This is a genomic window from Pseudomonas sp. FW305-28 (assembly GCF_017351395.1).
Classification (GTDB): Bacteria; Pseudomonadota; Gammaproteobacteria; order Pseudomonadales; family Pseudomonadaceae; genus Aquipseudomonas; species Aquipseudomonas fluorescens_AA.
The window spans coordinates 1-43,197 of record NZ_JACNDD010000048.1 but is presented as its reverse complement, the minus strand read 5'-3'; the positions used below and the strand labels follow the sequence as shown (position 1 = coordinate 43,197).

Sequence of the window (43,197 nt, the reverse complement as noted above, 5' to 3'; positions counted from 1 at the left end):
GGTCGGCGTGCCGGGCCTGACCCTGATGAACCGCTACATCAGCGGTGACAACGTGCACACCGCCACAGTCGACGACGGCAAGGAATGGGGCCGCGAAACCGAACTGGCCTACACCGTGCAGAGCGGTGCGTTGAAGAGCCTCAACGTGAAATGGCGTAACTCGACAATGCGCCGGGACTACAGCACCAACGAATTCGATGAGAACCGTATTTTCATCAGCTATCCGATCAGTTTGTTGTAAGGCGGTTGGGTGGGTCTGCTGGTGAGGGGGCGGCTGGGCTGGCGCCTTCGCGAGCAGGCTCGCTCCCACAAGGAAAGGTCACCCTTTGCCCGCGGTCATATGGCCTATACAACGGATATCACTCACTGTTTGCTCAGGTAATGCCATGACGACGACACCGATTCGCCAACCCCTCAATCGCCTGCTGCTGACCGGCGCCGCCGGCGGCCTGGGCAAAGTCCTGCGCGAGCGCCTCAAGCCTTTCGCCCGTCACATCCGGCTGTCGGACATCGCCAACATGGCCCCGGCCATCGATGAAAGCGAAGAAGTGGTGCCGTGCGACCTGTCTGATAAGCACGCCGTGCACCAACTGGTGGAAGGTGTCGATGCCATCCTGCATTTCGGGGGTGTTTCGGTGGAGCGCCCGTTCGAAGAGATCCTCGGCGCCAACATCAGTGGCGTGTTCCACATCTACGAAGCCGCCCGCAAGCACGGCGTCAAGCGCGTGATCTTCGCCAGTTCCAACCACGTCATCGGCTTCTACAAGCAGGACGAGGCCCTCGATGCGCTCTCCCCGCGCCGCCCGGATGGTTACTACGGCCTGTCCAAGTCCTACGGTGAAGACGTCGCCAGTTTCTACTTCGATCGCTACGGCATCGAGACCGTGAGCATCCGCATCGGCTCGTCGTTCGCCGAGCCACAGAACCGCCGGATGATGAGCACCTGGCTGAGCTTCGACGACCTCACCCAACTGCTCGAATGCTCGCTCTACACGCCCAAGGTCGGCCACACCGTGGTCTATGGCGTGTCCGCCAACCGCGACGTCTGGTGGGACAACAGCCACGCCGCGCACCTGGGTTACCAACCCAAGGACACTTCCGAGATTTTCCGCGACAAGATCGAAGCCCAGCCAATGCCAGCCGCCGACGACCCGGCCAGGATCTACCAGGGCGGTGCCTTCGTCGCAGCCGGCCCGTTCGACGACTGATTGGCCTGTTTCCATGGGATACGAACGTACAAAGGAATCACCATGCAAGCCGAATTGATTGTCGATGCACGCAACGCCGTCGGGGAGAGCCCGGTGTGGGTCCCCGAGGAAAACGCCCTGTATTGGGTGAACATCCCCAGCGGTGGCCTGCAACGCTGGAATGCCAGCAGCGGAAAAATCCAGGGCTGGGAAGCCCCCGAAATGCTTGCCTGCATTGCCCGTCACCAGGACGGCGGCTGGGTCGCGGGCATGGAAAGCGGTTTCTTCCGCCTGCACCCCCATGACGACGGCAGCCTCGACAGCGAACTCTGTGGGAGCGTCGAGCACAGCCGCGTCGACATGCGCCTCAACGATGGCCGTTGCGACCGCCAGGGCCGCTTCTGGGCCGGCAGCATGGTGCTGAACATGGCCGCCAACGTCGACGAGGGCCGGATGTACCGGTATGAAGCCGGGCAACGCAGCCCGGTCGAGGCGCAACTGAGCGGTTTCATCGTGCCCAATGGCCTGGGCTTCAGCCCGGACGGGCGGACGATGTACCTCTCCGATTCACACCCGTTGAGCCAGCAGATCTGGGCTTTCGATTACGACATCGACAGCGGCACCCCATCCAACCGGCGGCTGTTCGTCGACATGCTGCCCCTGGCCGGTCGCCCGGACGGCGCGGCAGTCGACGCCGACGGTTGCTACTGGATCTGCGCCAACGACGCTGGGCTGATTCACCGTTTCACCCCCGATGGACGTCTCGACCGCTCGCTGGAAGTGCCGGTGAAAAAACCCACCATGTGCGCCTTTGGCGGCAGCCGCCTGGACACCCTCTTCGTCACCTCGATCCGCCCCGGCGACGACAACGACCCACAGTCCCTGGCCGGTGGTGTGTTCGCCCTCAAGCCCGGCGTCAAGGGCCTGGCTGAACCGGTTTTCGGAGGGCTGAAACACGCCGCGAAATGATCTGCTTCACCGCTTTGCTGAATGAGCCATAAAAAAAACAACAAACTGGAGATTGACCATGAATTTCAAACGCACGCTTCTGATCGCAGCCCTCCCCCTGGCTTTCCTGGCCCAGGCGGCCCATGCCCTTGAACTCAAGATCGCCGACATCCATCCCAAGGGCTACCCCACCGTGATGGCCGAAGAAAGCATGGGCAAGACCCTGACCAAAGAGACCAACGGCGAGCTGACCTTCAAATACTTCCCAGGCGGTGTATTGGGTTCCGAAAAGGAAGTCATCGAGCAGATGCAAGTCGGCGCGATACAGATGTCCCGGGTCAGCCTGGGTATCGTCGGTCCTGTGGTGCCGGATGTGAACGTGTTCAACATGCCGTTCATCTTCCGCGACCAGGCCCACATGCGCGCCGTCATCGACGGTGATGTGGGCGATGCGATCCTCGACCGGATCACCAATTCCGAGTTCGGCCTGGTGGCCCTGGCCTGGATGGACGGCGGCACGCGCAACATCTACACCAAGAAGCCGGTGCGCAAGCTCGAAGACCTCAAGGGCATGAAGATCCGCGTGCAAGGCAACCCGATGTTCATCGAGATGATGAACGCCATGGGCGCCAACGGTATCGCGATGGACACCGGTGAAATCTTCAGCGCCCTGCAGACCGGCGTGATCGACGGCGCGGAAAACAACCCGCCGACCCTGCTCGAACACAACCACTACCAAAACGCCAAGTACTACAGCCTCACCGGACACCTGATCCTGCCAGAGCCGATCGTGATGTCGAAAATCACTTGGGAAAAACTGACCCCGGATCAACAGACGATGGTCAGGAAAGCCGCCAAGGCTGCCCAGGCCGAAGAGCGTGCGCTGTGGGACCAGAAGTCCACCGCCAGCGAAGAAAAACTCAAGGCTGCGGGTGTCGAGTTCATCACGGTCGACAAAAAACCCTTCTACGACGCCACCGCACCGGTACGGGCCAAGTACGGCGCGCCCTATGCCGACCTGATCAAGCGTATCGAAGCCGTTCAGTAACGCCTCCCGTTCTGTACTCATGAAAAGGCCCGGCACGCCTGATGCCCAAGGCGTGCCCGGTTACGGTGGAACCCGATGAAGAATTTGCTGCTGCGTATCAACGATAAGATCTACATGACGTGCATCTGGGTTGCCGGCCTTTCCGTCCTGGCGATTTCCCTGATGATTCCCTGGGGCGTGTTCGCCCGCTACGTGCTGGGCTCCGGCTCGAGCTGGCCCGAGCCCACGGCGATCCTGCTGATGATGGTGTTCACCTTCATTGGTGCCGCCGCCAGTTACCGTGCCGGTGCGCACATGGCCGTGGCCATGCTCACCGACCGCATGCCACCGCACCTGAAATCCGCGGCGTCGATCTTTTCCCAATTGCTCATGGCCCTGATCTGCATCTTCATGACGGTCTGGGGCTTCAAGCTGTGCATGTCCACCTGGAACCAGTTCATGGCTTCCCTGCCCGGCCTGCGAGTTGGCGTGACCTATTTGCCGATTCCCCTGGGCGGCTTGCTGACGCTGGTTTTCGTCCTGGAAAAACTCTTGCTCGGTGACCAGAGCAAACGGCGGGTCGTGCAGTTCGACCTGGTTGAAGAAAGTGAAGGTGCCGCTTAATGGACGCTCTGATACTGCTGGGCAGTTTTATCGTGTTGATCCTGATCGGCATGCCGGTCGCCTACGCCTTGGGCGCTGCCGCCCTGATCGGGGCGTGGTGGATCGACATCCCGTTCCAGGCCGTGATGATCCAGGTGGCGGGCGGGGTGAACAAGTTCTCCCTGTTGGCCATTCCGTTCTTCGTGCTGGCCGGTGCGATCATGGCCGAGGGCGGCATGTCCCGCCGCTTGGTGGCGTGTGCCGGGGTGCTGGTGGGTTTTGTGCGTGGTGGCCTGTCACTGGTCAACATCGTCGCCTCGACCTTCTTCGGCGCGATCTCCGGTTCGTCAGTGGCCGACACCGCGTCGGTGGGCTCGGTGCTGATCCCGGAAATGGAACGCAAGGGCTATCCACGGGACTTTTCCACCGCCGTGACCGTCAGCGGTTCGGTGCAAGCCCTGCTCACCCCGCCAAGCCATAACTCGGTGCTCTACTCCCTGGCTGCCGGCGGTACGGTCTCGATTGCCTCGCTGTTCATGGCGGGCATCGTGCCAGGCTTGCTGATGAGCGCGTGCCTGATGGTGTTGTGCCTGATCTTCGCGAAAAAGCGCAACTACCCCAAGGGCGAAGTGATCCCGATGCGCCAGGCGTTGAAAATCGTCGGCGAAGCCCTGTGGGGCCTGATGGCGATGGTGATCATCCTCGGCGGCATCCTGTCGGGCATCTTCACCGCCACCGAATCGGCGGCCATCGCGGTGCTGTGGTCGTTCTTCGTGACCATGTTCATCTACCGCGACTACAAGTGGCGTGAACTGCCGAAGCTGATGCACCGCACCGTGCGCACCATCTCCATCGTGATGATCCTGATCGGCTTCGCCGCCAGCTTCGGCTACATCATGACGCTGATGCAGATCCCGGCGAAGATCACCACGATGTTCCTGACCCTGTCGGACAACCGCTACGTGATCCTGATGTGCATCAACGTGATGTTGCTGCTGTTGGGCACCGTGATGGATATGGCGCCGCTGATCCTGATCCTCACGCCGATCCTGATGCCGGTTATCGTCGGCATCGGCGTGGACCCGGTGCAGTTCGGCATGATCATGCTGGTGAACCTGGGCATCGGGCTGATAACGCCACCCGTGGGGGCGGTGCTGTTCGTCGGCTCCGCCATCGGCAAGGTCAGTATCGAAAGCACGGTCAAGGCACTGCTGCCGTTCTACGCCGTGCTGTTCCTGGTGCTGATGCTCGTGACCTATGTGCCAGCCCTGTCGCTGTGGTTGCCGCACCTGGTGTTGTAACCATTCCATCAGCAAGCAAGCTCCCTCGCCACAACAGCGTCCACACAAAATCTGCATTTCCTCACTGCTTTTCAATCCAGCAGACAACCACCATGACCCCACCTCTTCTGCACCTCGAAGACGAACTGACCCGCCTCACGCTGGCCCCGCACCTGGGCGCCAGCCTGGTGGACTGGACCTTGCGCAGCAGCGGCGCCCCACTGCTACGCCCACCCGCGCCGCAAGCCCTGGAAAACGGCCTGCCCGGCAAGCTCGGTGGCTTCCCATTGATCCCCTGGTCGAACCGGATCGCCCACGGCGGTTTCGATTGCCCTGGCGGCTGGCTGGCCCTGGAGGCCAACAGCCCCAACGACCCGTTCCCCATCCATGGCAGCGCCTGGCAGCAACCGTGGCAAGTGACCGAACAGAATGCCCAGGAAGCGCTGCTGCAACTCGACAGTCAGCACCCGTTCGGTTATTGCGCCAGTTTGCGTGTCCGCTTGCGCGGCGGCCAGTTGCAAATCGCGATGCTCGTCACCCACACGGCGAAACAGCCGGCGTGGCATGGCCTCGGCCTGCACCCATACTTCCCGCGCACCGCCGGCACGCGCCTGCAAACCCGGGCGAGCGAAGCCTGGCTATGCGACGCCACGAAACTGCCGACGGAACGGATCGACCTGCCCGAACACTGGAACTTCCAGGAGGCCCGCTTACTGCCGGACACCCTCGTGGACAACGGCTTCGGTGGCTGGAACGGGCATTGCCTGATCCAACAGCCGGACCTGGGTTACGAGCTGGCGTGCCAGGCCAGCGGCTGCGATTACTTCCTGCTGTACTGCCCCGTGGGCCTGGATTTCTTTTGCATTGAACCGGTCAGTCACCCGGTCAACGCCCACCACCTGCCTGGGCGGCCAGGGTTGCGCCTGCTGGAGCAAGGGCAATCGGTGGCGCTGGGGTTTTCGATGCAGTGCCGGTTGCTATGATCATCCGAGGTTGCATTGACTTCCACACCATAGATTGAGGTCCGTATCGACTGGCGTAGGTCAAAAGGCAGGCGCCTGTCATGACTCCGGAGCACTCGCCATTATCTGGCCCGAGCCATAGGGTATCCGACAGTAGGCGCCCAGATAATCCTGTATCGCCTGCGTTCCGATCTCTCCCGTGTAGGGGTTCGCCCAAAGTGGCCATAGGGGATTACCGTTCTCGAAGGCGCCGGTCCAATGCCTGTAGTTAAAACCCGTGGGTACGACGTAGTACGTTCGAATGGCTTCCATGGTGCCGCCGTCCGGACGTGGCGGCTGGGCGAATGAATTCGCCGCCCCTTGGGAGTTCGCCCAGTTGGCCGCTTCACCCCCTGTAATGGTTCCGATCATGGCCATCGTCCAGGCGTTCGATCGGATCACCGTATAGGCGGCTGTTTGCCCAGAAGCATCGGCGACCGTAATCGTCGCCTGTCCGTTAGCCCATCCCTCGACCGTACCGTAGCCATCCACGCGGGCGACATCAGCGTTTGACGTGTAGTACGTGTATCCGGGGTTCCCCGTTATGGGGGTACGAGTCACTGTCGTTCCAGCAGGCATGGGCGTGGCGGTTCGTGGTTGTCCGATGTACAGGAAGAACCCGTTGAGGTACACGGGGCTGGTATCGATCACCAGTGCCTGCGCTACATTGATTCCCCAATAATTGGACTCTGGATGATCGCTATACAGCGCCTTGGCGTTGAGGATATGGGCACCCTCGGCGAGCCCGCTCAGTGACAGACTCCAATCACCGTAGCCATCGACATCGGCAGTGCCTTTCAGGTCGGCGTTGTCGAAAATCTGTACCTGCATGCCCATGGAGGCCCTACCGCTCAGGGTGATACTGGTGGCGAGGGTATAGCCGCCGTTGGCGATTGGGGCCTGATGCGGATCCCTGATCGACGTGATCGTCGGCGGTGTGACGGCAACCACATTGATTCCCCAAGCACCGGATATTGGATTGTCGCCGTAGAGTGCCTTGGCGACAAAGATATGGGGGGCCACGCTCAAGCCGCTGACAGTCAAGCTCCAGTCCTCATCGCCATTGGCCTCGGCGGTGCCCTTCAAGTTGTCGCCTTCGTAAATCTCCACCCTCTGGGCCTTCGCCGCCTTGCCACTGAGGGTGACGCTGGTCTCGACGGTATACCCGCCATTGGCGATTGAGGCTTGATGCGGGTCCTTGGCCGAGTCGATGGTTGGATCGATCAGTTGAGCCGAGCCGACCCTCAGGTGTCGGACGATAGAATTGCCCAGCAAGGAGGTGCCCCGGGTAATGGAATAGCTGACATCCACCGTCCCGTTCAGGTTGCCGCTCACATAGGTGAACGGCACGGTAAAAGGCACTGGCTTGCCTGCCGTGTTCGCGTTCAAGGTTCTTGAAGCGTCCGGGGCATTGCTGGACGAGCCCCGCCAACGCAGCACGACTACATCATCGCGCACGGTGACGGTATAAGGCACGATAACATTGGCCCCGATGGCCGGGTTGACCTCGTCCGGGTCCAGCATATCGTCCGGGGCTTCAACGACGGTCGGGATGGGCAGCGAAGGCGCCGCGACACCCACGGTCAGTTCCAAGACATCCGAATCGGGTTGACCGTTCACGCTGTAATAAACCTTGAGCGAACCGCCATCCAGGCGCTTGACCTGTGCCTTGGGCAAGTTTCCCAGCACCGGTTCGCCTGCCACCTCCCCGGCCACGATGACAGGAACGTCGTAGTAAGTCGGATGATCGGAGGCAGTGAGGCCTTCGCACACGATGATGATCCGATCGCCGGGGCTGCGCCCCGCATAGTCAGGGACGGACAAGGTATAGAAGTTCAGGTCCGGATCAAGTGTATTACCAGTGGCCTCGACAATACCGGGTGGGCCATAACGACGATAATCGCCGACCACGGTCACGGCCTTGCTCTTCGAAGGACGATCGTCTTCACCGCTTCTGATCCGCACATACTCCACCGAAGCCCGGCCTCGAGCGATGGCGGCCACATCTTCATAAGGAATGGTGAAGTTGTAGGAATAGGGAATGGCCTCGACCGTTTCCTCGAGAGGCCCAACGTCCACCGGGAAACCGTCGGCGGAAGTGCCGCGCCAGGTCAAGCGCAAAATATCGCCAACGGCATGTTCATAGCGGTTGGTATTCACACGAACGATGACGGGATTTCCAGCCAACACTTCAAGGTCAACTTCCTCGACAGGCATATCGTTGACCAGCACCATCGGCGGATCGAGCCGGTTGTTGTTCAAATCGACCAGAATCTGGGTCGCCGCCGACCAACGCCAGTACCCGCCAGGGTAGTTGCCGCACTCATCCACCACCTGGTAGGCAACAGCAACAGCGTCGCTGTCACCGTTCTGCTCGATGACATCCAGGGGCACGGTAATCGTAATCTCCTGCTCCACCTCACCATCGGCCACCGTGTGATAGACGTTCTTTGAACCCCAAGCCACGTTGATCCGGTCGTTACGACGCATGAACCGGTAAGGCTTGATGGTAATCGGTACACCGCCGGTGTCACCCGGCCCAACACCGTCATCGATGATGTCCTGGGGAATCGAATAGCGCAGCCCCGAATGTCCCGGGGTGCCCTGCTCTTCATCGAAACCACCAGGCGGGTCCAGTTTGACCAGCAGTTTCCACTGCGGCTGGGATTCCACGGGCTGCGCGGCGCCTACTCGCAGCACACTGTAGAACACCGGAAAAGCGTCGCCTCGAACGATATGCCCCTCCTCAATGCGGAACACCAGTTGCTGATTTTTTTGAGCAAGGTCGATTTCGGTGCTCCAGACGGGGGTGGTCGTGTCATTCCAGTAGAACTTGAAAGAGTCGCCCACTTCCATCTGTGTCCAGGGATCGACGACACAGAGCAATCCACCCTCCGCCAGCCGAGCCGGGACACCGCCATCGTAGTCCTCGACAGGCTGGGTCCAACCGGGAAACCATGGAGGATCAAGACCTTCCAGTGGACGGTTTTCAGGCGAATAACGTGCTGGAAATCGCTTGTTCATGGGACACCTGGGCTCAGCGTTCGAGGGGCGTGCCGATACAACGGGTGGCGCGATGGAAAGGGAATTAACGCGTGCTTTAGGGAGGCCGTCTACTGTCAAAACTTACAGGTACGGGCAGATAGTTGATGAATTGTCAGGGCAGACAACGAACCACATGGCGCCCGGGACCTTATGGTTGGCGTATACGAATGTTGTCCAGGTCTACTATGCCTCCTTGGCTGTAGCCCGAACTAAACAACACGTAGTCGGGTAATTGACTGAAGGTGAAGTCTTTTGAATAGGGCGCCCAATCACTGGAAAGATTGAAATAGAGCATGGTCTCCCCCGCTGAATAATTCGATGCGAAAACCAAGGGATTGGCACCCGACGGCGTACGGCCAACGAAGCTGATCTCATAGCGCACTCCGGGTTGCAACGGCAGTTGCAGGCGTGCAATCCCAGCGGCTCCGCTGCCCCCCGGACCCGATCCCAGTCGCCCGAAGTCGTTGCCGGCCTCGTGCACGACCTCAAACAGTTGTCCCGCGTACCAACCATGGGTATTGCCACCTTCAAAAGAGGTGTAGTGATCCTGCAGCCGCTGCCCACGGACCGTGTACGATCGCGACGGGAACGTCACCGCCTCGGCTTCGGCGGTGCTTTGGTCAAAGGTGACTTTGAACTCCACTGTCAGGGTACTGCCGTCGCGCAACTCCCGCAGTTCACCAATCAATGCGGTGTTGGTTGCGAAGCCAGCCAAGACCCATTGCTCGGAAACCCGGCTCCCATTGGCTTGCCCCCAGAGCGTGCGTTCATAGGCCGAACCATCGGTTTTCGTGCCCGTCAGGCGCAGCCACACGTACTGGCCTGTCGCGATGTGCGGCCAGCTGTCGATACGCACGGTGGCATTGCCGGTCAACGTGTTCATGTCCAGCTCCGATCCCTCGCCACCGTTGGCCGCCTGCAATATCTTTGGCTTGGCCACCTGCAGATCGGCCTGGGCGATGGGCTGCACCGCCAGGGAGAGTTCGGGCGAAGGGATGGGATCTTCGTTGCCCCGAATGACCTCATAGGACACCTTCACCGATTTGCCCAGGTTAAAGGCCACCACCCGGTTAGGGATCGGAATCTCCAACCCGGCGCTGACCAACGATTCGCCCGAGGTATAGGAGCCACCCGCAGGTGTTCCCGGCGCACCGGTCCAGGTGACCTTCAGTTTGTCATCGGGAAGCAGCGCGATGTCGGCGGGTACCACGATGTTCAGCGAGTCCGTGGCATTGATCGGGTTCAGGGTCGTGCCATCGGCTTCTTTCACCGAAGGGGCCAGCGGTACGACCTGCCCGTTGACGGTATAGGTGCGCAGCGGGAAAGGAAAAGCCAGGTTCTCGTCGGTGCTCGAAGTGAACGCAACCTTGAACTCTACCGTGAGCGTACTGCCGTCGCGTAGCGCCTGCAGGTAACTGTAGGGGATATCGGTATACAGATAGCCGCGATCGTACTCCACCGGCGTGACCCGCGACGGGGCTACCCATACTTGATAGTCATGTTGCGAACCGTCTGTCTTTTCCCCCTTCAGGCGCAGCCATACATACTGATCTATCGCCATGTGCGGCCAGCCGTCGATGTTCAGCCTGGCGCCACCTGTTACCTGATTCAGGTCCAACTCAGGTCCTTCGCCATTGTGGGCGGCTTTCAGGATTTTCGGCTTGGGAAGCACCAGATCCTGCGGATCGAAGGTGAAGACCTTGCCATCCGTTGCGGCAAGATCCACCTGCATGATCGGCAGGTAGCGCCCGGTCTGCTGGAAGTAATCGCGCTGAAAGAACACTGCGTTGGGCTTGGCCACTTCAGCGACGTAAAAGAAGGCTTCAAGCGGCAGTTGTTCACCAATGTTCTGGGGCCAATTGGCAATGATGAGTTCATTGTGTTGCCCCCTTTGCACCGCAATATCCAGTAATGCCCTGGCCTTGAGGCTCACAGCAAAGGGCAGTGTTTCGCCTGTGAAGCTGCAGGACGTAAATTTGCTGGCCAGCGCATTAAAATGCGCTAGCCATTGCTGTTCAGTCGTAATGCCCTGGTCGGCGCAGGGCGTGCTTACTTGCGGTGCGCCGGTGTGTTCGTTGCAACTGCTCGAGCGATAAAACGTGGCGCCGTCATAGGGGTAAGCACAACGGACCTTGAGCGGGTACCCGGTGGGGGCTGCCAGCTCCTTCATGATCAGCCCCTGGTTCTTGGCCCAGGCGAGTCTGGACAAATACACATCCGTCCGCATATAGGAAAATGAAACACCATTGCGGCTTATGGAACCGTCACTGGGGTTCCATGCATGGAACGCCGATGAAGCGTCGGTGGTTCGAATCAGCACGCCGTTGCAGTTATAGGCTGGCGTATCGCCGGGACAGGCCATGGCGGTATCTGCATAGCGGGCATTGAGCCTCGACGCGACCTGATAGCCGATGTAGAGCTGGTCCTGCTGATTGAAGCCAAACACCGCATCCGGTGCCTGGGTCAGGTCCATCCGCAGGATCGGCAACCAATCCCCCGTGGCGTTGAAGTAGTCGCGCTGATCCTTTTGCGCCCCCAGCAGTGCCCCGGTTTTTGTCGACTCATAAAACAGGCCATGCAACGGCATCTGCTTGGGAGCCTGGGCATCCCAGTTCCTGACCAACAGCAAATTTGGCTTGGCCGACCACGTGTCATCGATCATTTGATGGGCCACCAGGCTGGCCTTGAACTGTGCCGGATCGCGGCTGCTCAGCGAGCATTGGCGTTCGGATTGCTGGTCCTGTTGCTGAAAATGGGCGAGCCAACCAGGAGCATCGCCAATCCCTAGCGCGGCGCATGAGCTGACGTCTTGTGTGGCGACGGTCGCCGCTGGCAGGCCACAGCCATGGTCAGGGCGGTTGCCTGCAAGGGTCATCTCGAAGGGATAGGCACACAACACGTCGAGGGTTTTGCCCTGGCCGATGGCGGTGAACTGATCGGTAAAGATCACGCCGTTTGCCTGCGTCAGCCCGCGGGTGTCCAGATCGGCCCGCAGGTAGGCGAAACCCTCGGCGCCTGACTGAGCGGACACCGCGCCGTGTTTCCAGAACTCGTCCACGCCTTGGCTTGCGCGCACCAGCACACCGCTGCAGAAGTACGCCGGGTTGTTGCCCACGCATTGCGTCGCGGTGTTCTGGTAGCGACTGTTGAGCAATTGCGCGACTTCCGGGCCAGTGATGGCAAGCGCCGGTCCTCCCACGAACAGCAGGACAAGTGCCAGGGTGCGGATTAACGGCATGATCGGTGCTCCATGGGTCATCCGATGAGATCGCTCCGACTTCAGGCTGGGCACGCCCGAATACCTTTTCATTCAGTCATCACCATCCTTGGGGGTTCGGATTGGGTGTGATGCCTTCGGTCAGCGTTTGCATCGATGTGCCTTGGACCGTTTGATCCTGCGCGTCGAAGGCAAATGGATGGACCTGGGGTGCGGCAAGGTTCAAGCGCACGATGGGCAGGAAGAGCGCGGTCTGCTCCAGATAGTCACGCTGGATGAATCTGGCATTGGCCAACCCCGTTGCATTTCCCGACGTGTAGAAAAACGCTTCGATGGGAAGCTCCCGGGGAATGTCATTGGGCCAGACCGCAATGATGATTTCGTTCCAGGCGCCTACATAGGACGAATGAGTGATGGACTGACGCACGTCGACGCTGAGCTGAAAAGCCCCGGGCGTCATTTCAAAAGCACAGCTGGTGTGTGGGGTGCTGGCATATCTTGAGCGCCAGGCTGCGACGGTAATGACCCCCAGGGACCTGCAACTGGCGCGACAGCTGTCGGGAATTGCATTGGTCCCGGCATTGGCGGGGTAAGCGCAGCGCAGGGTCACCGGATGACCTGTCGGTGCAAAAGTTTCCTTGAGCGTGTACCCCTGCGTACCCGCCAACCGTACAGTGCCGACATCGGCTCTGATGTAGGAAAATGAAATCCCGTTGCGTCCAATCGAATTGTCGCTTGGGTTCCAAGCGTGAAAATTGGGGGATGCGTCCGCAGCCCGAATCAAAACCCCATTGCATTTGAACGCCGGCTGTTCATCCCGGCAGGTTGCGGCAGTGGCGTCGAAACGCGCATTCATCTTCGCGGCAACCTGATGGCCGATGTACAACTGATCCTGAAGATTGAAACCGAACACCGCCTCCGGCGCCCGGCTCAAGTCCATGCGCAGGATCGGCAACCAATCCCCCGTGGCGTTGAAATAGTCACGTTGATCCTTCAATGCACCGAGCAAGGCGCCGGCCTGGGTGACGTCGTAGAACAGGCCGAGCATCGGCATCTGCCTCGGCGCGCTGGCATCCCAGTTCCTGACCTGGACTTGCATGGGCTTAACCGACCAGGTGCTGTCGAGGCCTTCGTGGGCCACCAGGCTGGCCTTGAACGGTTCAGGTTCCAGGCTACTCAAGGAGCATTGGGCCGTGGGTTGCTGGTTTTGCCGGCGGAAATGTTCGAGCCAGCCTTGGGCATCGCTGACGCCTTGGACCGCACACGAGGAAGAGTCCGCCGTGGCATTGGCCGCGATCCAGCCGCAACCAAAGTCGGGACGGTTGGCTTGCAGGGTGAATGGGAAAGGATAGGCGCACAGTACATCCAGCGTCTTGCCCTGGCTGATGGCGGTGAACCCGTCGCTGAGCAGTACCCCGTTGGGTTGCGCCAGGGAGCGAGTACCCAGATCGGCGCGCAGGTAGGTGAAACTTTGTGCCCCCAGTTGCGACGACACCGGATCGACCTCCCAGAATCGCCCTGGCGAACTGCCCCGCGCCAATACACCGCTGCAAGCATGGGCGGGTTTTTGCGCCGCACATTCACTAGGGGTGAACTGGAAATTACGATTGAGCAGTTGCGCCACTTCAGGGCCCGTCGCCGCCTTAACCGTCATAGCCGCCAACGCGGCAATCGATAACAGCAGCGCAAGCATCAGGTGGCCCGTACGCGTGTTCATGGCCGGGAAATACCTACCGCCTGATGGTGTGTCTGGAGGTCCGAACTGCTGGCGTTGTCGTTGACCGAGTCGCCATTGAGGTCGTAGTGCCATGCCGTTCCAGCTCCCACCAGGGTGCCAGTCCAGATGGGATAGTTCAGCCAGCCCAGATAGGTTCCCACACCCTCGCCTTGCGGCAAGCCAGCCCTGTACAGCGTCCAGAACTGCTTGATCTGCGCCAGCGTCACGGGCTCAAGCCCCGCCGCCGTACAAGCGTTTTGCATGCCGTCCCAGTGAGCATCATGGGTCAGGAAATGCAGTTCCCGAATACCCCTGACCGTCAGCGAAAAGCTTTGGGTTTGCTGCGGTGTGCTGCTGTCGGTGGCGCTGATGGTGCATTGACCGTTGCGGCGAACGGTGATCTGACCGCTGTGCTCATCGACACTGGCGATTTGCAGGTCGCTGCTGCTGTATGTGTAGGGCGCATTGCCCCACTCCGCCACGCGGGTCAGGTGCGCGAAATCGGGGACTTGCAGGGGTGGTTTCTCAACGGCGGCGATGTAATTCCTGTCGCTCAGGTCGAGCATGGCATCGTCTTCGAAGCCGGCGCTCAATCTCAATGTCAGGACCCCGGATTTCTGCGGTGTGCCGACGCCTTCGAACTGCACCTCGTAGTGCACCAGCACAACATTGTCCTGGGCGTGATCGATGAATGTTTGAGCACCCACGGGAAATTCCACATCACGGTCCACCGCACCGGCGCTGATTGGAATGAAGTCGATGAGTTCGCCATGAAAATGCAACATGACGTTGTCTCGGAACTTCATCGGATCATAGGCCTTGACCCGGACCGTCGCGCCTTCGGGCGGAAGGCTCTGCGGATCCAACACGTTTCCCGGTGCTTCGTCCACGGAAGGTTCTTGCAAATCCAAAGTGACTGGCATGTCGATGGTTCCTGAAGGAATGACGTCCGGCGCAGCCGCGGCCCGCCAGACGTCCAAGCGTCAAAGGGATTGCCGGACAATACCGGCCAACTGGTTGGCTTTGAGTGCCCTCCCCCTCGAGGACGCGTTGGCCTTGTAGGAAACCTTGCCCTCCAGCCTGTCTTGCACGGCGCTGCTATCGCCCCCTCCTCCGGCATGCCCCCACGTCACCACTCGACCGTCGGCGGTCAGTGCCACGAAACCGTGGGTGTTGCTGTAGAGCGCTTGAACTTGCGTCAACTGCCCAACCACCGCCGAGGTATCGCCGCCGACCGTTGCGTTGCCCCACGCCACCACCGTGCCGTTTTTTCGCAGGGCTGCAAAGGCCATCGACGAGCCGGCCACTTGGACAATGTCATCCAGGCCTGCGATATCCCCGGGTACCTCGCCACCCTCCGCCGGTCTGCCCCAGGCCACTACGTGGCCGTTCTCTCGGCGTGCCGCGAAAGCGCGCCAGGTGGAGCAGACTTCGATAATGTCCGTCAATCCTCCAATCAAGGGGTCGATTGTGCCGCCATACTCTTCAGCTCCCCAAGCGACGACCTGGCCCTGATCATTCCTGGCGGCGAAGGCCTGGGCATTGCCACAGCTCAGTTCGATGATGGTCATCGCGGCGATGGCAGGCGGGACGGTGCCACCCGCCGTTGCACTGCCCCAGGCCACGACTCGACCATTACGGCGGTGGGCAGCAAACGCATTGTAATTACCGAGGACGGTTTTGATATCGGTGAAGCCTGCGATGTCAGCCGGGACCGTTCCGCCGGTCGTGGCATCCCCCCAGGCCACGACTTGTTCGGTCTCCCGAAGGGCCGCGAACGCCAGTCCGCCGGCGATCACTTCGACGACGTCGCTCAAGTTGCCGATCGCCTCGGGCACCGTCCCACCGGCGGCCGCCACGCCCCAGGCGACGACCTTGCGGGTGTTTTTCAAACCGGCGAACGCCGTGGCATTGCCCACGACCTGGGTGAAATTCAACGGATCGATCCCGGTCATGAGCCCGCCTTCGGCGGAAGTGCCCCAGGTCACCACGGCACTGTTGGACCGACGGCCCGCATAGGCGCTGCGTGTGCAGCTCACTTCAACGATGTCGTCCATGGTGATGATCGTGGGGGGAATGGCGCCGCCATAGCCGGCATTGCCCCAACCCAACACGTCGCCTACATCGCGATGGGCAACGAAGGCGGCCAGGCCGGTCACGGTGGTGTCTATACCGTTACCGATGATGTTGGCCGGGTTGAGCGTCAGTTGATCATCGCTCGTGCGCACCTGTAGCGGTTGATGCGGGGAGGAATCGCGCCAGATGTCGGCCGTCGTCCATTGATCCCCCGTGGCGTATTTCCACTGTGCCTGGATGGGCTGGCCAGTGGTGGCATTGAATGCGCTCAAGACACGACTGCTGCCAGAGGCCCGGTAGGTGCTGCGGTTGTAGCGCGCGCCCATGACCTTCAGGGCTCCAGACCCAACCACCTTGCGGACATCGTACACGCTGGGGGTGGACGGCCCGTCTGTCCCACCGGCCTTGCGTACCACCGTATAACTCAGGGAGATGCTGTTGCCGTCATTGGCGTTGATCACCGCGTAAGGAACCTTGATCGATGACAGCTCCTTGTCGGCTTCCGAAGGCAGGACGGTGTGTGGGTAGCGGGTCGTGCTCTGCCCTACGACCGTCACGGTAATTTCATCATCGGTCTTCAGCAGCGCCGATGCCTTGATGACGACAGTGGCGCCATTGGGGTAGACACGGTCAGGGTTGAGTTGGTCCTCTTGCTCGCCTGTCGCTTCCTTGAACGTAGCGATGGGCAGTGCAAACATCTGCTCCTCTACCAGCAGTTGGTAATCCTCCCCGGGCGCTTCTCCACCTTCGAACAACTCCACCCGATAGCTGATCGTGACGATTTGATCCACGCTGGCCAGCACGGCGCTGCGAGGCACCGGAAACTCGACCGGCTTGCCCTGCATGTTTCCGGTGATGCTTTTGTCATCTTCGAATCGAAGCACGCCATCCTGGGTGGTCCATGTCACGTAAAAATGATCGCCGGCGTTTTCAGGGTCATTGGCTTCAATGTCGATATGGGCGCCGTTGAGGGCGTTGGCCGGATCCAGCACATCATCGACGGCCTCACGGACTTTGGCGGGGTCGAGCAGCGGTTGTCGCGCTTCCCCAATCACAAACTCCAAGGGGTTCGCGTAGCTGTATTTACCCGTCTCGGACCGCCAGATGTCGTATTTGACGGTCAGCTCTTCACCACGGTGGGCTTCGAAGTATTGCTGCACAAAGGCGGCACCGAGTGGAAACTCAACCTTCTTGCCGGCGCTCAGTGCATTGAGGGTCTTGGAGTCCTCGAACAACTGCACACCTTGGGCATCGAGCAATTGCCAGCTTACCCTGTCATTAGGTTTACTCGGATTCTCCACCGGGGCGGGACAGGTGACCTTGCTGGTGCCATTGGGCAGGTCGCCCGGCTCCAATGCGCCGGCCTGTTCCCCATCGACGATGGCCTTGACCAGTTCGAATTGTGGTTCGCCCACGTTCAAGAGCGCCGCATGTCGCGAGCCGCGCCTGACGATCTCGCCGTTTTCGTCGCTGAGCAGATTGTAGGAGAGGTCCAGCGTGCCGCCCTCAAGGGTCTTGAGGTGGCGGCCCTCGACGGTGATGAAGAAATCGTCCTTGGACTCGACTTCCTCCCGGCTGGGGAAGTACCACTCCAGCTCCGGTTCGTAGCTGCTTTGGTCAGGACGGGTCCCGAACCATTTGAGTTCGATGGCCATGCCCTCCTCGATGCGCTCGTCGAAGGGAATGCGGATGCGGGTGCTGGTCAGGTCTGGATCGAGCGCACCGCTCTGGGCATCTTCGGCAATGGGAGCTGCCAGGACCGTGGGCTCGCCGATGATGTTGACGAAGCGGCCCTTGGACTGTTGGATAACGATGCCATTGCGTTCCAGCTTGTAGGAGAACACCGCCTGGGTCTTGGCCAAGGCGCGGGCGCTGCTGTTGGACAACAACACAACCTCCACGACGGGCGGGTTCTTTTCGATCGGATGGCGAACCGTCTCCTCTACCGGGTCACCGTCAAGGGTGGTGCCCTTGACGCGCAGGATGATCACATCGTCCTTCTCGAATAAGTCGATATCATCGGCCCATACCTGAAGCTTGAGTGCTTCATCGCCGAGCGTGTCCAGGTCGAGCACATTGCCGTTGGCCTGTTCGAGGATCGGCGCGTCCAGCCGCGAACTGCCGGTGTCGACCACCAGGCGTATTTCCCGGCACCAATCCTCGGACACATTGTTCACCAGGTCGTAGATCTTGAAGGACACCGCCAGGCCCTCGGGGCCCGAGTCCCCTACCTCCTCGCGAATGATTTCCTTGCTGACGTGAATGATGATGGGATAGCTGGCCGGGTCGTCGATCTGCTCCCGGGTAACCGGAGCGGACGGTACCGGCGCGCCGCCCCAGCTCAAGTGGATCAGGTCGCCTTCGGCGATGTTCGGATAGGGCAACGGGCTCGGGCTGCCCGGCTTGGCCCGGACGATGATGTCGACACCATTTTCGGCGGTGTCCTGGTCCACGCCATCCTCGACGAGCGCCGGGTCGATGTACATGTACAACTCGGAATGTGAACCGGGGTCAGGGTCGGTGTCCTGGCCTCCAGGCAGTTCCAGCTTGACGTAAAGCCTGACCGACGGGGTGTAGGTTTCCTCCGCCTGACTGGGTCGCTTGATCACATAGGTCAACTCGTGGGGACCGGTTTGCAAGCGTCCTGGCGGGACCCACAAAGTCACGCGCTCATTGCGCTCGGTCTCGTCGGTGATCGTGTGCTGATCGACCACCCCGCCGTCCAACAGCAACTTGACGTTGTCACCGATGTCCATGAGCGTCGCCCAGGGCGGAATGTAAACCTTCAGTCCCTTGTTGGGAAAATTGCCCTGGACCGCGGCGAAGTTAAGGCCCCACTCGCCCGAAGGCAGATCCTGCTCGGTGCGCCCGGGGATGTCCGGGGGAAGCAGGGCCAGCGTTGAGACGTCTTTTTTCGGTTGAGTCAGCATGACGGGCACTCCGGTCGCGGAAAGGACGATGGAGTGATTTATGACGTGGAGCGTGTTCACTGACTACTGTCAGAGCTGACAGGTTTGAGCGGTTTGCAGACGAATGGTCGGGGCTGGCTGGGCACTGCTCCTGTGGCGAGGGAGCTTGCTCCCTCGCCACAGGTGGGTGTGCCAAAGGGCTCGCCACGGGCTAGTCGCTGAGTTGGCCCAAGGCGAACTATTTCAGGCCAACACCGAAGGCATTGCCATAATATTGGACATGGGCTTCCGTGCCGTTGACCAGGTTCTTCATATAGTATCGGGTCACTGGCCACGTGGCGGCTACGTCCTTGCACCAATAATAGCCGTTCCCCAAGGGCCAGCGATTTCCATAGGTATTGTAGATTTCACGAAGCTCGCCCATGGACGGCATCCGTGCGCCTCGTGCTGCGGTATTGCTGTTGATCTGGGGCCAAGTTCCTCCCCCCACTCCCTCGCACAGAATGACCCCCGTGACCGAGACGCTGTAGCTCTTCTCCTGGCCTGCGGCGTCCCGCGCGGTAATGGTGGTTTGGCCCCTCGACCGGACCGTTACCCAGCCATTGCCATCGACCACTGCGACAGCGGCGTTACTGGACCTGTAGCTGTAGCCGGGTCGACCACCACTGGCTTGATGGTGCACCGAGGTGCCGGCGCCAAACGCCGGAAGCACATGCGACCCGTAGATGATATAGATCCTGCCGCTCAGGGTAACCGGCGAAGTGTTGAACACCAGCGGCGGCAAAGCCTGCGCCACGTGGAAGGTTCTCACCGCCGAATCCGGCACCCCGCTGCCGTACAAGGCCCGGATTGTCATGGGGTGGGCACCCACTCCCAATCCTGTCACCAACTTACTCCAATCGCCCGCAGCGTTTGCCTGGGCATCGCCCTTGTCGCCGCCGTTGTCCAGAATCTTCACATGCTGAAGACTGCTCGCATTACCCTGCACCGTGACCTGAGTATCGGTGGTGGAGCCATTAGGGGGAATATCGACGTTGGCTGCGTTCCTGATGAATGTGATGGCGGGCGACCTGAGGGCGGTGACGGTAAAGGCCTTCGCCGCCGATTCCTGTTCATTGCCATACAGCGCCTTGGCCTTGAGCCCATACGCCTTGGCCGAAAGCCCCGTGAGGGTGGTCTCCCAGTTCGTACCGACGGCGGGGATATTGATCGGGTTGCCAATATTGGTATTCCCGTCCCGTAGCTGGATGCGTTGTCCGGAACTGCCTGTGCCGGTGACTCTGACGCTGGTCTCCACGGTGACACCGCCGACCACACTGCCTTTGCTGTCACGGATGTCGGAGAGCGTGGGGGCAACGTTAGCGGTCACGAAGAAGGCCTTCGCCGCCGACTCCTGGCCGTTGCCATAGAGCGCCTTGGCCTTGATGTCGTAGCCCTTGATACTCAGGCCTGTGAGTTCGGCCGTCCAGGTGGTGGCGTTGGCCGGAATGTCGATCGGGCTGCCAATATTGGCCCCTGAGTCCCGTAGCTGGATACTTTGACCACTGCTGCCCGTCCCGCTGACGGTGACACGGGTCTCGATGGTGGTCTTGCCGACCACCGAGCCTCGGCTGTCAGTAATATCGGTGATTGTCGGGGTAATGCCGGCCGTCACGGAAAAGGCCAGCGCTCCCGACTCCTGGCCATTGCCATAGAGCGCCTTGGCCTTGATGCTGTAGCCCTTGGCCGTCAAGCCCGTGAGGTTGGCCGTCCAGGTGGTGGCGTTGCCCGGAATATTGATCGGACTGCCGATATTGGCATTTGCGTCCCGTAGCTGGATTCCCTGACCGCTGCTCCCGGTACCAGTGACGGTGACGCTGGTCTCGACGGTGGCTTTTCCGACCACCGAGCCTTGGCTGTCGGTGATATCGGTGAGTGTCGGAGTCAGGCTGGCCGTGACGGAAAAGGCCAGCGTCCCTGATTCCTGGCCATTGTCATAGAGCGCCTTGGCCTTGAGGTTGTAGCCCTTGACCGTCAGGCCCGTGAGATTGGCCGTCCAGGTGGTGGCGTTGTCCGGGATATCGACTGGGCTGCCGATATCGGCGTCTGCGTCCCGCAGTTGGATACGTTGACCACTGCTCCCCGTGCCGGTCACGGTGACGCGGGTCTCGACGGTGGCCTTGCCGACCACCGAACCTCGGCTGTCGGCGATGTCGGTGAGCGTCGGAGTGAGGATGGCGGTGACTTTGAAGGTCCGCGCCTCGGAACTGGCACCATCGCCATAGATCGCCTTAGCGGTGAAACTATGGTTGGTCATGCTCAATCCGCTGACGACCAGGTCCCAGTCTCCGTTATCGTCAGCCCTCTTACGGCCATGGGAAACCGTGAGGTTGTCGAAAATCTCCACCTCTTGCCGGACACTGGCCTTGCCGGCCAAGGTCACGCGGGTGTCCAACGTCGTCCCCCCGTTCCTGACTTCGCCCTTGGAATCCCGCACCGACGCGATAGTTGGTCTGTCCAGGGCGGTAACGGTAAAGGTTCGCGCGGTCGACGTTGCGCCACTGCCATAAAGCGCCTTGGCCGTCAGGCTGTGGTCGGTCTCGCTCAACCCGCTGATGACCAGGTCCCAGTTGCCATTGTTGTCGGTTTTTTTACGGCCATGGGACACCGTGAGATTGTCGAAGATTTCCACTTCCTGCTCGATGCTGGCCTTGCCGGTCAGGGTGACGCGGGTGTCGACGGTGACGTCGCCATTGTCGAGCTCGCCTTTGGAGTCCCGTACGGAGGTAATTGACGGAACCGCCAGCGCGGTGACGGTAAAGGTCCGCGCGGTAGACGTTTGACCGCTGCCATAGAGGGCCTTGGCCGTCAGGCTGTGGCCGGTCACGCTCAACCCGCTGATGTCCAGGGTCCAGTTACCGCTGCCGTCGGTTTTTTTGCGGCCATGGGACTCCGTGAGGTTGTCGAAGATCTCCACTTCTTGCTCGATGCTGGCCTTGCCGGTCAGGGTGACACGGGTATCGACAGTGGTGTCGCCATCGTTGAGCTCGCCCCTGGAATCCCGTACCGAGGTAATCGAGGGAACGGTCAGCGCGGTCACGGTGAACGTCCGCGCGGCAGACGTTTGACCGTTGCCATAGATCGCCTTGGCCGTCAGGCTGTGGCCGGTCACGCTCAAGCCGCTGATGACCAGGTCCCAGTTACCGCTGTCGTCGGTTTTCTTGCGGCCATGGGACACCGTGAGGTTGTCGAAAATCTCCACCTCTTGCTGGATGCTGGCCTTGCCGGTCAGGGTGACACGGGTATCGACGGTGGTGTCGCCATTGTCGAGTTCGCCCTTGGAGTCCTGTACGGAGGTAATCAAGGGAGCCGTGAGGGCGGTCACGGTAAACGTCCGGGCACTGGAGACGACGCCATCGCCATAGAGGGCCTTGGCGGTCAGGCTGTGTCTAGTGACACTCAAGGCACTGACGTCCCGGTTCCAGTCGCCAGCGGCGTTGGCGGTCGCGTTGCCCAGTGAGACGGTGGTGTTGTCGAAGATTTCCACCCGTTGCATGGCGCTGGCCTTGCCGGCCAGGGTGACGCGGGTGTCGACAGTGGTGTCGCCGTTGGCGAGTTCGCCCCTGGAGTCGGTCACCGAGTCCAGGGTGGGCGGCACCAGGCGCACGGCCGTGAAGGTCCGACGGTTCGAGACATTGCCGCTGCCGTCCCGGGCCTGGGCCGTCAGACGATAATCCTTGGGCTGCAAGCCGCTCAGGGGAAATGTCCAGTCGCCCTCCAATACCACGGAAGCCGTCCCCACCCCAGCGGTATCATCAAAGAACTCGAGCGTCGACTCCGGCGTGGCGACACCACTCAGCGTCACGCGGGTGTCGACGCTATAGCCACCCTCGCCGATATCGCCCCAGGTGTCGTAGACCCTCCGGATATCGGGCACGACCCAGTCATGCCGGACCTTGAAGGTGTAGTGAGTGACGGGAAACTCAAGGGTATTGGCCTCTTCCGCTTCACCGGAGAAACTCACCCTGCAAATGACGTCCAGCGGCGTATTGTGGCCGAGCTTTTCCAGCTCGCTACGCAGTACCGACTCGCGCAACCCGCTGCTGGCCTGTCCCTCGGAAATGCTTGCGCCTGCCAGTAGGGGAATATCGTAGGACGTGGCGTTATCGGTCTGCCCTTCTAGACGCAGCCAGACCTTTTGCCCGGCGGCACTGAACGGCCATTTGCTCACCGTGGCCTCAGCGTTGCCGCGGAAGGTCGCCAGGTTCAGCTCCTGGCGGTCCGCATTCGCCTGGGTAACCTGCGGATGTGGTAGTTGAGTATCCGGGTCTGCAAAGGCGCTGATGGTCAACGGCAGGCTCTCGGACGGCGTGATAAACCCGTAGCGCTCGACGTCATAACCCACGCTGACCACCCGGCTGATATTGGCCCCGACGAACGACGCGTCCAAATGAAACTGTACCTTGCCGCTTTGATCCCCCGGTTGCTCCAGATCCTCGGACGTACCTGGGCCGGGGGTGCCCAGCCACTTCAAGATGACCGTGTCCAGCGCTGGGTCCATGCTCTCGTAGCCGATCTCGATATCGACACCCGCAAGCGCGTTGAATGGATCAAGGAGCGCGTCGGGTGCCTGGATAACCTTGGGTGGGGGCAACTCGCCAACCAGGAAACCGATCAACAGGTCCAGCGTTGCTGAGTAGCTGTAGGTCCCATTGGCGTGCTTGAGGGTATAGCGTACCTTGACGGTCTGGCCGATATTGCCCGTCACGAAATCGGCATCCACTCGGAATGACACAGGTTGGCCGGCGGACACCGCCGTGATCGGAATCCAACTGCTGGTGCTCGCGAGAGGATTGGAGCCGGTCCAGTAGTACGTCAGGATGTCGCCTTTGACCGTGCCCTCATACTCGACCAGCACCTTGACCTTGTCGAAGATTTTTGACGGATCGAGAACGCCGTCCGGGGCGTCCGGGACCTTGGGCGGCGGCAGCGTCGCCGTCGGGGCCTGGACCTTGACCAGCAGGTGTTCGGATTCGCTCACCCCGTAGACCGCCGCCTGGTCATTGGAGACCTGGTACCACAGGTCGAGGCGGCCATTGGCAAGTACGCTGATGTGTTCGGCGCTGACATAAAGCGTGACCGATTTGTCCTCGGCTTCATTCCGGCTGACGGTATGTGTTTGCGGGTACACATACGGCGTGCTGTCGGATCGCAGGCCTTCCCAGATCAGCTCGATGACATCCCCGTTGGCGATACCCGGGTATGCAATGTCCACGTTGGCCATCAAGGTGTCCGGGTCCAGGCTATCACCCACTTGCTCGCGCAGAAACGGGGCGGGATGCGCATAAACGTCGCCCACTACACTGGCAAACGCATGCTTGGAAGAAAGCGGCGGACCACCGTTTTTTTTCGTCAACACATACGAAGCGTCGGCCGACCCCATGGCAATGGCGCGGACTTCCACGTAAGGAACCTTCAAGGGAAGGATGCTGGGTATATTCGTGATTTCGTGCGCCTGGGTGTGGATCAGCGGCTTGCCGACTTGTGGCGTGCCGATCCAGGTCATTGTCACCGTGTCACCGATATCGAATTCTTCCGTTCGAACAAGGATTTGTACGGTGACGTCCTGCTGGTTCAATGCCTTGAGGTCAATGATGCCGTCGATCGCGTCCTCGATGATCGGCGCGACCAGGCGCCAAGCCCCGGCATCGACTTTCACGGTGGTGGAGATCGACCATTTTTCCGAGTAGTTCCACACCTCGTCATGCACCTCGTACTGCACCAGCAACGCATTACTGTCGCCACCTGCCAGGATCTTGGCCTGATCGGCGATGACTTCGATGGGCTGTGTACCCTCTGCCTGCTCAGGTGTCAGCACCAGGGGGTCAAGGAAGACACTGCCCCATTTCACCTGGATGACATCGCGCACAGCAATGTTGGGATAGGGCAGGATCGTCATGGGCACGCCTTTGGCGGCCCATGCGGCATCGACACCCTGAGCGATCACTTCCGGCGGCAATTGCACCCTCTTGAGTTCCGAGTGCCCCGGCAGGTGCGGCTCCTTGTCGCGGCCACCGGGTCGGTCCAGCTTGACCAGCAACCGCAGTGCGGCGGACGGATCGTCGGGTGCCGTTTCATCTTTGCGAAGCAGCACGTAGTAGCAACGTTCGATCCAGCCGGGCACGAACCACTCCCTGCTGACGAAAAAGAACAGGGGTTCGTTCTCTTCGTCAGCCAGCAGCTCGTGGTGCCAGACAACATTCGAGTCCAGGTAGAGATCAACGATGTCGCCCGCTTGCATGGGGGCGCTCCACGGATCGATGATGCAAAAAACCCCCTCTTCGTGGTCCTCCACCACGCCCAGGCCAATACCGCCATCGCCGTCCACAATGGGGCTGGCCATACCTGCGATGATGAGCGGCCACAGTGACAGATGCCCGTCGCTGGAGGGCCTGCGGGGTGGTAAATAAAGGCGAAAAAAAGTCATGGCCAGTTCCTTTATCCAGCACGATGCGGTGGCTTTTCAGATCGCGACGCGATAGGTCGGATTTGGCACCACATGAGCCGGATCGGCTACTGTCGGAACTAACAGGTAGGTGGGGAGTTTCGACGAACGGTAAGGCCTCCCGCGGCCCGGTTCAGGGCGGCTACGCCCGCACCCACATGAACAACGCTACCCCCAGGCACACCCCGGCGAACCCCACTTGCAGCGCCCGGGCCGGAACCTTGGCTGCCACTCGCCGCCCGAGCACCATCCCGACGATGCTCGCCGCAATGAACGCCATCCCTACCCGGTCGATGCTCACCCCGGCATGAAACGCGCCCACCACGCCAATCAACGAAATCAGGCTGATGACCATCAAGGACGTCGCGACGATCCCGCGCATCTGCACATCGGTCAGTTGCTTGAACGCCGGCACGATCAGGAAGCCGCCCCCCACGCCGAGCAACCCCGAGACCATACCGGTCACTGCGCCCAATGCCGACAGCGTGGCGGTGCAACGAGGCGTCCAGGCCAGGCGGCCGGTCTGGCGGTCGAGCATGCAGTTTTTCTGGCCCCAACTGGCGGCGCCATGATCACTGGGCCCCACTTGCGGCGTTTCGCGACGCAACATGCGCGCCGCCACCAGCACCATCAGCAGGCTGAACAGCATCATCAGGATTTTTTCCGAGAGCTGGTGGGCGAGGTAGATGCCCAGCGGCGAAAACACCGCGCCCAGCAGTGCGATCAGCAGGGCCGCACGGTAGCGCACCAGGCCATGGCGCAGCCCGTCGATGGCCCCCACCGCCGCCGCGCTACCCACCGCGAACAACGCCACCGGCGCGGCCTGGGTCATGCTCCAGCCCAGGCCCAACACCAACGCCGGCACCGCCAGGATGCCGCCGCCCGCCCCCGTCAGGCCAAGGAGCAAGCCCATGACCACACCAAAAAAACTTGCCAGTAACATTCAGGTTCTCTCAAGCCGCGCACACCTGTTGGCAGGTGCGATCGCATTTGCAGGACGCCTTGGCCCTCACTAAGCTGCGGACCATATGTTGTAAGTCCCAAGCGTTGCAACAAGCTATTTTAGATTGGTATGTGGCGAGGGCGCTTGCTCCCGCTGGGCTGCGTAGCAGCCCCCTTTCATGAGCTCTTCCCGCACAGGTTCGCTGTCATGCCCGCGCAGATCCAAAGCTTTCTCGACCCCGCCTCAAAGACCTATACCCACGTCATTTTCGAGCACGACGGGGGGCAATGCGCGGTGGTCGATCCAGTGCTCGACTACGACCCGACGTCGGGACGCACCGCCACCGAACAGGCCGACCGGGTGATCGCCTTCGTGGGCGAACACCGATTGAACGTGCAATGGCTACTGGAAACCCATGCCCACGCCGACCACTTGTCGGCCGCGCCCTACCTGCGCCAGAAACTGGGCGGCAAGATTGCCATCGGCCAGTCCATCAATCAGGTCCAGAGCGTCTTCAAGGCGCTGTTCAACCTCGAACCGCAATTCGCGGTGGACGGCTCGCAGTTCGATCACCTGTTCGCCGCCGACGAGTCCTTCTTCATTGGCAACCTCAAGGCCACCGCCCTGCACGTGCCCGGCCACACCCCGGCGGACATGGCTTACCTGATCGATGGCGACGTGATCCTGGTGGGCGACACGCTGTTCATGCCCGACGTAGGCACCGCCCGTTGCGACTTCCCCGGCGGCAATGCCCATCAGCTCTACGCCTCGATCCGCAAGCTGCTGGCCTTCCCCGCCGGAGTGCGGCTGTACGTGTGCCACGACTATCCACCGGAGGAACGCGAGCCCCACTGCATGAGCACCGTGGGCGAGCAGCGCCAGCACAACATTCATGTCCGCGATGGCATCGATGAAGCTTCGTTCGTGGCCATGCGTACCCAGCGCGACAAGACGCTGGGCATGCCGACGCTGCTGTTGCCGGCGATCCAGGTGAATGTGCGGGCCGGCCATCTGCCGCCGGCCGAGGACAATGGCGTGACGTACCTGAAGATTCCGATCAATCAGCTTTAGAAGCTTGTACTGAATGTGATGGCCTCATCGCGAGCAAGCTCGCTCCCACAGGGGATTGATTAACACCACCAATCCAGTGTGGGAGCGAGCTTGCTCGCGATGGCAGTGGATCAGGCAACAATGAGCCTCAGGTTCCCAAGGTCAGCCCATTGGCCGGCAACGGCAGCGCGGTCTTGTAGCGCACCTGCTTGAGGGCAAAGCTCGAACGGATGTTCGCCACCCCCGGGACCTTGGTCAGGAAGTCCATCATGAACCGCTCCAGCGACTGGATGGTCGGCACCAGCACGCGGATCAGGTAGTCCGGATCGCCGGCCATCAGGTAGCACTCCATCACCTCCGGCCGGTCGGAAATCGCCTCCTCGAAGTGCTGCAACGCCTCCTCCACCTGCTTCTCCAGGCTGACATGGATGAACACGTTGACGTGCAACCCCAGCAGGTCGGCATCCAGCAGCGTGACCTGCTCGCGGATCACGCCCAACTCCTCCATCGCCCGGACCCGGTTGAAGCACGGCGTCGGCGACAGATTGACCGAACGGGCGAGATCGGCGTTGGTGATGCGGGCGTTTTCCTGAAGGCTGTTCAGAATGCCGATGTCGGTGCGATCCAATTTACGCATGAGACAAATAATCCTGTTTTTTATCGTTGTGCAGATTTTTTATCTGCAAATGATCTGAACAGCAAGCTAACAGAGAAAAATATTCTTCTTCGTCGAGCCTATGATTGTTGTAGGACAATTTCCCCTACCCGGGGACATTCGTCAGCTAGCGCGCCCACTACAAGAAATTCACAAGATCGAGCGTAGAAAGCCATGAACCCAGCGTACGAACCGCTACGCCTGCACGTCCCCGAACCCTCGGGCCGTCCCGGCTGCAAGACCGACTTTTCCTACCTGCATCTGTCCGATGCCGGCACAGTGCGCAAACCTCCCATCGACGTCGAACCCGCCGACACCGCCGACCTGGCCCGCAGCCTGATCCGCGTGCTCGATGACCAGGGCAATGCCTTGGGCGACTGGGCGGCGGACATTCCCGTCGAGATCCTGCGCAAAGGCATGCGTGCCATGCTCAAGACGCGCATCTACGACAACCGCATGGTGGTCGCCCAACGCCAGAAAAAGATGTCGTTCTACATGCAAAGCCTTGGCGAAGAAGCCATCGGCAGCGCCCAGGCCCTGGCGTTGAACATCGACGACATGTGCTTCCCCACCTACCGCCAGCAAAGCATCCTGATGGCCCGCGAGGTGCCGCTGGTGGACCTGATCTGCCAACTGCTGTCCAACGAGCGCGATCCGCTCAAGGGCCGGCAATTGCCGATCATGTACTCGGTCAAGGACGCCGGTTTCTTCACCATTTCCGGCAACCTCGCCACGCAATTCATCCAGGGCGTGGGCTGGGGCATGGCCTCGGCGATCAAGGGCGACACCAAGATCGCCTCGGCCTGGATCGGTGACGGCGCCACCGCCGAATCGGACTTCCACACCGCCCTCACCTTCGCCCACGTCTACCGGGCGCCGGTGATCCTCAACGTGGTCAACAACCAGTGGGCGATCTCCACCTTCCAGGCCATTGCCGGCGGTGAAGCCACGACGTTCGCCGGACGCGGCGTCGGTTGCGGTATCGCCTCCCTGCGTGTCGATGGCAACGATTTCATGGCGGTCTACGCCGCCTCGCGCTGGGCCGCCGAACGTGCCCGCCGCAACCTCGGCCCGGCGCTGATCGAATGGGTCACCTACCGCGCCGGCCCGCACTCCACCTCGGACGATCCCTCCAAATACCGCCCCGCCGACGACTGGAGCCACTTCCCGCTGGGCGATCCGATTGCCCGCCTCAAACAGCACATGGTCAAGATCGGCCAGTGGTCCGAAGAGGAACATGCGGCGGTCAGCGCCGAACTCGAAGCCGAGGTGATCGCCGCGCAGAAGGAAGCCGAACAGTACGGCACCCTCGCCGGCGGGCAGATTCCCAGCGCCGCGACCATGTTCGAAGACGTCTACAAAGAGATGCCGGAGCACTTGAAGCGCCAGCGTCAGCAGTTGGGGATCTGACATGAACGATCACAACAACAATATTGCGTTGGACACCGCCATGACCACTACCACCATGACCATGATCCAGGCCCTGCGCTCGGCCATGGACGTGATGCTCGAGCGCGACGACAACGTCGTGGTGTTCGGCCAGGACGTGGGCTACTTCGGCGGCGTGTTCCGCTGCACCGAAGGCCTGCAGAACAAATACGGCACCTCGCGGGTGTTCGACGCACCGATTTCCGAAAGCGGCATCGTCGGCGTGGCGGTGGGCATGGGCGCCTACGGGCTGCGGCCGGTGGCCGAGATCCAGTTCGCCGACTACGTCTACCCGGCGTCGGACCAGATCATTTCCGAGGCGGCGCGCCTGCGCTATCGCTCGGCCGGCGAGTTCACCGCGCCGATGACCCTGCGCATGCCCTGCGGCGGCGGCATCTACGGCGGCCAGACCCACAGCCAGAGCATCGAGGCGATGTTCACCCAGGTCTGCGGCCTGCGCACCGTGATGCCATCCAACCCCTACGACGCCAAGGGCTTGCTGATCGCCTCCATCGAAAACGATGACCCGGTGATCTTCCTCGAACCCAAGCGCCTGTATAACGGCCCGTTCGACGGCCACCACGACCGCCCGGTAACCCCGTGGTCGAAACACCCCTCGGCCCAGGTTCCGGACGGTTACTACACCGTACCGCTGGACGTCGCCGCCATCACCCGTCCGGGCAAGGACGTGACAATTCTCACCTACGGCACCACGGTCTACGTTTCCCAAGTGGCGGCCGAAGAAACCGGCATCGACGCCGAAGTCATCGACCTGCGCAGCCTCTGGCCGCTGGACCTTGAGACCATCGTCAAATCCGTGAAGAAGACCGGCCGTTGCGTGGTCGTCCACGAAGCCACCCGCACCTGCGGTTTCGGCGCCGAACTGGTGTCGTTGGTGCAAGAACACTGCTTCCACCACCTGGAAGCGCCCATCGAGCGTGTCACCGGTTGGGACACCCCCTACCCGCATGCGCAGGAGTGGGCGTATTTCCCTGGGCCGTCCCGAGTGGGCGCGGCGTTGAAACGGGTCATGGAGGTCTGAATGGGCACGCACGTTATCAAGATGCCGGACATTGGCGAAGGCATCGCCGAAGTTGAATTGTCGGTGTGGCACGTCAAGGTCGGCGACATGGTGGTCGAAGACCAGGTACTCGCCGATGTCATGACTGACAAGGCGATGGTGGATATCCCTTCGCCGGTGCATGGCCGGGTCATCGCCCTGGGCGGCGAGCCGGGTGAAGTCATGGCGGTGGGCAGCGAACTGATCCGCATTGAAGTCGAAGGTGCGGGTAACTTGAAAGAATCGGCACAACCGGCTCCCGCCGCGGCGGCTGCGCAGGCGCCGAAGCCGGCGCCAGTGGCAACGCCTGAACCGGTGCTGGAAAAGACCGCCGCCCCTCGCCCGGCGCCGCAAGCCCCGGTGGCCCGCGATCCCGACGAGCGTCCTCTGGCCTCGCCGGCCGTGCGCAAACACGCGCTGGACCTGGGCATTCAATTGCGTCTGGTCCAGGGCAGCGGCCCGGCCGGACGGGTCCTGCACGAAGACCTCGAAGCCTACCTGGCCCAGGGGCCGTCGTCCCAGGCCAAGGGCGGTTCGGGTTATGCCGAACGCCACGACGAGCAGCAGATCCCGGTGATCGGCATGCGCCGCAAGATCGCCCAGCGCATGCAGGAAGCGACCCAACGCGCGGCCCATTTCAGCTACGTCGAGGAAATCGACGTCACGGCCCTGGAAGAGCTGCGGGTTCACTTGAATGAAAAACACGGCGCCAGTCGCGGCAAGCTGACTTTGCTGCCGTTCCTGGTCCGCGCCCTGGTCGTGGCCCTGCGGGACTTTCCGCAGATGAATGCCCGCTACGACGACGAAGCCCAGGTCATCAATCGCTCAGGCGCGGTGCATGTGGGCGTCGCCACCCAGAGCGACGTTGGCCTGATGGTGCCGGTGGTGCGTCACGCCGAAGCCCGTACCCTGTGGGACAGCGCGGCGGAAATCGCCCGCCTGGCCACAGCAGCGCGCACGGGCAAGGCCAGTCGCGATGAACTGTCCGGCTCGACCATCACCCTGACCAGCCTCGGTGCCCTCGGCGGCATCGTCAGCACGCCGGTGCTGAACCTGCCGGAAGTGGCGATTGTCGGCGTGAACAAAATCGTCGAGCGGCCCATGGTGATCAAGGGTCAGATCGTGATCCGCAAGATGATGAACCTCTCCAGCTCCTTCGATCACCGGGTGGTCGACGGCATGGACGCGGCGCAATTCATCCAGGCCCTGCGCGGCCTGCTCGAACAACCCGCCACCCTGTTCGTGGACTAATCATCAATGGAGCAGGCAATGCAAATTTTGAACACTACGCTGCTGATCATCGGCGGCGGTCCTGGCGGTTATGTGGCGGCGATCCGCGCCGGGCAATTGGGCATCTCGACCATCCTGGTGGAAGGCCAGGCGTTGGGCGGCACCTGCCTGAACATCGGTTGCATCCCGTCCAAGGCGTTGATCCATGTGGCCGAGCAGTTCCACCAGACCCGACATCACAGTCAGGGCTCGGCCCTGGGCATCACGGTGGCGGCGCCAACGCTGGACATCGGCAAGAGCGTGGAATGGAAGGACGGTATCGTCGATCGCCTGACCACCGGCGTCGCGGCATTGCTGAAAAAGCACAAGGTCCAGGTCATTCATGGCTGGGCCAAGGTGATCGATGGCAAGACGGTCGAGGTCGGCGATACCCGCATCCAATGCGAACACCTGCTGCTGGCCACCGGTTCGAAAAGCGTCAACCTGCCGATGCTGCCACTGGGCGGGCCAATCATTTCCTCCACCGAAGCCCTCGCCCCCACCTCGGTGCCCAAGCACCTGGTGGTGGTCGGTGGTGGCTACATCGGCCTGGAGCTGGGCATCGCCTATCGCAAGCTCGGCGCCGAGGTCAGCGTGGTCGAGGCCCAGGAGCGGATCCTGCCCGCTTACGACGGCGAGCTGACGCAACCGGTGCACGAGGCGCTCAAGCAACTGGGCGTGAAGCTGTACCTCAAGCACAGCGTCGAAGGGTTCAATGCCCAGGCCAGCACCTTGCAAGTGCGCGATCCCAATGGCGACACGCTGAACCTGGACACCGACCGGGTGCTGGTAGCGGTCGGGCGCAAACCCAACACCCAGGGCTGGAACCTTGAAGCGCTGGACCTGGCGATGAACGGTTCGGCGGTGAACATCGACAGTCGTTGCCAGACCAGCATGCGCAACGTCTGGGCCATCGGCGACCTGAGCGGCGAACCGATGCTCGCCCACCGGGCCATGGCCCAGGGCGAAATGGTCGCCGAGCTGATCGCCGGCCAGCATCGGGAGTTCAACCCGACCGCCATCGCCGCGGTGTGCTTCACCGACCCGGAACTGGTGGTGGTCGGCAAGACGCCGGACGAGGCCAAGGCTGCCGGGCTGGACTGCCTGGTTTCGAGCTTCCCGTTCGCCGCCAACGGTCGGGCCATGACCCTGGAATCAAAAAGCGGTTTCGTCCGGGTCGTGGCGCGCCGGGACAATCACCTGATCGTAGGCTGGCAAGCGGTCGGCGTCGGCGTGTCGGAGCTGTCCACGGCATTCGGCCAGTCCCTGGAAATGGGCGCGCGCCTGGAGGACATCGCCGGCACCATCCACGCCCATCCGACCCTGGGCGAGGCCGTGCAGGAAGCGGCGTTGCGGGCGTTGGGGCATGCGTTGCATCTGTGATTCAGGAGAGTTGATGGTGTGAGTGAGGGCCCTATCGCGAGCAAGCTCGCTCCCACATGGGATTACGTTCCCATGAACGACCGTTATCACCTGTGGGAGCGAGCTTGCTCGCGATTTTCAAGAACACCATCATTTATCTGTCTGCACCTTGTCGTGCGGGCTGCGAAACAGCCCCGGAATGAAGTATTGTTGTCCCCATCCAAAAAACGTCAGAAGCCTTGAACCGTTTCGACGGTTGTTAAGAAATAGAGGGTGTCATGGGTAACGAGAGCATCAATTGGGACAAACTGGGCTTTGACTACATCAAGACCGACAAGCGCTACCTGTCGCACTGGCGCGATGGCGCCTGGGACGCGGGCACCCTGACCGACGACAACGTGCTGCACATCAGCGAGGGCTCCACGGCCCTGCACTATGGTCAGCAGTGCTTCGAAGGCCTGAAGGCCTATCGTTGCAAGGACGGTTCGATCAACCTGTTCCGCCCGGACCAGAACGCCGCCCGCATGCAGCGCAGCTGTGCCCGCCTGCTGATGCCGCAGGTCGAGACCGAGCAGTTCGTCGAAGCCTGCAAGCAAGTGGTCCGCGCCAACGAGCGCTTCATCCCGCCGTACGGCACCGGCGGCGCGCTGTACCTGCGCCCGTTCGTGATCGGCGTGGGTGACAACATCGGCGTGCGCACCGCACCCGAGTTCATCTTCTCGATTTTCTGCATCCCGGTCGGCGCCTACTTCAAGGGCGGCCTGACCCCGCACAACTTCCTGATCTCCAGCTTCGACCGCGCCGCCCCGCAAGGTACCGGTGCGGCCAAGGTCGGTGGCAACTACGCCGCCAGCCTGATGCCCGGCTCCCAGGCCAAGAAGGCCAGTTTCGCCGACTGCATCTACCTGGACCCGATGACCCATTCGAAAATCGAGGAAGTCGGCTCGGCCAACTTCTTCGGCATCACCCACGACAACACATTCGTCACCCCAAGATCCCCTTCGGTCCTGCCGGGCATCACTCGCCTGTCGTTGATCGAACTGGCCAAATCGCGCCTGGGCCTGGAAGTGATCGAAGGCGACGTGTTCATCGACAAGCTGTCGGACTTCAAGGAAGCCGGTGCTTGCGGTACCGCTGCGGTGATCACCCCGATTGGCGGCATCAGCTACAAGGACAAGCTGCACGTGTTCCACAGTGAAACCGAAGTCGGCCCGATCACCCAGAAGCTCTACAAGGAGCTGACCGGCGTGCAGACCGGCGACGTGGAAGCGCCGGCGGGTTGGATCGTCAAGGTTTGACCTAGGCAACCGCCTGCTCAGTGCATGCATAAAAAAGCCCACCCCTGCCTCGGCAAGGGTGGGCTTTTTACTGGCGGCTTCGGCTACCCCCGCCGCAATACCAACCATCGCCCCCAGCGCTGGTGAAACCAGCCGTAACCGCTGACCAGCAAGATCCCGCCCAGCACCAGGACCGCGCCAACGATAAAGTTCGGCTCCAGCGGCTCGTCCAGCAACCAGACACCAAAACCGATGCCAAACAGCGGCGTCATGAACGACAGCACGCCCAATTGCGAGGCGAGGTAACGGCGCAGCAGCGAGAACCAGATCAGGAAACTGGCGAAGGACACCAGCAACACCTGGAACGCCAGGCTGGCAATGAGTTGCGGCGTGGGGTTGATCGTCGTTTGCGCCAACGCCACGGACATCCCGATCAGCAGCACCCCGGCGCCCACCAGTTGATACAGCAGTGTCTGGCTGGCCGGCACGTCGGTCAGCCGCGAACAGCGTACCGTCACCGTGGTTGCGCCCCACAGCGCGCCGGCCAGCAAACCCATGCCGTCACCGAGCAACGAGCTGCCGTTCGCCGCCCCCGAGCCGCCACTGAAGGCCACCACGATCCCGCCGAAGGCAACCGCGATGCCCAGCCATTGCGCCGGCTTGAGGCGTTCGCTCGGCAGTTTCCAGTGCAAACCGAGGGCGGCGAACATCGGGGCGGTATACAGGAAAATCACCATGTGCGAAGCCGTCGTATGACGCAGGCCTTCGCCCACCATCACGAACTCCAGGGCAAACAACAACCCCACCAACAGGCCTGGACGCCAACTGCCATCGGCCAGGGACAGGCGTTCACCCCGCACCAGCACCAATAGCCAGACCAGTACCGCGGCAATGGCCGAGCGCACGCCCAGTTGCAGCATCGGCGCCATGTCGGCGGCACTGGCCTTGATCGCGACTTGCTGGAAACCCCAGATGGCACAGAGTCCAGTCATCAGGGCACTGACCTGGCCATCCAGGGCGCGGCGGGTGGTCATGGGAAAGATCCTTGGGCAGAAATGGATGAAAGGATTGTCTGCCTGACACCTTTGCTGGATATAGTGATTACCCGACAAGCCATCCCGGTAATCCGCCATTGCGGTCGATATGCAGCCTCCAGCCCAACATCTGAAAATGCCTCCGTTCGACGCGGCCCTGCCCTCGCCGATTTTCTTTCGCAGCGCCTGCATGCCGGCCCACGCCACTTACCCCCGGCATCGACATGCCTGGGGTGAGTTCGTCTACTCCTACAGTGGAGTGATGGAAATCGAGATCGCCCAGCACCATTACCTCGCGCCACCGCAGTACGGCATCTGGCTGCCGCCGGACATGGAACACGTTGGGTTCAATCGGCATGAGGCCTGTCATTGTTCGTTGTACTTGGCGGCCGAACTGTGCGCTGCGCTGCCGGCCGTCCCCTGCGCGCTGACCTTGAGCCCACTGATCCGCGCGTTGCTGGAAGAGCTGCGCAACGAACCGCCGAGCCAACCGCAGACACCCGAGCAGCAGCGCTTGTTGCAAGTGCTGGTGGACAAGCTGACTCAGGCGCCCCATGCCGGTAGCTACCTGCCCTCCTCGGATGATCCACTGCTGGGCCCTGTATTGCGGGCCCTGGAGGCGAATCCCAGCGACCCGCGCTCCTTGCCGCAACTGGCCCGCGCCGCCAACACCACCGAACGCACGCTGATGCGCCGGGCCCAACGGGACCTGGGCATGTCCCTGGTGGAATGGCGCCAGCGCCTGAAAGTCATCGAGGCCCTGGCCCTGCTCGAACGTGGCCAGAGCGTGGAAACCATTGGCCTGGACCTGGGCTACAGCAGCGCCTCGGCGTTCATCAGCATGTTTCGCAAAATGATGGGCACCACGCCGGATGAATATCGACGCAGGCATATGGCTTGATGATGGGGGTGATGCTGAGACGGCTATCGCGAGCAAGCTCGCTCCCACAGGGTTTGTCGGTGGGTATCAACCTTGTGTTCGGCGCTGGCCCACTGTGGGAGCGAGCTTGTTCGCGATAGCGCCAGTGGGTTTGCCGTCGATTTCGACACTGACCCCAAACCGCCGCGCCAGCTCCCGGCGCCCACTGGCCGTCAACCCCAGGGCCCGGCTATCCAGGTCCTGGACCAGCCATTTGCGCTTGATCGCCAACTGCAGCAAGGCCGCCCCCAGTGCGCCGCCCAGGTGCGAACGGCGCATGCTCCAGTCCAGGCACGGGCAGGCGAATCGGCGCCGTCGCGTGGCGAGTGATTGGACGTCGATGCCAAAGCCCTCGAACAACGCCTCGCCGGACTCACTCAGGCGATAGTCCTGGCCTTGCACCGCCTCCAACCATCCGGCCTCGATCAGGCGATCATGCAGCCGCACCGCCAGGGTGCCAGCCATGTGGTCGTAGCAGGTGCGGGCGAATTGCAGGCGATCCGGAGTACGTGGCGTGAAGGTCGGCGCGGCGTTCTGGCCGATCACCATCAGTGCTTCGAGGGCCTGGGCGACGCGTGGGTCCGCCAGGCTGTAATAGCGATGCCGGCCCTGGACATGCAGGCGCACCAAGGCCAGGTCCTTGAGTTTCGCCAGGTGGGCGCTGGCGGTCGAGGCGCTGACCTCGGCGATGCTCGCCAATTCGGTGCTGGTGCGGGCATGGCCATCCATCAAGGCGCAGAGCATTCGGGTACGGGCCGGCTCGGCAATCGCTGCGGCCACTTGAGACACGCCTACGTCATGACGTTCTGCGTTCATATTTCACTCCACAATGGAACAAGCGCACCGAGCGGTTTCGGCCCTCAATCGTCCCGGGTCAGCACTTCCAGCAACTCGATTTCAAAGATCAGGTTGGCGTTGGGCTTGATGTGGGCGCCCATGGACCGTTCACCGTAGGCCAGGTGGGCCGGCACCAGCAACTTGCGCTTGCCACCGACTTGCATGCCCATCAGGCCCAGGTCCCAGCCCTTGATGACACGACCGGTGCCGATCACGCATTGGAAGGGCTTGCCGCGACTGTAGGACGAATCGAATTCGGTACCGTCTTCGAGGGTGCCGCGGTATTGGGTGGTGATCAGCGCACCTTTGACTACGCTTTTGCCGTCGCCCTGTTGCAGGTCGATGATTTGCAGCTCTTCATTCATGGCGTATCCCTCGTGTGATCCAGGCGCGAGGTTTTCGCAGAAATCAGGACGCATGGCAAACGTTGTCTGCCCTGCATCAGGGAACCGCAACGGCCTATTCGGTTCACATGGGTATCGACCCTGCATTTCAGATAAGGACTTTCTGATGATCGACTCTCGTCCGCACCACGGTTTCATTCCCCCGTACATCCTCAACCGCATCATCGCCCACGGTTCCGAACAGCAACGTTCCAGCGCCCTCGGCACCTTGACCCACGTGCGCAACCTACGACACAACCCTGGCCCGCCCAGCACTCCGCCCGTCGCGGCGGCGCTGCCCAAGTCCGGCAAGGCCGGACACCCGCAACGCAGCGTGCACGACGCCCAGAACAGCATGGAACTGCCCGGCCAGCCGGTACGCCTGGAAGGCCAGCGGGCCAGTGGCGACCCGGCCGTGGACGAGGCCTACGATGCATTGGGCGCCACCTATGATTTTTTCTGGAAGGTCCTGGGGCGCGATTCCATCGACAACAAAGGCTTCGCCCTGGTGGGCAGCGTGCATTACGGCCAGGGCTATGAGAACGCCTTCTGGAACGGCGCACAGATGGTATTCGGCGACGGCGACGGCGAAATCCTCCAGCGCTTCACCCGCTCCCTGGACGTGGTGGCTCACGAACTGGCCCATGGCGTCACCGAAAGCGAAGCCGGGTTGATCTACGCCAACCAGTCCGGTGCGTTGAACGAGTCCATCTCCGACGTGTTCGGTGTGCTGGTCAAGCAGTTCGTGCTCGAACAGACCGCCGACCAGGCCGACTGGCTGATCGGCGCCGACCTGCTCACCGACAAGATCAACGGCGACGGCCTGCGCAGCATGTCCAACCCCGGCAGCGCCTACGATGACCCGCTGCTGGGCAAGGACCCGCAACCGGCGCACATGCGCGAATTCGTGATTACCCGTGAAGACAACGGTGGCGTGCACATCAATTCCGGCATTCCCAACCGGGCCTTTTATCTGGTGGCAACCACGCTGGGCGGATTTGCCTGGGAAAAGGCCGGCCGGATCTGGTATGACACCTTGTGCGACCGAAGACTGGCCAATGACGCGTCCTTCAGCGCCTTCGCCCGCTTGACCGTCGAGCATGCCCGCCAGCGCTTCGGCACGCGGGAAGTGCAAGCGGTACAGAACGGCTGGGCCCAGGTCGGCGTCGACCTGACACAGGAGAGCTGATGAAAACCCTTCCAGACCTCGACGACAAAGCCGTGGTACGGCTGTCGCGCCAAGGCGGCGTGGCCGCCATCCATGCGTTGACCCGACCACGGGAAATCGAGTTCGCCCAGTGCGACCTCGACCAGCGCACTCGCATCTGTTCGGTCCTGGAGGGCTGCCTGCCGCTGACCTCCTCCACGCCCGGGCGCGGCGACCAGCGGTTTTTCCAGATCGAGGTGCGTTATCGCGCCAACGACCAGGACGACGAGATGGTGCTGCAGGTGCCCGAGGACCGGGCACCCGGCGAGCTGGTTCACCTATGGGACAAAGGCGAAGTGCTCTGAAGATTTAACGTGTGGCCGGCACGATCTTGACGATCGCGCCGGACACGGTTTCGATCAGCAGGTACTTGTCGTCGATCTGCACCCATTGCTGCTCGCTTGTCGGCTGTTCGAGCTTCTTCTGTTTCCAGTCTTTCATGGCCCTGTCCGCGCGCTGGTAGTCCGCCGGTACCCGGTCGTTCTCCACCAGCCTGCGGCCATTGCTCGGCGAATGCTCCAGGGCGTCTCCGGTTTTCTCGACCGCTTGCGCAACAGGCCCAAGGGCTCCAAGGCCGGCAATCAGGACCAGGCTGGCGATCAGGGTGGGTTTGCGCATAGAAAAAACTCCAGTTATTCGAGGGACTGAATCTGGGACTTCGCGGGCGGCAAATCATTCCTTAATTCCTGGAAACTGTACCCCGTGGCGAGGGAGCTTGCTCCCGCTGGGCTGCGCAGCAGCCCCAATCCAGGCGACGCGGTCATTCAGTGATACGGCATTCACGGGGGGTACGACTGCTGCGCAGCCGAGCGGGAGCAAGCTCCCTCGCCACGGGATATAGTGACAAGCCCTGCACGACGGACCCTGCCATGACGACCCCGACCACTGCCTCCCCTGCCCTCAAGGAAATCTTCAACAGCGCCCGCCTGGAACACATCGCCAGCGAAATGCGCGCGGTGTATCCGGCCTTCGACGCCAAGGCATTCTTGCGCATGGCCAACGACGGGCTGGCCGAGTTGTCGGTGATGCAGCGCATGGCCCGGGTCAGCGAGTGCCTGCACGCGGTGCTGCCTCTCGATTATGAAGCGTCGCTGGAGGTGCTGCGCGCCCTGGCCCCGCGCCTGAACAGCATGTTTGTCAGCATGTTCCTACCGCACTACGTGGCGTCTTACGGCCGCAATCACTTCGACGTGTCGTTGGACGCACTGCAGTATTTCACTCGGTTCGGCTCGTCGGAGTTCGCCGTGCGGCACTTCTTGCGGGACGACCTGGAACGCACCCTCAAGGTCATGCACGGCTGGGCACTGGACGCCAACGAGCACGTGCGCCGCCTGGCCAGCGAAGGCAGCCGGCCGCGCCTGCCGTGGTCGTTTCACCTGGAGCCGATCCAGGCCAACCCCGACCTGGCCGCCGCGATCCTCGACACACTCAAGGCCGACGACAGCCTTTATGTGCGCAAATCCGTGGCCAACCACCTCAACGACGTCACCAAGCAGCATCCCGACTGGGTGCTGGACCAGATCGAAGGCTGGCCATTGCAAGACCGCCACACCGCGTGGATCGCCCGGCATGCGCTGCGTAGCTTGATCAAACAAGGCAACCCCAGGGCGCTGGGGGTCATCGGCGCCGGCGGCAAGGCGCAGGTCCAAGTGCTGGATTTGCAGGTGACGCCGGCAGTGATTCGCTTGGGCGAACAGGTCACGCTGTCCTTCACGGTGCAATCAACCCTCGGGCAGAGCCAGCGCCTGGTGATCGACTACGCCGTCGACTACGTGAAAGCCTCGGGCGGCACCTCGGCCAAGGTTTTCAAACTCAAGACCTTCGACCTGCCCGCCCAGGGTCGCGTCAACCTCAGCCGTTCGCAACATATTCGCGAGCTGACCACCCGCAAACACTACGCGGGCCGGCATGCCGTGCACCTGCTGGTCAACGGCGAGCGGCTGGGCAGCACGGCGTTCGAGATCGTCTGAGGGGCGTCAGGCTATCGCCACGGTTTTCGCCTGGCGGATTTCCTGCAGGAAACGCTCGGCCGGCAGCGGATGGCCCAACAGATAGCCCTGCAGCGAATCGCAGCCCAACTGGGTCAGGAAGTCTTGTTGCACATCGGTCTCCACGCCTTCGGCGACGATCCGCAGGCCCAGGGCCTGGCCGAGGGCGACGATGGCCGAGACGATGGCCGCGTCATCGCTGTCATGCTCCAGGTCCCGCACGAAGCCGCGATCGATCTTCAGCTCGTTGGCCGGCAGGCGCTTGAGGTACATCAGGCTCGAATAGCCGGTGCCGAAGTCGTCGATGGACAAATCCACGCCCATGTCCGAGAGCAGTTGCAACACCGTCATGCTCGCGTCCGCATCGCTCATGGCGGTGGTTTCGGTGATTTCCAGGGTCAGGCTGTTGGCCGGCAACTTATGCGTTTCCAACGCCTTGGCCACGCTCTGCACCAGACCGGTGTGGCAGAACTGCAAGGCCGAGAGGTTCACCGCGATGCGCCAGTCGGTATAACCGAGCACGTACCATTCGCGCATCTGCCGGCAGGCTTCGTTCAACACCCATTCGCCAATGGGGATGATCAGCCCGGTCTTTTCCGCCAGGTCGATGAACGTGTCGGGCATCAACAGGCCTTGGGTCGGATGGGTCCAGCGCAACAAGGCTTCGGCCCCGACCGGACGGCCATTGGCCGCGTCGAACTTGGGCTGGTAATGCAGGCTGAACTGCCGCTGTTCGACGGCCATGCGCAAGTCTTGCAACAGCTGCAATTGCTTGCGGGCGTTGCTGTTCATCGAGGCGTCGAAAAAACTGTAGCCGTTTTTGCCGGCGCCCTTGGCGTGGTACATCGCCGCGTCGGCGTTCATCAGCAGCTCTTCAGCGCTCTGGCCGTTGCCGGGGTAAAGGGCGATGCCGACGCTGGCGGAGATCTGCAAGTCATGTTCAGACACCCGGAACGTGCGCCCGATCAAGCCGACCTGGCGTGCCGCCAGTCGCAGGGCATCGTCGGGCTCGGCCAGTTGCACCAGCAGCACGAACTCATCACCACCGATCCGCGCCAGGGTGTCCTGGCTGCGCAGGTCTTCGCGCAGGCGCAGGGCCACGTCCCGCAGCAACAAGTCGCCCATGTGGTGACCAAAGGCATCGTTGACCGGCTTGAAACCATCGAGGTCGATGAACATCAAGGCGAAGCAGCCGCCCTGCTCTTGCACCCGATGCATGGCCTGGTCGATCCGGTCGGCCAGCAGCACACGGTTGGGCAGTTCGGTGAGGGGGTCGTGCAGGGCCAACTGCGTCAGTTCCCGGTTGGCCCGGGTCAGGGACTGGGCCAGCTCGGCAGTGCGGGCTTCCAGGCACGCATCAAGAATCGATGTCAGCAAGGCAATGGCCAGCACCGCCAGGGTGGTGATCAACACCAGATTGTCCAGGCCCTTGCCGCTCAAGCCGTCCAGGGAACCACAGAAGCTGCCCTCGCTGAAGCGCGCCCCGGCCATGCCGGTGTAGTGCATGCCGACGATGGCGATGCCCATGACCACCGCGGCGCCCGCGCGCGCCAGACGCACGTGGGGGGTGTTCTGGCGCAGGCGAAAGGCAATCCACAGCGCCGCCGCCGAGGCGCCGACAGCAATCACCAGCGAAGCCCCGAACAGCGTCGGGTCGTAATCGATGCCCGGCTGCATCCGCAGCGCGGCCATGCCGGTGTAATGCATGGCGCTGATCCCGGCGCCCATGATCAGCGCACCGAAGGCCAACTGCCAAGCCGGCAATCGCGGCTGGCTAACCAGCCACAGGGCAAAACCGCTGGAAAGAATCGCGGTCAGCAGTGACAGCGCGGTGATCGAAATATCGTAGCCAAGCTCAACCGGCAAGGTGAACGCCAGCATGCCGATGAAGTGCATGGACCAGATGCCCACCCCCATCGCCAGCGCGCCCCCAGTCATCCACCAATGCGCGGCGCGCCCCTGGGCGGTCGCGATACGCCCGGCCAGATCCAGCGCGGTGTAGGAAGCCAGCACGGCAACAAACAAGGAGATCGAAACGAGGGCGGGGGAATAACTGCCGATGAGCATGGTTTTTTCTCGTAACTGGAGAACCGGACTGCTTCCATGCCCGGTTGGAGGCCGGCGATTGTACTGAATAGTGACAGGGACGCACGAACCAAATGTCAAAAAGCCATCAAACCTGGAATATTTTCGACGAAAGACACGACCCCGCGCAGGGAGATTTTTTCTGCAAGCCATCCATCATGCGTTCACCGCAGTTCCATTGTGGGAGCGAGCTTGCTCGCGATAGC

Annotated in this window: 30 protein-coding genes; 17 read left to right on the top strand and 13 right to left on the bottom strand. The window is 61.7% G+C overall.

The features are described 5' to 3' along the window. From J4E53_RS13410 to J4E53_RS13380, 7 genes are all read left to right on the top strand, one after another. Positions 1–241 (top strand): OprD family outer membrane porin (locus tag J4E53_RS13410; RefSeq protein ID WP_207268149.1); only part of this gene is annotated, 241 nt, incomplete at its 5' end. A gap of 145 nt (positions 242–386) precedes the next feature. Continuing rightward, positions 387–1,208, top strand: coding sequence for an NAD(P)-dependent oxidoreductase (locus J4E53_RS13405; RefSeq protein ID WP_060741716.1), 822 nt, complete (start codon positions 387–389; stop codon positions 1,206–1,208). A 42-nt stretch (positions 1,209–1,250) separates the two neighbouring features. Next, positions 1,251–2,156 (top strand): SMP-30/gluconolactonase/LRE family protein, encoded by a 906-nt coding sequence (locus J4E53_RS13400; protein ID WP_060741715.1) that lies wholly within the window; start codon positions 1,251–1,253, stop codon positions 2,154–2,156. Between the two features lie 58 nt (positions 2,157–2,214). Next, positions 2,215–3,183: a TRAP transporter substrate-binding protein gene (locus tag J4E53_RS13395; RefSeq protein ID WP_060741714.1), complete on the top strand. Its 969-nt coding sequence runs from the start codon at positions 2,215–2,217 to the stop codon at positions 3,181–3,183. Positions 3,184–3,258: 75 nt separating this feature from the next. Further along, positions 3,259–3,786 (top strand): TRAP transporter small permease, encoded by a 528-nt coding sequence (locus J4E53_RS13390; RefSeq protein ID WP_060741713.1) that lies wholly within the window; start codon positions 3,259–3,261, stop codon positions 3,784–3,786. After that, positions 3,786–5,066 (top strand): TRAP transporter large permease, encoded by a 1,281-nt coding sequence (locus J4E53_RS13385; RefSeq protein WP_060741712.1) that lies wholly within the window; start codon positions 3,786–3,788, stop codon positions 5,064–5,066. The genes J4E53_RS13390 and J4E53_RS13385 overlap by 1 nt, the downstream gene beginning before the upstream one ends. A 92-nt stretch (positions 5,067–5,158) precedes the next feature. Then, positions 5,159–6,028 carry an aldose 1-epimerase gene (locus J4E53_RS13380; RefSeq protein ID WP_060741711.1) on the top strand — a complete coding sequence of 290 codons (870 nt, stop codon included), beginning with the start codon at positions 5,159–5,161 and terminating at the stop codon, positions 6,026–6,028. A 78-nt stretch (positions 6,029–6,106) separates the two neighbouring features. Here J4E53_RS13380 and J4E53_RS13375 read toward each other — a convergent pair whose 3' ends face one another. The 7 genes from J4E53_RS13375 to J4E53_RS13345 all read right to left on the bottom strand — a co-directional run bounded on the left by J4E53_RS13375 (position 6,107) and on the right by J4E53_RS13345 (position 26,437). After that, the gene (locus tag J4E53_RS13375) at positions 6,107–9,070 is read right to left on the bottom strand and encodes an Ig-like domain-containing protein (protein ID WP_109791097.1); all 2,964 of its coding nucleotides are present in this window, start codon (positions 9,068–9,070) and stop codon (positions 6,107–6,109) included. Positions 9,071–9,239: 169 nt separating this feature from the next. After that, complete coding sequence (locus tag J4E53_RS13370) at positions 9,240–12,383, bottom strand: hypothetical protein (RefSeq protein ID WP_146042620.1); 3,144 nt, start codon at positions 12,381–12,383, stop codon at positions 9,240–9,242. Positions 12,384–12,408: 25 nt separating this feature from the next. Next, positions 12,409–14,025: a hypothetical protein gene (locus J4E53_RS13365; protein WP_103308835.1), complete on the bottom strand. Its 1,617-nt coding sequence runs from the start codon at positions 14,023–14,025 to the stop codon at positions 12,409–12,411. Then, complete coding sequence (locus J4E53_RS13360) at positions 14,022–14,948, bottom strand: hypothetical protein (RefSeq protein ID WP_060741709.1); 927 nt, start codon at positions 14,946–14,948, stop codon at positions 14,022–14,024. Before J4E53_RS13360 ends, J4E53_RS13365 begins: the two co-directional genes overlap by 4 nt. Positions 14,949–15,008: 60 nt before the next feature. Next, positions 15,009–19,031, bottom strand: coding sequence for a hypothetical protein (locus tag J4E53_RS13355; RefSeq protein WP_103308834.1), 4,023 nt, complete (start codon positions 19,029–19,031; stop codon positions 15,009–15,011). A gap of 217 nt (positions 19,032–19,248) precedes the next feature. After that, positions 19,249–25,476 carry a hypothetical protein gene (locus J4E53_RS13350; RefSeq protein ID WP_103308833.1) on the bottom strand — a complete coding sequence of 2,076 codons (6,228 nt, stop codon included), beginning with the start codon at positions 25,474–25,476 and terminating at the stop codon, positions 19,249–19,251. A 160-nt stretch (positions 25,477–25,636) separates the two neighbouring features. Beyond that, positions 25,637–26,437 (bottom strand): sulfite exporter TauE/SafE family protein, encoded by an 801-nt coding sequence (locus J4E53_RS13345; protein WP_060741706.1) that lies wholly within the window; start codon positions 26,435–26,437, stop codon positions 25,637–25,639. A gap of 207 nt (positions 26,438–26,644) precedes the next feature. Between J4E53_RS13345 and J4E53_RS13340 the strand changes: the two genes are divergently transcribed. After that, positions 26,645–27,508 (top strand): MBL fold metallo-hydrolase, encoded by an 864-nt coding sequence (locus J4E53_RS13340; protein WP_103308832.1) that lies wholly within the window; start codon positions 26,645–26,647, stop codon positions 27,506–27,508. 127 nt (positions 27,509–27,635) lie between these two features. Here J4E53_RS13340 and bkdR read toward each other — a convergent pair whose 3' ends face one another. Next, entirely contained in the window at positions 27,636–28,124 is a 489-nt protein-coding gene (gene bkdR / locus J4E53_RS13335; protein WP_003202929.1) for a Bkd operon transcriptional regulator BkdR, read from the bottom strand. A gap of 192 nt (positions 28,125–28,316) precedes the next feature. Between bkdR and J4E53_RS13330 the strand changes: the two genes are divergently transcribed. The 5 genes from J4E53_RS13330 to J4E53_RS13310 all read left to right on the top strand — a co-directional run bounded on the left by J4E53_RS13330 (position 28,317) and on the right by J4E53_RS13310 (position 34,559). Beyond that, the gene (locus tag J4E53_RS13330; RefSeq protein ID WP_060741704.1) at positions 28,317–29,552 is read left to right on the top strand and encodes a 3-methyl-2-oxobutanoate dehydrogenase (2-methylpropanoyl-transferring) subunit alpha; all 1,236 of its coding nucleotides are present in this window, start codon (positions 28,317–28,319) and stop codon (positions 29,550–29,552) included. Between the two features lies 1 nt (position 29,553). Continuing rightward, the gene (locus tag J4E53_RS13325; protein ID WP_060741703.1) at positions 29,554–30,612 is read left to right on the top strand and encodes an alpha-ketoacid dehydrogenase subunit beta; all 1,059 of its coding nucleotides are present in this window, start codon (positions 29,554–29,556) and stop codon (positions 30,610–30,612) included. Next, entirely contained in the window at positions 30,613–31,881 is a 1,269-nt protein-coding gene (locus tag J4E53_RS13320; RefSeq protein ID WP_103308831.1) for a dihydrolipoamide acetyltransferase family protein, read from the top strand. A gap of 18 nt (positions 31,882–31,899) precedes the next feature. Further along, positions 31,900–33,282, top strand: coding sequence for a dihydrolipoyl dehydrogenase (gene lpdA, locus J4E53_RS13315; protein ID WP_103308830.1), 1,383 nt, complete (start codon positions 31,900–31,902; stop codon positions 33,280–33,282). Positions 33,283–33,539: 257 nt separating this feature from the next. Further along, positions 33,540–34,559, top strand: a complete 1,020-nt coding sequence (locus tag J4E53_RS13310) for a branched-chain amino acid aminotransferase (RefSeq protein WP_060741700.1) — start codon at positions 33,540–33,542, stop codon at positions 34,557–34,559. 83 nt (positions 34,560–34,642) lie between these two features. Here J4E53_RS13310 and J4E53_RS13305 read toward each other — a convergent pair whose 3' ends face one another. Next, a complete protein-coding gene (locus J4E53_RS13305; RefSeq protein ID WP_103308829.1) occupies positions 34,643–35,572 on the bottom strand; it encodes a DMT family transporter in 930 nt (309 codons plus the stop codon). A gap of 109 nt (positions 35,573–35,681) precedes the next feature. Here J4E53_RS13305 and J4E53_RS13300 point away from each other — a divergent pair, with 109 nt between their 5' ends. Next, positions 35,682–36,473, top strand: coding sequence for a helix-turn-helix domain-containing protein (locus J4E53_RS13300; RefSeq protein WP_060741698.1), 792 nt, complete (start codon positions 35,682–35,684; stop codon positions 36,471–36,473). 66 nt (positions 36,474–36,539) lie between these two features. On the opposite strand, the gene J4E53_RS13295 is transcribed toward J4E53_RS13300, so the two are convergent. Together J4E53_RS13295 and J4E53_RS13290 are read right to left on the bottom strand one after the other, a co-directional pair. Beyond that, positions 36,540–37,307: a helix-turn-helix transcriptional regulator gene (locus J4E53_RS13295; RefSeq protein WP_103308828.1), complete on the bottom strand. Its 768-nt coding sequence runs from the start codon at positions 37,305–37,307 to the stop codon at positions 36,540–36,542. A gap of 44 nt (positions 37,308–37,351) precedes the next feature. Beyond that, a complete protein-coding gene (locus J4E53_RS13290) occupies positions 37,352–37,693 on the bottom strand; it encodes an FKBP-type peptidyl-prolyl cis-trans isomerase (protein WP_092254046.1) in 342 nt (113 codons plus the stop codon). A gap of 145 nt (positions 37,694–37,838) precedes the next feature. Here J4E53_RS13290 and J4E53_RS13285 point away from each other — a divergent pair, with 145 nt between their 5' ends. Both J4E53_RS13285 and J4E53_RS13280 read left to right on the top strand, forming a co-directional pair. Continuing rightward, positions 37,839–38,900, top strand: a complete 1,062-nt coding sequence (locus tag J4E53_RS13285; protein WP_103308827.1) for a M4 family metallopeptidase — start codon at positions 37,839–37,841, stop codon at positions 38,898–38,900. Then, on the top strand, positions 38,900–39,223 hold the full coding sequence (locus tag J4E53_RS13280; protein ID WP_053122893.1) for a protealysin inhibitor emfourin: 324 nt from the start codon (positions 38,900–38,902) through the stop codon (positions 39,221–39,223). The genes J4E53_RS13285 and J4E53_RS13280 overlap by 1 nt, the downstream gene beginning before the upstream one ends. Positions 39,224–39,227: 4 nt before the next feature. Here the strand turns inward: J4E53_RS13280 and J4E53_RS13275 are convergent, their stop codons facing one another. Next, a complete protein-coding gene (locus J4E53_RS13275) occupies positions 39,228–39,536 on the bottom strand; it encodes an RcnB family protein (RefSeq protein ID WP_060741694.1) in 309 nt (102 codons plus the stop codon). Positions 39,537–39,787: 251 nt separating this feature from the next. Here J4E53_RS13275 and J4E53_RS13270 point away from each other — a divergent pair, with 251 nt between their 5' ends. Then, on the top strand, positions 39,788–40,888 hold the full coding sequence (locus tag J4E53_RS13270) for a DNA alkylation repair protein (RefSeq protein ID WP_103308825.1): 1,101 nt from the start codon (positions 39,788–39,790) through the stop codon (positions 40,886–40,888). 6 nt (positions 40,889–40,894) lie between these two features. Here J4E53_RS13270 and J4E53_RS13265 read toward each other — a convergent pair whose 3' ends face one another. After that, positions 40,895–42,973, bottom strand: coding sequence for a bifunctional diguanylate cyclase/phosphodiesterase (locus tag J4E53_RS13265; RefSeq protein ID WP_103308824.1), 2,079 nt, complete (start codon positions 42,971–42,973; stop codon positions 40,895–40,897). Between the last annotated feature and the right edge of the window lie 224 nt (positions 42,974–43,197).

Coding starts and splice junctions, on each gene's coding strand:
- J4E53_RS13405 (WP_060741716.1), top strand. CDS start 387: ATGACGACGACACCGATTCGCCAACCCCTCAATCGCCTGCTGCTGACC.
- J4E53_RS13400 (WP_060741715.1), top strand. CDS start 1,251: ATGCAAGCCGAATTGATTGTCGATGCACGCAACGCCGTCGGGGAGAGC.
- J4E53_RS13395 (WP_060741714.1), top strand. CDS start 2,215: ATGAATTTCAAACGCACGCTTCTGATCGCAGCCCTCCCCCTGGCTTTC.
- J4E53_RS13390 (WP_060741713.1), top strand. CDS start 3,259: ATGAAGAATTTGCTGCTGCGTATCAACGATAAGATCTACATGACGTGC.
- J4E53_RS13385 (WP_060741712.1), top strand. CDS start 3,786: ATGGACGCTCTGATACTGCTGGGCAGTTTTATCGTGTTGATCCTGATC.
- J4E53_RS13380 (WP_060741711.1), top strand. CDS start 5,159: ATGACCCCACCTCTTCTGCACCTCGAAGACGAACTGACCCGCCTCACG.
- J4E53_RS13375 (WP_109791097.1), bottom strand. CDS start 9,070: ATGAACAAGCGATTTCCAGCACGTTATTCGCCTGAAAACCGTCCACTG.
- J4E53_RS13365 (WP_103308835.1), bottom strand. CDS start 14,025: ATGAACACGCGTACGGGCCACCTGATGCTTGCGCTGCTGTTATCGATT.
- J4E53_RS13360 (WP_060741709.1), bottom strand. CDS start 14,948: ATGCCAGTCACTTTGGATTTGCAAGAACCTTCCGTGGACGAAGCACCG.
- J4E53_RS13355 (WP_103308834.1), bottom strand. CDS start 19,031: ATGCTGACTCAACCGAAAAAAGACGTCTCAACGCTGGCCCTGCTTCCC.
- J4E53_RS13350 (WP_103308833.1), bottom strand. CDS start 25,476: ATGACTTTTTTTCGCCTTTATTTACCACCCCGCAGGCCCTCCAGCGAC.
- J4E53_RS13345 (WP_060741706.1), bottom strand. CDS start 26,437: ATGTTACTGGCAAGTTTTTTTGGTGTGGTCATGGGCTTGCTCCTTGGC.
- J4E53_RS13340 (WP_103308832.1), top strand. CDS start 26,645: ATGCCCGCGCAGATCCAAAGCTTTCTCGACCCCGCCTCAAAGACCTAT.
- bkdR (WP_003202929.1), bottom strand. CDS start 28,124: ATGCGTAAATTGGATCGCACCGACATCGGCATTCTGAACAGCCTTCAG.
- J4E53_RS13330 (WP_060741704.1), top strand. CDS start 28,317: ATGAACCCAGCGTACGAACCGCTACGCCTGCACGTCCCCGAACCCTCG.
- J4E53_RS13325 (WP_060741703.1), top strand. CDS start 29,554: ATGAACGATCACAACAACAATATTGCGTTGGACACCGCCATGACCACT.
- J4E53_RS13320 (WP_103308831.1), top strand. CDS start 30,613: ATGGGCACGCACGTTATCAAGATGCCGGACATTGGCGAAGGCATCGCC.
- lpdA (WP_103308830.1), top strand. CDS start 31,900: ATGCAAATTTTGAACACTACGCTGCTGATCATCGGCGGCGGTCCTGGC.
- J4E53_RS13310 (WP_060741700.1), top strand. CDS start 33,540: ATGGGTAACGAGAGCATCAATTGGGACAAACTGGGCTTTGACTACATC.
- J4E53_RS13305 (WP_103308829.1), bottom strand. CDS start 35,572: ATGACCACCCGCCGCGCCCTGGATGGCCAGGTCAGTGCCCTGATGACT.
- J4E53_RS13300 (WP_060741698.1), top strand. CDS start 35,682: ATGCAGCCTCCAGCCCAACATCTGAAAATGCCTCCGTTCGACGCGGCC.
- J4E53_RS13295 (WP_103308828.1), bottom strand. CDS start 37,307: ATGAACGCAGAACGTCATGACGTAGGCGTGTCTCAAGTGGCCGCAGCG.
- J4E53_RS13290 (WP_092254046.1), bottom strand. CDS start 37,693: ATGAATGAAGAGCTGCAAATCATCGACCTGCAACAGGGCGACGGCAAA.
- J4E53_RS13285 (WP_103308827.1), top strand. CDS start 37,839: ATGATCGACTCTCGTCCGCACCACGGTTTCATTCCCCCGTACATCCTC.
- J4E53_RS13280 (WP_053122893.1), top strand. CDS start 38,900: ATGAAAACCCTTCCAGACCTCGACGACAAAGCCGTGGTACGGCTGTCG.
- J4E53_RS13275 (WP_060741694.1), bottom strand. CDS start 39,536: ATGCGCAAACCCACCCTGATCGCCAGCCTGGTCCTGATTGCCGGCCTT.
- J4E53_RS13270 (WP_103308825.1), top strand. CDS start 39,788: ATGACGACCCCGACCACTGCCTCCCCTGCCCTCAAGGAAATCTTCAAC.
- J4E53_RS13265 (WP_103308824.1), bottom strand. CDS start 42,973: ATGCTCATCGGCAGTTATTCCCCCGCCCTCGTTTCGATCTCCTTGTTT.